This window comes from Mesorhizobium neociceri (assembly GCF_013520985.1).
Taxonomy (GTDB): Bacteria; Pseudomonadota; Alphaproteobacteria; order Rhizobiales; family Rhizobiaceae; genus Mesorhizobium; species Mesorhizobium neociceri.
This window is the reverse complement of sequence record NZ_JACDTY010000002.1, coordinates 747,587-804,040: the sequence shown is the minus strand read 5'-3', so window position 1 is coordinate 804,040 and position 56,454 is coordinate 747,587. Positions and strand designations below refer to the sequence as shown.

The window sequence follows — 56,454 nt, the reverse complement described above, 5'->3', positions numbered from 1 at the left end:
CAAAAAGCGCGCAATTCACCGGCGGCGACCGCATAGCCGACTGGTGACTAGTCTAGAAATCCCAAGGCGAGATCAGCTCAAGGTTGGCCGGGCCGAAGTCGTTGAGATTACGTGTTGCCAGCCGACCGCCATTCACGCGCACTATCGCTGCGATCATGCCATCGGGTGCCGACATGCCCCGGCCCTGGCGCGTAGCGGTTCCCATAATCTCGCCATAAGCCAGAGCCGCCTCCTCTGTCAGCCCAAAAATGCGGCCGGCAAAGCGATGGCGCCATTGGGAGAGACCTTGCTCCAGCCGATCGGCGCGCTCATCAGGCCGTATCTTTTGGATGCCGAAAGCAATTTCGGCAATCGCCACTGTGGGGAGAGCCAGTTCGGCATCGTTGCGGACCAGCCAAGCCATGACAGCCGCGTCAGGCACCTTTCTAAGGGTCTCCGAAATTACATTGGTGTCGACGAAAATCAAAGCTCCGGCCCTGTATGGACCGTGCGGCTTTCCCGGATGATTTCCTCCAGATCGATGTCGACGCCAACGCTTGCCGTCAGGCGGGAGTAGAAGGCGGATGCCGGTTCTCGCCCGGTCTCCCGAATCTCATAGGACTCAAGCGCGCGTTCAACGATATCGGCTATTGAGCGGTTTTCGCGACGAGCGAGACGATGCGCAAGATCTCGTGCTTTTGCGCTGCGGACTGAAAGCTGGGGTTCGGCCATTTCAAACTCCCTTTTGAGAAAGATATAGCCTCATCATTCCTTGCCATCAAGATGGCAGATGATGGCGTGCCATCACTTCAGCTCGATCTCGATGAAGGCGTATTCGCCCTCATTGGCGCTGATGACGTCGTGTTCGACGCCCTCCTTGCGGAAATAGGGCGCGCCCTTCTTCATCTCGGCGAAGGAGTCTCCATCCTTGGTCACCAGCTTCACCTTACCGTCCATCAGTGGCACCACGACATAGTCGTGGCCATGCCGGTGCCAGCCGGTGTTGTCACCGGGCTGGAAGCGGTATTCGGTGACGATGACGCGCTCATTGTCGATGAAGACGGTGGCCTTGGCGGATCCGGTCATGGGTCTCTCCTGTTCCTGCTTCAGCAGATGACATGGAGTGCGCCGATGCGAGGGCCAGAGGCGGTCGGGCGATGACGCCAAAGAAAAGCCCGGCGCGAGGGCCGGGCTTCGATATCGGGAGTTCTGTCAGATCAGGCGAGGCTGCCATTGATCCAGTGCGACAGCGCGGTCTTCGGCGCCGCACCGACCTTCATGTCGGCCACTTCGCCGCCCTTGAAGATCATCAGCGTTGGGATCGAGCGCACGCCGAACTGGGCGGCAAGCTCGGGGTTCTCGTCGATGTTCAGCTTGGCGATCTTGACCTTGCCGCCGAGTTCATTGGCGATCTCTTCCAGCGACGGACCGATCATCTTGCACGGGCCGCACCATTCCGCCCAGAAATCCACCACGACCGGCTCCTTGGCGTTGAGCACATCGGCCTGAAAATTGCTCCTGTCGACCTTGACGGTGGCCATGCGAAAATCCTTTCGAAATTTATCTCGCACCAAATGTGGTGGTTGAGCAGCCCTTCTTCAAGCAGAACTTGTGTCACGCTCCCGTGAGTCGGGCAAGGGCGTCGTCCATGGCCTCGGCCGGCAGTTCGATCAGCCTCGGCGCTTCGGTAAACAGCAGCGCTGCCGTCACCGCGCGGCCAGGATAAAGCGGCTTGAGCAGCGCGCGGTAGAGCGCCAGCTGCAGCACATAGGCCGGTGGCACCTGAGCCAGGCCCGCCGGCGCCGGCCGGTTGGTCTTGTAGTCGACGATCGAGACCTTTTGCGGCGTCACCGCCAACCGGTCGATCTTGCCGGAGATCGAGCGCAGTCTGCCCTTCACCACGAGACTGCCCATAACAGCGACTTCGGCGCGGGACGAGGGCGAGAACAGTTCGGCAAAACGCGAATCCCCAAGGATCGCCATCACCGAGGCCAGCGCCTTGCTGCGTTCGGCTTCAGTCCAGTCGGCGCCGGCACGGCTTAGATACTGCCCCGCCGCGCCTTGCCGTTTGTCCTCGGCGAAGCCGGGCAGCATCTGCAGCAGCTTGTGCAACGCCAGCCCGCGCATCACCGCAAAGCCGGGCTCCGCCTCGCTGTCGAGTACCGGCGAGCGCGTATCGACGACAGCCTCCTTGCCCTCGTCGACCAGGGCCGAGGCGCCGGAGGGCGACAGCGGGCGCGGCAGCTCCTCATAAGGCGGCAAGGCCCGAAACAGGTTCGCCGGCAGGGGCAAAACCTGTTGCGGCAGTCGGATCTCGTCGGCGGCGGCCAGCGCCACCGGCGGCAGCTTGGTCATGACGAAGCGGTGCACCGGCTCGCCGCTGGCGGGGTGGCTGCGCTCCGTGCTTTCCGGCGCGCCGGTCAGCGCACGGCTGACGATCGAATGCCATGTGCCGGTGCTGGGTGAGCGCTTGCCGTGATAGCCGCAGACGATCAGCCGGTCTTCGGCGCGCGTCATGCCGACATAGAGCAGCCGGCGGTATTCGTCGTCGGCAAGCTCCCGCGCCCGGGCGGAAGCCGCCTTGGAAAAGTCGTTGGCGACATCGGCGGCCGAGCGCCAGAGGTAGCCCTTGCCGTCTAAGTTGCGGCCCGACCCTTGGAACGGCATCAGCCGCGGCAAATGCTGGTCGCTGAACGGCGCCGAGCCGCCATCGACCAGGAAGACGACAGGCGCTTCCAGGCCCTTGGCGGCGTGTACGGTCATGACGCGAACCTCGTCGCGCGTCTGGTCCATCTCGCGCTTGATCTCCGGGCCGGTGTTCTCCAGCGTCGCCAGGAAGGCTTCCAGTCCCGGCAGTCCCGTCCGTTCCTCGGCGAGGCAGAAGCTCAGGAACTCGTCGAGAATATCGCCGGCCTCCGGGCCGAGCCGGGCGATCATCTTCTTGCGCAGGCCGTCGCGCGCCAGCACGCCGGCATAGAATTCGAACACCGGCCGGAACGCCGCCTCGTTGGCCCAGCCGTCGAGCCGGGTCACGATAGCGACCAGCGCGGCATTGTCGCCGGCATGCTGCCGCAGCGATGCGATCAGCGATGTCGCGGCCGGCCTTCCCGCGCCAAGCGCAAAAAGCGTCTCTTCCGACACGTCGAAGATCGGGCTGCGCAGCACGGCGGCGAGCGACAGATCGTCCTGCGGCTGGATGAGGAAATGGCCGAGCGCGATCAGGTCCTTGACCGCGATGTGGCCGGGCAGGCTCAGCCGGTCGGCGCCGGCGACCGGGATATCGCGGTCTTTCAGTGCCCGCGACAGTGCATGCACGAAGCGGTCGCGCTTGCGCACCAGCACCAGAATGTCGCCGGCCCTTAGTCTGCGGCCCTTGCCCTCGATGATCTCGCGGTCCTTGAGCCAGGCCTGGATGGTCGCCGCCACATGTTCGGCCACCCGCACCGCCGGCGCGCTGGCGTGGTTGACCGGCAACGTCCAGTCGTCGGGCTCCTCGACAGCATCGGCGCCGAGCGACGGCCAGACCTCGACATAGCCGGGCGCGTCGTTGCGGATCGCCTTGTGGTCGAGCGGATCGGGGTCGTGGCTGATGCCCCGCCGCACGCCCGGATCGGCAAAGACGCGGTCGACGGCGGCAAGCACGTCGTCGGTCGAGCGGAACGACCAGGTCAGCTTGAGGTCGGCAAACGAAGCCTCGGCATCACGCACGCGTCCGGCAAACAACAGCCGGCTGTCGGCAAAGGAATCTGGCGCCGCACCCTGGAACGAGTAGATCGACTGCTTCTCGTCGCCGACGGCAAACACCGTGCGATTGGCCGTGCCGCGCTGGCCGTGGCCGGCGAAAAACTCCTCCGCCAGCCGCTTCACCACTTCCCATTGGTCGGGGCTGGTGTCCTGCGCCTCGTCGAGCAGGATATGGTCGATACCCTGGTCGAGCTTGTACTGCACCCAGGGTCCGGCATCCGGCCGCGCCAGAAGATTGACGGTACGCGTGATCAGATCGTTGAAGTCGAGGAAGCTTCGACCGCGCTTCAGGCGCTCGTAGCGCACGATCAGCCAGTCGGCGATGGTCAGCGCCGCGACCGTGCCTTCCAGCATTCTGAACAACGCCAGCCGGTCCGAGACCTCTGTTATCGCCTTGACGGCCGTCAGATAGCGTTCGGGAAGATCGGGCAGCCGGTCGAGCAACGCCTTCTTGAACGCCTTGGCGGGATCATAGGGGGCGCCATCCGCCTTGAGGAAAGCCTTGCCCAGCATCTGCAGCCGGCGGATCGGGTCTGTCTCGGCAAAGGCCAAGCGGGCATAGGGCAAGAGATTGTTGAGCACGGTGCGCGCGTCGGCGGCTTCGGCGGCGCTGGCGAACACTGCGAAGAAGTCCGGCAGGAAACCCGGCAGCGGCCAGACCGATGCCGCTATGTCTTCGGCGCTCTGCCCCGCGCGGAAATGGAATTCGTCGAACAGGGCCTGAAAGCCTACGCCCTCGCGCCTCACCGCATCGATGAAGCCGCGTAAGCCGTCGCGCTTGCGCACGATTTCGGCGAGCAGCGCGTCGAGCCCGTGTTCGCCGCCGCGTTCCAGCACGGTGGCGAACGCTTCGGCCAGTCCGGCGTCTCCGGCGGACGTCCCCGAAATCATGTCGCGGCGCGCGGCGGCGAACAGCGAGGCCTCCATCTGCGGATGGAGCAATTCGAAATGCGCCGGGATGTTGGCCTCGAGTGGGAACTGGTGCAGCACCGATTCGCAGAAGGCATGGATGGTCTGGATCTTCAGCCCGCCCGGCGTCTCCAGCGCTTCGGCAAACAGCCGGCGCGCCCGGCGCATGGTGTCGCGGTCGGGTCGGCGATCGTCCAGCGCCTCAATCTTTGTGGCAAGCTCGGCATCGCCCAGCGCCGTCCATTCCGACAGGGTGGAGAACACACGGTTCGACATGTTGGCGGCGGCCGCCCGCGTATAGGTCAGGCACAGGATCTTCGACGGATCTGTGCCGTTGAGCAGCAGCCGGATGACGCGCTGCGCCAGCACATGGGTTTTCCCTGAGCCGGCATTGGCCGACACCCAGGCCGAGTTCTTCGGGTCGGAGGCGCGCGCCTGGCTGGCGGCGGTTTCGCTGGGGATGGGATAGGCCTTTTTCATGCCTCCCCCGCCTCGTCATCGCTGTCGCCGCCGGCCGACCATTCGAGCACGCGGGCCAGATGGTCGTAATCGCCGTCGCTCTCGCCCTCGCGAAACGGCAGTGCCCGCGACAAATAGCCGGTCGCCGGATCGGCATAGTGGACCAGCAGCTTTTCCAGCCGCGCCCAGGCCTCTTCGGCAAGGTCTTCGGCGGTCCTGGGCTGGCGGTTGTAGTCGAGGATGGATTCCTCGAACACTTCACCATTCGGCTTCAGCCGCACGAATGCAAGCTGCGAGGGTTCGCGGGCGCCAAGGGTTCTGAAGGCGCCGCGCCGAAGCAGCGCGCCTTCGAGCGCCAGCTGCGGCGCCAGCAGCGTGTGCGCCTGCGCCTTGGACGGCGAGGAGCCTGTCTTGTAGTCGAGAATGTCGGCCATCCCGCCGGCTAAAAGGTCGATGCGGTCGGCATAGCCGGACAGCGTCACGCCCGTGCGGCCGACAGTGCTCTTTTCGGCGCGCTCCTCGGCATGCCGCCGGGCGACGGCGGGAGCCCGGCCGCGCTCCCATTCGATGATGTTGGCGGCGAGTTTTTCGAAGCGCGGCCACCACACGGCCTCGACATCGGCGGGAAGGGCTACATCTGCAAAGCATCTGCGGCCGGCCGAGATAAGCCTCTCCAGAGCTTCCGGCACGCGCGGGTCGGCAACCTCGGTCGAGAACAGGTGCAATATATCGTGAAACAGCGTACCGCGCTCGGCGGCACCGGGGTCGCGGATCACCGGCTCGAGCGGCAGGAGGCCGAGGATGCGCCTGGCATAGACCGCATAGGGGTCGCGACGCAGCGTCTCGATCTCGGTGACCGAGAAATGTTGCGGCCGGACAGAAAGCGGCGGCTTCGGCTGTGGCCGCGGCGCGAAATGCTGCCGCTCGCCGGCATCCAGAGCGCGAGCCCAGGCGAGCAGCTCGTCGCCACGCCCGCGCAGCACGGTCGCAGGGTCTTTGCCGATGAAGGTGAGGATGCGCTGCAGCCAGCGTGACGGCACGGCCGGCGCGTCGCCGGCACGGGCGGAGCGCGTCAGCACCACTTTCTTCGCCCCCATCGCCATCTGGAAATCGTGGGCGGCAAGACCGATGCGTCGCTCCGGCGGCTCAAGGTCGATGCCGGTCTTCATCAGCCGCGACATGAAGCGGTCGCTTTCCGGCTTGCGCGGCCACACCCCTTCGTTGAGCCCGCCAATGACCAGCGTGTCGACATTCTGCAGCCGCGCTTCCAGCGCCCCCCAGATGGCGATGTTGCGGTCTGTGCCTTGCCCTGGCTTGACCGTCTCCGGTGCCACTAGCGCATCCATCACATCGGGCCATTCGTCGGCGGCGAAGTCGAAGGACGCCGAGGCGGCGACCACGCCACGCAGCAGTTCGGCGAGTTTTTCGCCCGCATCGCCAGCGTAGAGTTCGGCGAGACTGCCATCGGCCGTGCGGCCGAGATTTTCCACCGCGGCGACGCTCGCCTTGGTCAGCGCGACGAGATCGGCGTTCTCTTCGCCACGAAAGGCGGTCAGCGGCGCCAGCGCCGTCGCGAGCCGGCTCAGCAGCTCGCGGGCTTCCTCGATGCCGCGCACGCTCAGGCGTGAAAACCAGAAGGGCTGGCGCTTGTCGCCGCTCAGGCCAGCGAGACGGACCTCGAAAAGCGTCGCCAGCGAGGCGATGTCGGGGCGCCCGGTGCCGCCGCGCAGCGCCACCAGTTCGATGAGCTCGGCGGCATGGCGCACACCGGTTCGCTCGAGGCCGAGACCAAGCAGCGGATGCTTGAGCAGCGACAACAGGCCGACGGGATCGCCGGGCCGAAATACGGCTTGAAGTGTGAGCCGCAGCAGGCTGGCGGCCGGGGTGTTGGCGAGCGGCGTGCCACCGGAATCGTCGGCGGTGACGCCGAAGCGCAACAGCTCGGCCGAAACGCGTCGTGCCAAGGCCCGATCGCCGGTGACCAGGGCTGCCCGCTGCCCCGGCTGTTCGACAGCGGTCTTCAGCGCAATGGCGATCGCCACAGCTTCGTCGCGTTCGCTGGCGGCTTCCACGAGCGTCACATCGGCGAAGGCGTCGGCAACGTCGCCGGCCTCGAAGCGGATGCGGGTCTCGGCCCATAATTCGGTGGTTTCCGCCGGCCGCAGAGCCTCGCCGACAAGGGCAGCACGCAGCGCCAGCACGGGCGCTGCTGCCACCACCTCATCGATATCACCGCGCAGCACACCGATCTTGCCGATCAGCTTGGCCATGCCGTATTGCGGATGGCCGAGCAAAGCAGGCCGCGCGCCTGGCGCTGCAATCGCCGCAAAGGACAGCTCGTCCAGCATCCCATCGAGACCGGGCAGCACCACGGCGCCGTTGGGCAGGCCGGCGACCGCGGCAAGCAGTTCCGCCGTGGCCGGGATCGAACCGGTCGAGCCGGCGGCGATCACCGGGCCTTTGGGCGGGTTGCGTTCCAGCCGCTTCGCCTCGCGCCGGATCAATGCATTGCGGTGCGCGGCCGGGTTGGAGCGGTCGCGCTCCTCCAGCAATTTCGGCCAGGCGTCAGTGACGATGCGGAGGAAATCAAGCGTCACCAGCCACCAGCCGGCAAGATTGCCGGTCACCAGATCGGCAAGCCTGGTCCAATCGGTGCCTTCGGTTTCGATCTCATCCATCAGCCGGGCAAGGTCGCGCGCCAGCCAGATCGCATCGGCGGCGGAGGCCGGCACGACGATCTCTTCGTCGAACATAGCCAGCACATGCGCCGGCAAGGTACGCTTCCACGCCCGTACCAGCGGCGCCAGAAGCAGCAGGCATTCGGTGGCCGCGATCGGCGGTGCCATCTCGAGCTCCGTGGGCGCGCCGGCGTCGAAGGCGGCTTCGTCCTCGTCGAACTCGCCGAGCGGGCGGATGACCGGCAGGATCGCCGAACGGCGGCCGGCCCCGGAAAGCGCGTCGACAAAGGCGCCGCGCAGCGCGCGTGCCGCACGCCGTGTCGGCACATAAATGGTGACATCGGCCAGCGCCAGCGGGTCGCCGTCGAAGCGGAAGCCGGGCACCAGCCGTCCCGCCAGCAAGGCCTCGGCCAGAGTCGGCAGGAATGGCGCTCCGGGCGGGATCGAGAGGACGCGGCGCGAGCCGCTCATACGGCCCTTGCGAGGGCGACCGCCGCTTCCGCCTGCGGAATGGCGTCGGGCGTGCCGACAGTGATCCAGCGGCCGCGCATCTGCATGCCGAACAGGCAGCCCGCTGATATCGCTTGGTCGAAATAGGCGTTGAGCGAATGTGCCCCTGTCGGCGCACCTTCAAAGATGCCGGGATTGATGATCGCCGCTCCGGCATAGATCAGCCCGGTGGGGTCGCCTTTCGAGCGCCGCAGGCCGCCATCCGGCGCCATCAGGAAATCCGTGCCGACACTATGGCCGGTCGCCGAGTCGAGATCGGTAAGCATCAGCAGAATATCCATTTTCGCGCCGTCCCATGCAAGAGAAAGGCGCTCGAGGCTGGGCTGGCCGCTGTCGATCCAGAACGTGTCGGCGTTGATGATGTAGAAGGGTTCGGCACCCAGCAGCGGCAATGCCTTGACGATGCCTCCGGCGGAATTCAGCAGCGCGTCGCGCTCGTCGGAAATGACGATTTTCGGCGCCTGCCTGTGGGCGACATGAGCGACGATCTGGTCCGGCAGATAGTGCACGTTGACGACAGCTTTCTCGACGCCGGCCGCTTCGAGACTGTCCAGTCCCCAGTCGAGCAACGTCTTGCCGGCGATCTTCACCAGCGGCTTCGGCATGGTGTCGGTTATCGGCTGCATGCGCTTGCCGAGACCCGCCGCCAGCACCATCGCGGTGGTCAGGGTCACAGCGTGCGTTCCTCGAGCAGGCCGTGCGCCATATAGAACTCCTTCAGCTGGGACAGCGCCGGGTGCGCCAGCGCCCGCCTGAGATAGTCGCGGATGCGCGGCAGGTGTTTCAGATAATAGGGCTTGCCGTCGCGCTTTTCGAGCCGCACGAAAATGCCGAGGATCTTCGAATTGCGCTGTGCCGCCATGATTGCGTACGCCTCGCGGAAACCCGCCTCGTCGAAGCCGCCGGCGGCATGGCGCGCGGCAACATAGGCGTCCACGGTCCGTTGCTCGATCTCAGGCGAAACGGTAACGCGGGCATCCATGGCGAGCGATGCGACGTCATAGGCGGCAGGGCCGATCAGCGCGTCCTGGACATCGACGATACCGAGACGGTCATGACCGGTGCGGTCGCCGCGCCAGATGATGTTGGGCGAGTGGAAGTCGCGCAGCATCAGCGTGTAGTCGCGTTCGTCCAACCGGTCGAGAGCCGCGTTCCATTCCCTGTGATAGCCGGCGCGCAAAGCCTCGCTGGCCGGGGCGCCGGTGACCATCGGCACATACCAGTCGACCAGCAGATCAGCCTCGATCAGCATGGCGTCGCGATCGAAGGGCGGCACGTCGTGGAAGACGCCTGGCACGGCCTCCATGCGCTGTGGCCAGGTCTTGCCATGCATCATCGCCAACAATTCGGCCGCCGCCGCGTAACGCTCGGCCACCGGCTCGCCGCTGCCATCGAGAAAGCCTTCCGAGCCCAGATGCTCCAGCAGCAGGAACCCTTGCTCGAGATCCTCGGCGTGGATTTCCGGGACGCTGACGCCCTGCGCCAGCAGCGCCTTGTCGATGGCGACGAAGGCGGTCACCGACTGCGCGGTATGGGCGATCACCGCATAGGGTTTGCCGTCGCGCACCGGCGGTCCCAGCACCAGCCGTGGCGAGTTCATCAGCACACGCGGCGCAAAGCCGGAGAGCGAGACGATCTCATAAGAACGCGCCGAGGCATCGCCGACGAAATGCCGCCGCGTTGCTTCGCCCCAGCCGGCCGTTTCGAGGAAATCGCGCATCGCCAGCGATCGCGTCACGCGTTCGAAGGCGGCACCTTCGCCCGACAGCCGCGCCATGCGGCCTTCGCCCTGATGGACGAGTTCGATCCAGATCGACGTCCTGGGCAGCGCGGCCTCCGCCCGTTCCGGCCACTCGACCAAAGCAGCGCCCTGCAGCAGCGCTTCGTCGAAACCCAGTTCGTCGATCTCGCCGGCCGAGGACAGCCGGTAGAGATCGAAATGATGGACGGGAATGCGCGTGTCGTAGCTTTGCACCAAAGTGAAGGTCGGGCTCGGCACGTCGAGGCCGGCATCGTCGGCCAGCGCCCGGATCAGCGCCCGCGCCAGCGTCGATTTGCCGGCGCCGAGATCGCCCTTGAGCGCCAGCACGTCGCCCGGCCGCAGGGCCATGGCCAGGTCTTCGCCGAGCCTTGCCGTCGCAGCCTCGTCGGCGAGAAAACGCTCCAGCACAGCAACAGTCATCGAGCGCGCTACTCGGCCGCGGCGCGGATGCCCGACGGTGCATCGGGGAAGGTGCAGATAACGGTGGTGCCCTGGTCCTTGCCGGTCTCGATGCGGACATTGCCGCCATGCAACTCGACAAAGCTCTTGACGATCGACAAGCCTAAGCCGGCGCCACGCCGGCGTCCGCCATTGGTGCGCGGCTCGAAGCGGCGGAACACCGAATCGAGCAGGTCTGGTGGCATGCCGGGGCCGTCATCGTGGACGGAGAACTCCACGCCTTGCTCCAGATGGCGGCAGGCCAGCGTGATCGTGCTCGCCTCCGGCGCGTAATTGGCGGCGTTGCTCAACAGATTGTAGAGGATCTGGCGGACCCGGGTCTCGTCGCCATGGAAACTCTTCGGCGCTGCCGCGGCGTCTATCTTGAGCTTGATCGCATGCTCGTCCAGCCGGTCGGCGACCAGTTCTGCGGCCGCCTGGATGGTGCGCTCGACGCTCACCTCCGAAATGTCGAGCTGCATGATGCCGGCGTCGACGGTGGCGAGGTCGAGTATGTCGTTGACGATGGTCAGCAGCACCGAAGACGACGAGCCGACATGCTCGACATATTCGCGCTGCTTGGGGCTGAGCGGCCCGGTCGCCGGCAGCGACAGCAGCTCGGTGAAGCCGATAATGTTGGTTAGCGGCGAGCGCAGCTCATAGGAGACATGCTGCACGAACTCGTTCTTCAGCTGGTCGGATTTCTGCAGCGCCTCGTTCTTGTCCTTCAGCGCCCGCTCGACATTGACGCTGTCGGTGACGTCGACGAAGGTCATCATCACCTGCCCGTTGGGCAGTGGGATGACGGCGTAGCTGAGCACGGTGCCGTTGTTCAGCTCGGTCTGGCCGTGGCGATCGCGGCGCTCGTCATCGAAGCCGGTGATGGCGGCGACGAAGCCGCCCCACGGGCTGTCGATGGCGCGCTGGTCGCTGAGATCGCGGATCGCCGAGACATGCACGTTGGGCTTGACCACATCCGGGCTCAGCCCCCACAGCGCGACAAAGGCCGGGTTGGACAGGCGCAGCCGGCCGTCAGGGCCGAACACCGCAACGCCTTCAGCCAGATTGTCGAGCGTCTCGCCCTGGACCCTCACCGCGGTCTGGTAGCGGCTTTCCAGGTCCATCTTCTCGGTCAGGTTCTCGAACACCCAGGTCACGCCGCCCTTCGGCTGCGGGTTGGCGACCACGCGGATGGTCTTGCCGTCGGGCAGATGCCACCAGTGCTCCTGCGATTCAACCGCGCGGTAGGCGTTAAGCAGGCCCTCCTTCCAGCGTCGCCATTCCGGCTGCTCGGCGATCTTGCCTTCGCTGCGCAGCCGGTCGAGCAGCAGCGCATTGTCGGGTGCGCTGTGCAGGAAGCCAGAGTCCAGTCCCCACAGTTTCTGGAATGCCTGGTTGAAGAAACGCAGCTTCTCGTCGGTGTCGAAGATCGCCACCGCAGTGTTGAGCTGGTCGAGTGTGTCGGCATGGCTGCGCACCGTGCGCTCATATTCGCCGCGGATGGTTTCGGTGGCGCTGGTGTCGCAGGCGAGGCCCGCCGAGCCGTCGGCGCCGGCGAAATCGGTGACTGCGAAGACGCGGCGGTCGCCCTCGATCACCGTCGATAGCGTCTGCTCGAAAACCGGACGCGATTGGTGCTGCGCGGCGATCTGTTCGCGCGCCTGGCCGCCGAGGAATTCCTTGGCTTCGCGCACGGCGGTTTCGGCGCTCGAGGCCTCGACCGCTCCGGCATAGGCGCGGTTGACCCATTTCAGCCGTCCGTCGGCGGCGCGCAGCCATGCCGGCATCGGCAAGGCGTCGAACAGGCCGATCATGGTGTCGTAGTCGGCGGCAAGCCGCTGGTTCTCGATCTTCAGCCTGGCCTGGCTTCGCTGCGTTTCCGACAACGAGACAAAGCGCACCAGCACGTGCGCGGCGCTCTTGCGACCGTGCACTTCGAGCGGCGCCCCGGCCTGCGATTCGATGACGAGGTCGAAGGGTTTCGCTTTCTCACGCAGCCCCGCGACGGCATTTTCGAGAGCCGCCGCCGAGCGCGGCATCAGCCAGCGGCCGAAGGCGAGGAACGCCGCGCGGTCCTCCGGCGCACCGCTTTCGAGCGGTAGCGTTCCGATCAGCTCGGGCTTCTTGTTTTCCGAAGCCCAGACGATCACGCGCTGGTCGCGCAGATTGAGCAGCGCCTCGGAGCGCTGCAGCGCCACATTGACGTCGGCGATGCGGGCTCGGAGCTCGACATTCTGCGCCGAGGTGCGAGCCCTTTCGCGGATCAGGAAGATGGCCGAGACCAGAGCGGCGCCCATGACGCCGACGAACATGGCGAGCTGGATGACCTCGACTGCGCTGACCGACAGCCCGGCTTTCTGCGCAATGGCCGGCTCGGCATGCGCGGCAAATGAAGTGAGCGGACCGGCAAGCGCGGACGTGGCGAGAAAGCTCGCGACGCGGGAGCCGACGCGCCTCTGCAGGCCACCGCCTGCCGTGGCGGAGCCAGTGATCTCGGAATCGTCGTGGCCGCCGGAAACGGCCCATCCCGCGCGAGGCGGGTTTTCCCCCGGCATGTCTTGGTCCTCTTCGCCGCCTGAATGCAAGACCGCCCAGCTGCGTGCGCCGGCCCTCGTCCCCGGCCCGCGAATCACCACAATAGCGCGTGCTGGAATCGGCGTGAAGAATCATTCAGCGCAAAAAAGAAGCCGGGCGAAATGTCAATCGCCCGGCTTCAATATCTAGTGGTAATTTGCGCTATGCTTAATAGCGGTAGTGTTCCGGCTTGAACGGACCCTGCGGAGTCACGCCGATATAGGCGGCCTGTTCGCCGGACAGTTCGGTCAGGCGGGCGCCGAGCTTGTCGAGATGCAGCCGTGCCACCTTCTCGTCGAGATGCTTGGGCAGCACATAGACCTGGTTCTGGTACTGGCCGGGCTTGGTGTAGAGCTCGATCTGCGCCAGCACCTGGTTGGTGAACGAGGCCGACATGACGAAGCTCGGATGGCCGGTGGCGTTGCCGAGGTTGAGCAGGCGTCCCTCGGACAGCAGGATCATCCGCTTGCCGTCCGGGAAGGTGATCATATCGACCTGCGGCTTGACGTTGGTCCACTTCAAATTGCGCAGCGACGCGACCTGAATCTCATTGTCGAAGTGGCCGATATTGCCGACGATCACCATGTCCTTCATCGAGCGCATGTGGTCGAGAGTGACGACATCCTTGTTGCCGGTCGTGGTGATGACGATGTCGGCGGTCGGAGCCGCATCTTCCAGCGTGACGACTTCAAAGCCGTCCATCGCCGCCTGCAGCGCGCAGATCGGATCGACTTCGGTGACCTTGACGCGGGCGCCGGCGCCCTTGAGCGAAGCCGACGAACCCTTGCCGACGTCGCCATAACCGCAGACGACCGCGACCTTGCCGGCCATCATGGTGTCGGTGCCGCGGCGGATGCCGTCGACCAGCGATTCCTTGCAGCCATATTTGTTGTCGAACTTCGACTTGGTGACCGAGTCGTTGACGTTGATCGCCGGGAAGGGCAGCAGGCCCTTCTTCTGCAGCTGGTAGAGCCGGTTGACGCCCGTCGTCGTCTCTTCGGTAACGCCGCGGATGGCTTCCTTCTGCTTGGTGAAGAAGCCGGGCGACGCCTTCAGGCGCTTCTTGACCTGGGCGTAGAAGTATTCCTCTTCCTCGCTGTGCGGGTTGGACAGCACGTCCTCGCCGGCTTCGGCGCGGGCGCCGATCAGAATGTACATGGTGGCGTCGCCGCCATCGTCGAGGATCATGTTGGAGAGGCCGCCATCGGCCCACTGGAAGATCTTGTCGGTGTAGTCCCAGTACTCCTCGAGCGACTCGCCCTTGACGGCGAACACCGGGATGCCGGCTTCGGCGATCGCCGCCGCGGCATGGTCCTGGGTCGAGAAGATGTTGCACGAAGCCCAGCGGATATCAGCGCCGAGCGCCTTCAACGTCTCGATCAGCACGGCCGTCTGGATGGTCATGTGCAGCGAGCCGGTGATGCGCGCGCCCTTCAGCGGCTTCTTGTCGCCGAATTCCTCGCGGCAGGCCATCAGACCCGGCATTTCGGTTTCGGCGATATCGAGTTCCTTGCGGCCCCAGCCGGCAAGCGAAATGTCGGCGACCACATAGTCCTTGCTACCTGTCATGGCAGTGCTCCGGTGTGATTTGTCTTCAGGATGCGCCTGCGCCACACGGCGCGTCGAAGGGCGCGGGAATGCCGGCTTGACTAGCAGATCACCGGTCAGACGACAATGGGATATAAAGAAATCTTTATGCGCGTATGTGTTTTAGAGGGCACGGTTCAGCACTCTTCGCCGAAGCGTGAAGCGACCAGCTGCTCCAATGCGTCCATCGCCGCCACGGCCTCCGTGCCGCTGGCGGTGACGCGGATCGAATAGCCGGGACTCGCCGCCAGCATCATCAGGCCCATGATCGAGGTGCCGCCGACCTTGAGTCCGTCTTTTTCGACATGGACGGTGGCGTCGAAGCCGCTGGCGACCTGGACGAACTTGGCCGAGGCGCGCGCATGCAGGCCGCGCTGATTGACGATCGGGAACTCGCGCACGATCTCAACCGGCGACAGCGCGTTCATTTGCTGCTCAGGAGCTGGCTGGCGACGTTGATGTATTTGCGCCCGGCGGCCTGCGCCTCATCGAGCGCGGCCGCCATGTTGTCACCCTTGCGGATCGACGACAGCTTGATCAGCATCGGCAGGTTCATGCCGGCGATGACCTCCGTGCGGCCGGATTCCATCACCGAAATGGCGAGGTTGGAGGGCGTGCCGCCGAACATGTCGGTCAGAACGATGACGCCGGTCCCGGTGTCGACGCGGCCGACGGCGTCGACGATATCGCGCCTACGCTGCTCCATATCGTCATCGGCGCCGATCGCCACGGTTTCGAAATTGTCTTGTGGCCCCACGACATGTTCCACGGCATGGCGGAACTCGGCGGCCAGTTGACCGTGCGTTACAAGCACGAGTCCGATCATTCTATGGTGGCTCCCGTCATCGCCGCTTCACAGGCGCTTTTTATGCTCGCCGGCCATCCCAGGCGGCGGGAGCGCTATCTTGTCGACGCGCGGCGCGTTGACAAGCCCAAAATTGCGCCGACCTACGCCATTTTGACGCATTGCAGCAATAAATCGAAACCGGATCATGCGAAAGCCGCGATCGACAGCCGCGCCATTACGGCCGGCAAGGCCGTCGCAACGTTGCGCTCGATGAGATCGATCCGCGGTACCGGACAGCCCGCGATCGGCTCGCTGAAATCTTCCTGAAAGCGGTCCCTCTCATGCTTCGGCACCAACCGGATATGGAGGTCGATGACCCCGCTTGGCTCGAACGACAGCGGCCGTGGCATGAACCCTGGCACTTCCGCGAGGCCGGCAATGGTGGCGGGTACGCGGCAGACCAGCCGCCCGGCGTGAGCGGCCGCAAGCAGCCTGTCGTCCCCGATCAGCCGTGAAAACAGGCCGCGCGCCCGACAATGGTCGATGAGCACCAGCGCCAGTGTCGTCTTGCCGGCGCCGGACGGTCCGGTGATGAGCACACCGCGTTCGCCGATGAGCAGCGCCGTTCCGTGAATATTTTCCGCTTTCACGGATCAGCCTTCGGCCGGCAGCGTCACCACGAAGCGCGCACCCTTGATGTCGCCGGGCTTGGTGCCCGGGATGTTCTCGGCGGTCAGCGTGCCGCCATGGGCTTCGACGATCTGCCTGGATATCGACAGGCCAAGCCCCGAATTCTGGCCGAACGCCTCGCCGGCCGGGCGGTCTGTGTAGAAGCGCTCGAAGATGCGGTCGATGGTGTCGACCCGGATGCCAGGACCGTTGTCGTCGACGGTGACGATGTTGACCTTGCCCGCGCGCGCCAGGGAAATGGCGATATGACCGTGGTCCTCCGGCACGAAGGAGCGGGCATTCTCGATCAGATTGGTGATGACCTGGCCGATCCTGAGGTCGTGGCCGGTGACGAAGTAGCCTTTGACGCCTTGCGGCAGCTTGGCGGCCTTGAACTCGATCTCGACGGCCTTCTTGTTGCGCGTCGCCTCGCGCGACACGGCGACGAGGTCAGTGATGAATTTCTTCAGATCGACGGTCGCGGCATCTTCCCGCGCCAGTTCGGCGTCGAGGCGCGAAGCATCGGAAATGTCGGTGATCAGCCGGTCCAGGCGCCGGACATCGTGCTGTATGATCTCCATCAACCGGCCGCGTGAATTGTCGTTCTTGGCCAGCGGCAGCGTCTCCACCGCGCTGCGCAGCGAGGTCAGCGGGTTCTTCAACTCGTGCGAGACGTCGGCGGCAAAACTTTCGATCGCCTCGATGCGGGCATAGAGCGCATTGGTCATGTCGCGCACCGCGATCGACAGATTGCCGATTTCGTCCTGGCGGTCGGAAAAGTCGGGGATTTCCTCACGGTTCTTGACGCCGCGCCGCACCCGCACCGCCGCCGCCGACAGCCGCCGCAGCGGGTTGGCGATGGTGGAGGCCAGCAGCATCGACAGGATGGCGGTGACAAGTGCCGCAATGCCGAACACGCGCAAAATCGCCTTGCGTTCGGCGGCGACGATCTTGTCGATGTCGCCACCTTCCGTCGACAGCATCAGCACGCCGAGCACGGCACGAAAGCGCTGGATCGGCACCGCCACCGAGACGATCTGCTCGCCCTGTTCCGAGACGCGCACGATGGTCGACGGGCTGCCGGTCAGCGCCTTGACCACTTCGGGGAAGGCCGCACCGTTGCCGCCGGGCTGCTCATGGTAGACAGGCAGGTCCTTGTTGCGGAAGAAATCGAAGACGAATTTCTGCACCCGCTCCAGCATATCCGGCTGCTCGTCCTCGACCGGCGGCAGGTCGTAGCGCAGAATCTGGCCGCGCGAATAGAGATGGCGCGAATCGAGCAGCAGATTGGCGTCGCGGTCGTAGATGCGGGCGCGCGTGCGCGTCGGCGAAATCAGCCGCCGCAGCACCGGCGCGACGCGCTCGGGATTGATCGGGAAATCCAGATTGTCGAGCTGGTCGGAGCCCGGCCCCAGGCTTTCACCGGCCTGCAGTTCGAGCAGTTTTTCCGGATCGATGCTGATCGAATCGGTTTCCACCGTCGCCGACGCCGCGATCGCACCGGCGATGATCTCGCCTTGTGTCATCAGGCTTTCGACGCGGGCGTCGATAAGCCCGTCGCGGAAGGTGTTGAGATAGAGGATGCCGGTAACCAGCACGGCGAGGCCGGCCAGGTTGAGGAACAGGATGCGCCGGGTCAGGCTGGAAAAGATGTGATGGCCGAGGAAGCGGCGCATCGGCACCGTGATCCTCGACAGGAATGCGGGCATAATCCTGGACGGCCGCCTGCCGGCGCCCGCCCGTCTGCCTCGCTCTACGTCCACTGCCATCGAATAGCAGCTCCCGGCTAGTCTTTGGTTTGATGCATGCCGTTGTCCCAAAACCGGGACCACTTTTGGGCGACATGCACTAACTTAAGCTTCGCGGAACCGGTACCCGACTCCGTAAAGCGTTTCGATCATTTCGAAGTCATCGTCGACGGCCTTGAACTTCTTGCGCAGCCGCTTGATGTGGCTGTCGATGGTGCGGTCGTCGACATAGACCTGCTCATCATAGGCTGAATCCATCAGCGCATCACGGCTTTTTACCACGCCGGGGCGCTGCGCCAACGAGTGCAGGATGAGAAATTCGGTGACCGTCAGCGTCACCGGCTCGCCCTTCCAGGTGCAGGTGTGGCGTTCCTGGTCCATCACCAGCTGACCGCGCTCGAGCGAACGGGCCTGCTGGCTGGGCGCCTTTGCCGCAGCCTCGCGGGCACTGGCACGGCGCAGCACGGCGCGCACCCGCTCGACCAGCAGGCGCTGCGAGAACGGTTTGCGGATGAAATCGTCGGCGCCCATCTTGAGGCCGAAAAGCTCATCGATCTCGTCGTCCTTAGAGGTCAGGAAGATCACCGGCAGGTCGGACTTCTGGCGCATCCGGCGCAACAGCTCCATGCCGTCCATGCGCGGCATCTTGATGTCGAGGATGGCGAGATTCGGCGGACGCGCCGCCAGGCCCTCCAGCGCCGACGCCCCATCCGTGTAGGTCTCGACGCGATACCCCTCGGATTCGAGGGCAATCGAGACCGACGTCAGAATGTTGCGATCGTCATCGACAAGCGCGATTGTTGCCATTTCAAGCGGCTCCCTCATGAGCTGTCCCTTCTGTCTTAGAGAAGGGGCTTTTGCAGGACAAATTAGGTACAAAATGTGGCACAGGCTCCATCCGCTGTCGCGGACGGCTTGCCGGCGGCCCCAATCGCACCTCTACACGGATTGGACGAACACTGTGTGCCAATCCTTTGGGCAACCAATGTGATTTTTTGCACATATAAACGATTTAAACAACTTTCAAAATTTTTAAATCGATTAATGATTTGATATCATTCGGGTTTTCTGGTTCTGACCGTCTCAGCCCCCATCGCGGGCATGCCGGAAATGCGCCGGCAAAGTGCGGCGAATCCAGAAGAAGGGACCCTTGATGTCGGAAGTCGGCAAACGCAATTCTGCCTGCGCGATCGATCGTATCGGCCTGAAAACCACCGGCACGGTGCATTATAATTTTGGTGCGGCTGCCCTTTACGAGGACGCGATCCGCCGTGGCGAGGCCAGGTTGACCGCCGGTGGAGCGCTGCTTGCCGAGACCGGCCAGCACACCGGCCGCTCGCCGAAGGACAAGTTTGTCGTGCGCGATGGCGCCACCGAGGCACATGTCTGGTGGGACAACAACAAGGCGATTTCGCCGGCCCAGTTCGAAACGCTGTTCGCCGATTTCCTTGTCCACGCCGCGGACAAGGATCTGTATGTGCAGGACCTCGTCGGCGGCGCCTATGCCGATCTGAAGCTGCCGACGCGGGTCATCACCGAATTCGCCTGGCACTCGCTGTTCATCCGCAACCTTTTGATCCGCCCGCAGGCTGCCGAGCTGGAGCAGTTCGTGCCGGAGATGACGATCATCGACCTGCCGTCCTTCCGCGCCGATCCGGCCCGCCACGGCAGCCGCACCGAAACGGTGATCGCCGTCGATCTCACCCGCAAGATCGTTTTGATCGGCGGCACCTCCTATGCCGGCGAGATGAAGAAGTCGGTGTTCACCATGCTGAACTATCTGCTGCCGGAAAAGGGCGTCATGCCGATGCACTGCTCGGCCAACGAAGGCCCCGCCGGTGACGCTGCAATCTTCTTCGGCCTGTCGGGCACTGGCAAGACGACGCTGTCGGCCGACCCGTCGCGCACGCTCATCGGCGACGACGAGCACGGCTGGGGCCCGCACGGCATCTTCAATTTCGAAGGCGGCTGCTACGCCAAGACGATCCGGCTGTCGGCCGAGGCCGAGCCGGAAATCTTCGCCACCACGCAGCGTTTCGGCACGGTGCTGGAAAATGTCGTGCTCGATGCCGACCGCGTGCCGGACTTCAACGACGGCAGGCTCACCGAAAACACGCGCTGTGCCTATCCGCTCGACTTCATCCCCAATGCCTCGAAGAGCGGACGCGCCAGCCATCCCAAAAACATCATCATGCTGACCGCTGATGCCTTCGGCGTCATGCCGCCGATCGCCAGGCTGACTCCGGCGCAGGCGATGTATCACTTCCTCTCCGGCTACACCGCCAAGGTGGCCGGCACCGAAAAAGGCGTGACCGAGCCGGAAGCAACCTTCTCGACCTGCTTCGGCGCCCCGTTCATGCCACGCCACCCCAAGGAATACGGCAATCTGCTGCGCGAGTTGATCGCCCGCCATGGCGCCGATTGCTGGCTGGTCAACACCGGCTGGACCGGCGGCGCCTATGGCACCGGCAAGCGCATGCCGATCAAGGCGACGCGCGCCTTGCTGGCCGCCGCGCTCGACGGCTCGCTGAAGGCGGCCGGCTTCCGAACCGATGCCAATTTCGGCTTCGAGGTGCCGGTGGCCGTGCCTGGTGTCGACAGCGCCATTCTCGACCCGCGCTCGACCTGGGCCGACAAGGCGGCCTATGACCGTCAGGCCGCAAGGCTGGTCGGCATGTTCGCCGTCAACTTCGAGAAATTCGAAAGCCATGTCGATGCCGTCGTGCTCGGCGCCGCGCCTCGCCTGCAGGAAGCGGCGGAATAGACGAGGTCCCGACCCATCCTTGAAAGGCCCCGGTCTCGATCGGGCCTTTTCTTTTTTGATCCGCCGCGCCATGACTGCGGCATGCCGATCGACGACATCATCATTGCCGACGAAGCCGTGATCCATACGGGCGACCTGCACGAGGATTTCATCCGCTCGTCCGGTCCCGGCGGCCAGAACGTCAACAAGGTGGCGACCGCCGTGCAATTGCGCTTCGACGCCGCCAATGCGGCCGGCCTGTCGGAACGCGTGCGCGCGCGCACGATCAAGCTTGCCGGCCAGCGCGCCACCAAGGACGGCGTCATCGTCATCGAGGCAGGCCGCTTCCGCACCCAGGAGCAGAACCGGGCGGATGCGCGCGCAAGGCTGACCGCGCTGGTCGCCAAGGCCGCCGAACCGCCACCGCCGCCGCGCAAGAAGACGCGGCCGTCGAAGGGTGCGGTGGAGCGGCGGCTGAAAAGCAAGGCCGGGCGCGGCACGATCAAGAAGCTGCGCGGCCGGGTAGAGAACGATTAAACGCCGGCCGGATGTAGTCCGCCCCCGACGCCTGACCGAAACCGGTCCTGTCGACAAACGGCGGCTTTCGGGTCGCCGTTTTTGTTTGGCGGTGGCATTGTCGGCCTTTCAACTGGAGGAACCGCTGAGCCATGCTCGTTCTGCCCAAAGGCGTCCGCCATATGCCTGGTTACTTGTCCCGCGCGGCGCAGGAAGCGCTGGTCGAAGCGGTCAGGACCATCGTGCAGCAGGCGCCGCTGTTCGTGCCGGCCATGCCGCGCACCGGCAAGGAGATGAGCGTGCGCATGACCAATTGCGGCTCGCTCGGCTGGGTCACCGACAAGGAGCTGGGCTATCGCTACCAGCCGACGCATCCGCTGACCGGGGAGCCATGGCCGCCGATCCCGGACGCGCTGATGCAATTGTGGGAGCAAGTCTCCGCCTATCCGCATCCGCCGGAAGCCTGCCTGGTCAATTTCTATACGCAGGACGCCAAGATGGGCCTGCACCAGGATCGTGACGAGGCCGATTTCTCGGCGCCGGTGGTCTCGGTATCGCTTGGCGACGACTGCCTGTTCCGGGTCGGCCAGACGACGCGCGACGGCGGTACAAAATCGTTCAGGCTGAAAAGCGGCGATGTCGTCGTGCTCGGCGGCGAAGGTCGGCTCTGCTTCCACGGCGTCGACCGGATTTATCCGTCGACCTCGGCGCTGCTGAAGAATGGCGGCAGGATCAATCTGACGCTGCGGCGGGTCAATCGGCCGAGCTGAAAAAAGCCATCACTTGGCGGAGTACGGCACCGCAGAAGCGTTGCGCGACCGCCATTTCGCCTGAAAAATTTCCCGCCAAAACCTTGCTTCAGCGGCGCGTGTGGCGCCAGCATCGGCATCTTGAAAGGATAGACGCGAGAGAAAGATGCAGGCGAGCGCCACGAAAACACCGGCAACGACATCGATGGCGAAATGTCCCCCGTGGCTGATCGTCGATACCGCCATGGCCATATTTAGTAATGCCACCGGGGCCCAAAGATAGCGTGATCCCCATGCCGCCCAGGTACAAAGCACGGCGCCGGCGACATGAACTGATGGAAACGTCAGCAATCCCTGAATACGATCCAGGCCCATTTCGAACACAGGTTGGGTGCGCACTGCTCCGAATTCCGAAAGATATGCAACGCCAAAATGAATATTTATGTTCTTTAGGTCTGACTGGTGGAGACCATAAAAATGGAAAGCTCCCTCTGATGGGAACCAGATGCTGATGACGCTCGATACAATAACGATCGCCGCGTAGGCGGAAACCATGGCGCACGCTCTGTTGACACCGCCCGCAAGGGCAAAATAGGCCGGTATCAAGAATAGCTGAGGCCCAAAAGAGGTGTAGGCGCCAAACAATAAGCCTGCCAGCAGCGGTCGGTTGTCGATGGAGACGATGAAGGGCCGCCAGTGAAAACCTATCGCGTGATCCATTGCTGACAGCCAGCCGTCCGCAATCGGAAGATTGAATCGCATGCCCGCGTATGAGATCGGCAGCAGGCCGAAATTGAGGGCTATGAAAAGGAAGATCGTCTCAACGATCGGCTGCAATCCCTTGAGACGACGAAGTCGACAATAGACGACGAGTAGGAATTGCACGCTAAGCAGAAAACCCAGGGGCTTGATGCTGGCGAGGTTTATCTCGGTACGTGTCGCCAGCAGCACCACGAGCATCAGCGACACAGTAGCCAGTGTTACCGTCGCCAGAATGAGAATTGCTCGATTGTTCGCAGCAAACATCGCCCGCCACCTTTGAAAGGCATCCCTGCCCGCCAAACTATAGGCTTGTGACCGTAACCACTCCTGAACGTTACGGTAATAGCGCGTCTATTGCCTGCCCAAGCCCGCGGATCAGGTGCAACAATAGGCAAGTCTGGGTTAAGATGACTTTAAGTTATAGCCTTGGATTTCACAGTTTCCTGAGCGCCACTTCCTCGACCAGGTGATTGGCGCCCTTGCGCAGGATGAGGTCGGCGCGCGCCCGTGTCGGCACGATGTTCTCGCGCAAGTTCTTCAGGTTGATGTTGGCCCACAGCCCTTCGGCGATGGCGCGCGCGGCGTCTTCCGATAGCTGCGAATAGCGGTGGAAGAAGGAGTCCGGATTGCGGAAGGCCGTCTCGCGCAGCCGCATGAAGCGGGCGATGTACCAGTGGTGGATCAGTCTTTCGTCGGCATCGATGTAGATGGCGAAGTCGAAGAAATCCGACAGGAACGGCACGATCTTGCCGTCCTTCGGCAATTTGCCCGGCTGCAGCACGTTGATGCCTTCGAAGATTAGAATGTCGGGCCGGTCGATGGTGACGAACTCGCCGGGAATGACGTCATAGGTCAAATGCGAATAGACCGGCGCGCGGACATTGCGCTGCGCCGACTTGATGCCCGACAGGAACCTGAGCAGCGCGCCGACATCGTAACTGTCGGGAAAACCCTTGCGCTCCATCAGATTATCGCGCCGCAACACCTCATTGGGTAAGAGAAAACCGTCGGTGGTGATGAGGTCGACCTTGGGGCTCGACGGCCAGCGCGCCAGAAGCTCCTTGAGCACGCGTGCCGTGGTCGACTTGCCGACCGCCACCGAGCCGGCAATGCCGATGATGAATGGCGTCTTGACCACGTCCAGCGCGTTGAAGAAGGCCTGGCGCTGGCGAAACAGCAGCTGGCTGGCCTCGACATGCGCCGACAGCAGCCGCGACAGCGACAGATAGATGCGCTTGACCTCTTCGAGGTCGACCGGGTCGTTGAGCGAGCGCAGACGGTTGATCTCGTCTTCGCTCAGCGTCATCGGCGTGTCGGCGCGGAAGTTCGACCATTGCTCGGCCGAGAAGAAACGATAGGGGGAATATTTCTCGGTCGGAGCGAGCTGGTCCATCGAGTTTCCTGCCCTCTAGAGCATGATGCCGAAAAGTGTGAAGCGGTTTTCGGACGACATCATGCTCCTTCATCAAGTTTAGAGACGGATTCAGATTTCAGGCCTCGGCCTGAAATCATCCGGCTCTAGCGGTCAACCCTTCGACCGCGAAGCCTTTTCGGCGACGCCCGAACGGCCGGTACGGCCCTCGAGCTCGCGCAGTACGTCGTCCAGCGGCACCCCCGCAATCCCGAGCACGACAAGCCAATGATATATAAGATCGGCACTTTCGGAAACGAGGGCTTTTTTGTCGCCCGTGACGGCGGCAATCACCGTCTCGACCGCCTCCTCGCCGAGCTTCTGCGCCGCCTTGTCCATGCCCTTGGCGAACAGTTTTGCCGTCCACGAGTCCGGGTCGCCGGACTGGGCGCGTTCGTGGATGATTTTTTCCAGGTCGGACAGCGAAAATTCAGCCATTTGCGCCGTTTAAGGCCGATCGACAGATGAGTCCAGCCGCATCGGCAGCCCGGCCTTGGCCATATGCGCCTTGGCTTCGGCGATCGTGTACGTGCCGAAATGGAAGATCGAGGCCGCTAGCACAGCACCGGCATGGCCGTCGCGAATGCCCTCGACCAGATGATCGAGCGTGCCGACACCGCCCGATGCGATGACCGGCGCGCGCACGGCATCCGCAATCGCGCGGGTCAGCGCAATGTCGTAGCCGGCCTTGGTGCCGTCGCGGTCCATCGAGGTCAACAGAATCTCGCCGGCGCCGCGATCGACCATTTTTCGCGCGAATTCGATCGCATCGATGCCGGTCTTCTCTCGGCCGCCATGGGTGAATATCTCCCAGCGATCGGCTTCATTTGGCGCCGACACCCTCTTGGCGTCAATGGCGACGACGATGCACTGGTTGCCGAACTTGTCGGCGGCTTCCGCGACAAAGTCCGGGTTCTTCACCGCCGCCGTGTTGATCGACACCTTGTCGGCGCCGGCCAGCAGCAGCTTTCGGATGTCGGCGACCTGGCGCACGCCGCCACCGACGGTCAGCGGCATGAAACATTGTTCGGCGGTGCGGGCGACGACGTCGAAGATGGTTTCCCGGTTGTCGGACGATGCGGTGATGTCGAGAAAGCAGAGTTCGTCGGCGCCGGCCGCGTCATAGGCTTTTGCCGCCTCGACCGGGTCGCCGGCATCTATGAGATCGACAAAATTGACGCCCTTGACGACGCGGCCGTTCTTGACGTCGAGGCAGGGGATGACGCGCGCCTTCAGCATCAGTCCTTCTCCATCGTCGCCAGCAGCTCGGTGAGCAGTTCGCCGACCAGCGGCGGAACCTCAGCCTGCGCGTCGAAGGCCGGATCGTAAGCCGAGATGGTGATGCCGGAAATCGGCAGCAGGCCGGCCATGCCGCACACCGCCTGGCGCAGCTGTTTCGGCTCGGGGCCGCCCGGCGTGGTGTAGCGGTTGGCTTGCAGCGCCTCGGGGTCGTGCACGTCGAGGTCGAGATGCAGGTGCACCCGCTTTGCGTCCGGCGCCTTCAATCTGCCGCAGGCCATGGCCCAGTTGGGGCATTCGGTGCGGATGACCGGCAGCGTCTTCAACAGCTCCGTTTCGGCGGGGTCGAGGTCGCGCGCATTGACCAGCACGCAGCTTGCCGGATCGATCGCCTTGAAGCCTGGGATGGCCGATGCCATCGGCTTCCAGCACAGCCCTAGGACCGTCGCCAGCGCCATGCCGTCGAGAAAGCCGTAGACGGACGTTTCCGGCGTGTTGAGATCGCCATGCTGGTCGGCCCAGATGATCGCATCGGCACCCTCGCCGGCGACAGCGCCGGCTGATGTCAGGCAGTTGCCGGCCAGCACGATCGGAAACCGGCCGCGGTCGATGGCGATGCGGACTTCGCCGGAGACGGCACTGCAGACCGCAAAGCCGGTGGCGATCTCACGTTCCTGCTCCTCGCCCACCCTGCCGATATCGGTAACGACGACGTCATGCCCGGCCAATGTCAGCGCATCGACGAGCCCGCCAGAAATCAGCGCGTCCGGGCCTTGGCCCATGCCGCCGTGATAGTGGCCGCTGTCATAGGAGGCTAGGATGATGGAGATTTTCAAGATCGGGTCTCCATTGCCGCGCCTTGCAGCACCGCCAGCGCCTCGGCCGGATCGATGCGCCCGTCATAGAGCGCACGGCCGGAGATCGCGCCTTCGAGTTTTTTGGCGTCGGGCATGGTCATGCGCACGACGTCGGCGATCGAGGCGAGCCCGCCCGAAGCGATGACCGGGATCGACACTGCGTCGGCGAGGTCGATCGTGGCATCCCAGTTGATGCCGGTCAGAACGCCGTCGCGGTCGATGTCGGTGTAGATGATGGCGGCAACGCCGGCACCCTCGAATTTCTGTGCCAGTTCGATGACGCCGAGGCTGGAGGCCTCGGCCCAGCCCTCGACCGCCACCTTGCCGCCCTTGGCGTCGACGCCAACGGCGATCTTGCCGGGGAATTCCTTGCAGGCTTGCTTCACCAGGTCGGGATCGCGCACCGCCACCGTGCCGAGAATGACGCGCGCCAGGCCGCGGTCGAGCCAATCCTCGATCTGCGCCAGCGTGCGAATGCCGCCGCCGAGCTGCACCGGGTTTTTCGTCGCCTTGAGGATGGCGCCGACCGCCGCGCTGTTGACGCTCTGGCCCTTGAAGGCGCCGTTGAGGTCGACGACGTGCAACCATTCAAAACCCTGGTCCTCGAAGGCCTTGGCCTGGGCTGCCGGGTCGTCATTGTAGATCGTCGCGGTCGCCATATCGCCGTGCTTCAGCCGCACGCATTTGCCGTCCTTGAGGTCGATGGCCGGAAATAGGATCACAGTCAGGCACCCTCGACGATGACGAAATGGCCGGTCGAGGCGGCGAGCCTGTATTTCGACGCCTCCTGATACTCCGGCGAGTGATAGCAGGCGACGGCCACATCGTAGGACTCGAACTCCACCAGCACATGGCGATTGCCTGTCGGTTGCTCCGGGTTGGCATAGCGCCCGGACCGGACCACGAATTTCGCCCCGTATTTGGCAAAAGCCACGGCATTCGCCGCAATATATTGCTTGTAGACCTCGGGGTCGCGAACATCGACCATAGCCATCCAATAGCCCTTCTTGCTCATGGTTCTCAGGGCCTCCAGCGCAGGAAATTGGTGATCAGCGCCAGGCCGAGCGCCTGGCTCTTTTCGGGGTGGAACTGCGTGCCGGCGAGGTTGCCGCGCGCGACGGCCGCCGTCACCGCGCCGCCATAGTCGGCAACGGCCAACACTTCGTCGGCCTTTTGGGCATCGAGGTGGTAGGAATGGACGAAATAGGCGTGCAGGCCCTTGGCTCCCGTCGCAATACCGGAAAACAGCGGATGCTTACGGCTGAGATCGATGGTGTTCCAGCCGATTTGCGGGATTTTCAGCACTGGATCGGCCGGCGTGATCTCCTTGACGTCGCCGGCAATCCAGCCAAAGCCTTTGGTCACGGTCTTTTCCAGGCCGCGCTGCGACATCAGCTGCATGCCGACGCAGATGCCGAGGAACGGCCGCGCCTTGGCGATCGCCACCTCCTCCACCGCTTCCCACATGCCGGCGACGCCGCGCAGGCCGGCCGCGCAATCGGCATAGGCGCCGACGCCGGGGAGCACGATGCGGTCGGCGCTGCGCACCCGTTCGGCATCGGCGGTCAGCTCGATTGTCGCGGCAATGCCGGCCTCATGCGCGGCGCGCTCGAAGGCCTTGGTGGCCGAGCGCAGATTGCCCGACCCGTAGTCGATGATAGCAACCCGCATCTCAGGCTTTTCCCGACGTGTGGGTCAGCCCGAGCGTCAGCCCGGTCTGCGCCGGCCGGGCAAGGCTGGCGTCGGGCACGATGCGCGGCATCGGCGCCGGTTCATCGGCGAGTGCCTCGGCATCCAGCGTCTGGCGGATATCGGCATCGTCCTGATTGTCGGCTTGGATGACGCCCCATTCATGCCAGCCGCGGCGGCGAAGTGCTGCGATGCGCAACCCTTGGCCTTCCAGCCCGATATAGAGCGAGACCAGCAGCGACAGCGCCGAGCTCGCCCAATCCAGCCCCAGCCTTTGGCCGAGCAGCGAGATGACGCCCATGGCGACAAAGGCGAGCGCGGCCTCGACCCACAGCCGGTGCCAGGCGAGCCATAGCGGCGCCAGCAGGAAAGCCAGCCAGGAGAACCCGTCGCGGACAAAAATGGTTGCGTCGGCCGCCTCGGTGCGGCCTGGCGGTTCCATCACGACATAGATGGCCATCAGCCTACCCTTTCAGAGATCCCTTGGTGGAGGGAACCGCGTCTGGCTGGCGCGGGTCGCGCTCCAGTGCTGCACGCAGCGCACGCGCAACCGCCTTGAAGCAGGTCTCGGCGATATGGTGGTTGTTGGCGCCGTAGTGATTGGTGACATGCAGCGTGATGCCGGCATTCTGCGCCAGCGCCTGGAAGAATTCGCGCACCAGTTCGGTGTCGAACGTGCCGATCTTCGGCGACGAGAAGGCGACGTTCCAGACCAGGAACGGCCGGCCGGACACGTCGATCGCCGCGCGTGTCAGCGTTTCGTCCATGGCGAGATCAATCGAGGCATAGCGCATAATGCCGCGCCGCTCGCCCAGCGCCTTGGCCAGCGCCTGGCCAATCGCAATGCCGGTATCCTCGACCGTGTGGTGGTCGTCTATGTGCAGGTCGCCCTTGGCCTTGACCGTGATGTCGATCAGCGAGTGGCGCGACAGCTGGTCCAGCATATGGTCGAAGAAGCCGACGCCCGTCGACATGTCGGAGATACCGGTGCCGTCGACATGGACCGACACGGCGATGTCGGTTTCCTTGGTCTTGCGGCTGACTTCGGCGGAACGGGACGCCATGACCTTGTCCTTGTCTTTGGGCACACGACTGGGGCGAAACGTAAAGACAATGCCTCCAAGCGCTCATTTGCTTGAAAACGAAAGCCTTCTAGCAGCATGATCCGGCGATGGCCAGTTGCGATGCGGGCTTCCATCGGCCATGCCGAAGGCGGTTTGCAATCGTTAGCCCCATGCATACATATGGCCGATCGAAATCCCGCGCCAATCGCCTTATCGGGATCGCGCGAATCGGAGCTACAAATGTCGAATGAACTGACCATGCACGCCACGACCATCGTGACGGTGCGCAAGGGCAACAAGGTGGTGATCGCCGGCGACGGCCAGGTCAGCCTTGGCCAGACCATCATGAAAGGCAACGCCAAGAAGGTGCGCCGCATCGGCAAGGGCGGCAACGTCATTGCCGGTTTCGCCGGTGCCACGGCGGACGCCTTCACCCTGCTTGAGCGGCTGGAAGCCAAGCTCGAACAATATCCCGACCAATTAACACGCGCCTGCGTCGAGCTCGCCAAGGACTGGCGCACCGATCGCTATCTGCGTCGGCTGGAAGCGATGATGCTGGTTGCCGACAAGTCGGTGTCGCTGGCGCTGACCGGCACCGGCGACGTGCTCGAACCCGAATTCGGCGTCATGGCCATCGGCTCCGGCGGCAATTACGCTCTGGCCGCCGCCCGCGCGCTGATGGACTCCGACAAGGACGCCGAGGAGATCGCCCGCAAGGCGATGCAGATCGCCTCCGACATCTGCGTCTACACCAACAACAATTTCGTCATTGAAACGCTCGATGCCGCCTGAGTCGGCGGTGCTCTATGATTTTCGGCCGGTGACCGAAAGGGACCTGCCGATGATTGCCGGCTGGCTGGGCGAGCCGCATGTCGCGCAATGGTGGGACGATCCGGAGACCGAAATTGCAGGGATTCGGGAGAACATCGACTCGATTTCCGTCGAGCCGCTGATCGTCGAACTCGACGGCAGGCCGATCGCCTATCTGCAGAGCTACGATCCGCATCTGGAGGACGGCCATCCCTATGCCGACCAGCCTTTCGGCACGCTCGGCATCGATCTGTCGATCGGCGTGCCGGACCTCGTCGGCAAAGGCCATGGTTCGGCCATCGTCAGGCAGTTCGTCGAACAGCTGTTCGAGGAGGGCGCGCCGCGCGTCATCATCGATCCGCATCCCGACAATGGCCGCGCCATCCGCGCCTATGAAAAGGCGGGCTTCAGGGCTATCGATCGCAGGCACTCGGAATATGGGGACGTCGTGCTGATGGCCGTCGATGCCGAAGGCGACGCGCAAGAGGGGGAATAACCTGATGACGACACTGGGCGGGGACAAAAATTACTCGGCCGACGAAGACAGCTGGCGGATGGGGCTTCTGCTCGTGCTCGCTCTGCTCATCTTCCAGGCCGGCGCGCTATACGGCATGGGCCGCACGCCGATCTGCACCTGCGGCTACGTCAAACTCTGGCACGGCGTGGTGAACAGTTCGGAGAATTCACAGCACATTTCCGACTGGTACACCTTCTCCCACATCATCCACGGCTTCCTGTTCTACGCCTTGGCCTGGTTCCTGTTTCCGCGTTCGCCGATCGGCCTGCGCCTGGCGTTTGCGGTCGTCATCGAAGGCGGCTGGGAGCTCCTGGAAAACAGCCCGTTCATCATCGACCGCTACCGGGCCGGCACCATTTCGCTGGATTACTACGGCGACTCGATCATCAATTCGGTGTCCGACACACTGGCCATGGTGCTGGGATTTGTGATGGCCAGAAAGCTACCTATATCAGTCGTCGTCGGCCTCGCCATCATCTTCGAACTGGGTGTCGGCTACCTCATCCGGGACAATCTGACGCTCAACGTGATCATGCTGCTGCATCCGTTCGAGTCCATCAAGCAGTGGCAAAGTGGAATGTAGTGATATGACCACCTTCTCTCCCCGTGAAATCGTTTCGGAACTCGACCGCTTCATCATTGGCCAGAAGGACGCCAAGCGCGCCGTGGCCATCGCCTTGCGCAATCGCTGGCGCCGCCAGCAGCTGGAAGGCCAGATGCGCGAAGAGGTGATGCCGAAGAACATCCTGATGATCGGCCCGACCGGCGTCGGCAAGACCGAGATCTCGCGCCGCCTGGCGCGGCTCGCCGGCGCGCCCTTCGTCAAGGTCGAAGCGACCAAGTTCACCGAAGTCGGCTATGTCGGCCGTGATGTCGAGCAGATCATCCGCGACCTCGTCGAGATCGCCATCGGCCTGGTGCGCGACAAGATGCGCGAGGACGTCAAGGCGCGCGCCCACCTCAACGCCGAGGAGCGCGTGCTGGAGGCCCTGGTCGGCAAGACGGCGAGCCCGGCCACCCGCGACAGCTTCCGCAAGAAGCTGCGCGACGGCGAGCTAGACGACAAGGAAATCGAGATCGAGGTCGCCGACACCGGTACCGGCGGCATGCCCGGCTTCGAGATTCCCGGCATGCCGGGTGCCAATATCGGCGTGCTCAACATCAACGATATGCTGTCGAAGGCGATGGGCGGCAAGAAGACCAAGGCGCGCAAGACGACGGTGAAGGAATCTTACGCGCTGCTGGTCAACGACGAGTCCGACAAGCTGCTCGATCAGGACGAGGTCGTGCGCCTGGCGCTGGATGCGACCGAGAACGACGGCATCGTCTTCCTCGACGAGATCGACAAGATCGCCTCGCGCGAAGGCGGCATGGGCGCCGGCGTTTCACGCGAAGGCGTGCAGCGCGACCTGCTGCCGCTGATCGAAGGCACGACGGTGGCGACCAAATACGGGCCGTTGAAGACCGACCACATCCTGTTCATCGCCTCGGGCGCGTTCCACGTATCGAAGCCGTCGGACCTGTTGCCGGAGTTGCAAGGCCGCCTGCCGATCCGAGTCGAGTTGCGGGCGCTGGAGAAGGACGATTTCGTCCGCATCCTGACCGAGACCGAGGCCAGCCTGATCAAGCAGTATATCGCGCTGATGAAGACCGAGGGCGTCGACCTGACCTTCACCGACGACGCCATCGATTCGCTGGCCGGCATCGCCGTCGACCTCAACGCCAGCGTCGAAAACATCGGCGCCCGGCGCCTGCAGACGGTGATGGAGCGCGTGCTGGACGAGATCTCGTATGACGCGCCGGACCGCAATGGCACCAGCGTGACCATCGACGCCGCCTATGTGGAAAAGCATGTCGGCGACCTCTCCAGAAACACAGATTTGTCGCGATTCATCCTTTAAACGGGGGCGCCGGATCAGTCCGGCGCCGGTTCAGGCAACAATTTCCGGCAAACAGCATGATGTGTGGCCGGATGGTATCATCGGGCCACCTTTCGTCTTGCCGGGTGCAGGGGCACTCTCGACTCAACCGGGAGCACTCCCTAGTTTGCGCGGCAATTCTCTAGACGCAATTCCGGACGGAAAACCGTTTCCCACTTTTCCTGGAATTGCTTAGGCGGCGGCGCATGAAAAAACTGATCCTGATCATTCTCGGCTTGACGCTGGCGGCGACGCTGTTCGCCGCCGACGCGGCAACATTGGTGCCGGCGGGCAACCGCAATGCCGTGCAGCCCGACATCCCGGGCGCATCGAGCCGTCGCACCCAGGCCACCAACACCACCTTCCAGGCCAAATACCGCAAGGTCTATGCCCTGCTGCAGAGTGACGCCGAACTGCGCGCCAAGATCAAGAAGGCGGCCGCCGCTTACGGCATCAACCCCTTGCATATCGTCGGCGCCATCGTCGGCGAGCACACCTACAATGTCGACGCCTACGACCGGCTGCAGACCTATTACGTCAAGGCGATCTCCTACCTCTCCAGCAAGCTGTCCTTCGCCTATGATGGCGAGGACATAACGGATTTCGTGCAGCGGCCGGAATTCAAGAAATGCACAATGTCCGACAGCTACGATCTGTGGGAATGCCGCGAGCAGGTGTGGAACCACTCTTTCCGCGGCAAGACCGTCGGTGGCACAAGCTTTCCCAACGACCGCTTCGGCGCCACCTTCTTCCAGCCCTATTATGCCGGCCAGACCTTTGGCCTCGGCCAGCTCAACCCGCTGACCGCGCTGCAGATGAGTGATCTCGTCCACAAGGTTTCGGGACTGCCGGAGCTTGATGTCGGCGACCCGAACGGGGTCTACAAGACCATCATGGACCCGGACCTCACGCTGCCCTATGTGGCGGCGACGATCCGCAAGTCGATCGACGCCTACAAGAGCATTGCCGGCTTCGACATTTCGGGCAATCCGGGGCTGACCGCCACGCTCTACAATGTCGGCAATCCCGAGCAGCGCGCCTATGCGCTGAAGGCCGAAAACGACAAGCGCCGCGCCGCCGGCGAACCGGAAAAGCTGCCGGAAGAGAATTATTACGGCTGGCTGGTCAACGACAAGCTGGACGAGCTGAAGGCGCTGTTTTAGGGGCGCAGTCGCCCTTCTTCGCGGTGTCTGCGGCGCAGGTCTCAACGATTGGCCGAGCGACTCACGCCGCCAGCAACGACTTCAGCTTCACATCCTGCGAACCCAACGCCTCCGGCGCCGGCCTTGCCCGCCTGGCGATCAGCATCTCGGCCAGCCTGATGTCGCGCGCCACCGCATTGCCGGGGCCGATGCCGCTTGCCGACACCAGCCTGCCATCTTCGGCGAGATGGAATAGGATGAAGGCGCCGTCTCCAAGGTCGCGGCGCACCGTCGTCTTGCCTTCGTCGGAAAGCCCTGCGATCTGCAGCGACAGCCCATACTGATCCGACCAGAACCACGGCACGGCTGCATGCGCCTCGTCGGCGCCCAGCATGTTCCTGGCCGCCAGCGCGCCCTGTTCCTGGGCGTTGCGCCAGGCCTCCAGCCGCACCCGCCGGCCGCCATAGACAGCGAGCGGAAAGGAGCAGCAGTCGCCGGCGGCAAAGATGTCGGGATCGCTGGTTTGGAGTTCGCCGTCGACGGCAATGCCGTTGTCGACGGTCAGGCCCGCCTCGGCGGCAAGTCCGGTGACCGGCACGGCGCCGATGCCGATGACGGCGAGATCGGCGTCGATTGACCGTCCATCGGCGAACGAGATGCGGACCTTGGCGCCATCGTCGGCGAGATCGGCGATCCCCACGCCGGTAAGCACGGTCACGCCTTCGCTTTCATGCGCGGCATGGATGACTTCAGCGATCTCGGCCGGCACACCACGCATCAGGATACGCGGCTGCGCCTCGATGACGGTAACTGCGGCGCCGAGCTTGCGCGACGCGGCCGCGAGTTCTAGCCCGATGAAGCCGCCGCCAATGATCGCGATACGGTTGCCCGGGCTCAGATGGCTGCGAATGGCGAGCGCGTCGGCAAAGGTGCGGAGGTATACACAGCGCGCGCCCAACCCGGGCATTGGCAGCCTGCGCGGTGTCGAGCCGGTCGCCAGCAGCAGTTTGTCGTAGGGCAGGACAGAACGGTCCGAGAGCCGCACCGTATGCGCCGCACGATCGATCCCTACGGCTTGAACGGAATGGATATGCCGTATCGATTTCTCGGTCAGCATTTCGTCGCTGGCGATCGCCTTGATTTCAGGCGCATCGCTAATCATCGCATCCTTGGACAGAGGCGGACGTTCATAGGGCAGATGCGGCTCGTCGCCGACCAGCGTCACTGACCCGTCATAGCCGAGCTCGCGTAACGCAAGGGCTGCCCGCCCGCCACATTCGCCGGCGCCAATGATGACCATCCCCGCTTGCATCACCATCATCCAATCTGGATCAGCACTTTGCCGGCCTCGACCTTCACCGGATAGGTCGCGAGGTTGACGCAGACCGGCGCGCCGCGCGCCGCCCCGGTCTTGTAATTGAAGCGGCCATTGTGCTTGGGGCATTCGATGATGTCGTCCATCACCAGCCCATCGGCCAGATGCACCTTCTCATGCGTGCACAGGCCATCCGTGGCGAAATAATCATCGTCGGGGCTGCGATAGATGGCGAAAGTGCGGCCCCCATGATCGAAGCGCATCACATCCTCTTCATCGATATCGCCGGCCGCACAGGCCTCGACCCAGTCGCTCATGCATTCCTCCCTAAAAGCAATTCCAGGAAAAGTGCGTAGCGGTTTTCCGTTCGGAATTGCGTCAAAACAAAAAGTCTAATCGCCGCGATCATTCCGCCGCGGCGGCGACCGCGTCGTTGTGAAATTCCTCGCGGTATGGCCGCGCAGTCGGTGGCAGCTCGCGCTTGAGGAAATAGTCCTCGTTGCGCAGCTGGCGCAGGAAGGCCGGGATCATCTCGCGGTAACCGGCCAGGATCGACGGCGTCGGCGCCGGCAGATCGTGCTTGATCAGTTCATGCAGCCTGGGCAGCGCGTGATAGGGCACCATCGGGAACATGTGATGCTCGACGTGATAATTCATGTTCCAGTAGATGAAACGGCTGACCGGGTTCATGTAGACGGTGCGGCTGTTCAGCCGATGGTCGATGACATTGTCGGCGAGGCCGCCATGCTGCAGCAGGCCGGTCATGACATGGTGCCACGCGCCGTAAAGCCTCGGCAGTCCGACCAGCATCATGGGGAGGAACGAACCCGAATAAAGCGCCAGCACGATCGTCGCAGCATAGATCGCCGTCCAGATGCGGGCGATGCGGATCGCCTTCGGCTGCTCCTGCTCGGGAATGAAGGTCTTTTCCGCCGGGCTGATGATGCCGGCGGCGTTGCGAACCATGTCGAGCATCGCATGCCAGGCGTCGAGCACACCGACGAACGCCAGCATGACGCGCAGCAGGTCTGGCGGCCGCATGACCGAGATTTCGGGGTCGCGGCCGACGATGATGGTGTCTGTGTGATGGCGGGTATGGCTCCATCGCCAGGTCACCGGATTGCGCATGATCATGAAGCAGGCGATCTGATAGACCGCATCGTTCATCCATTGCGTGCGGAAGGCGGTGCCGTGGCCGCATTCGTGCCAGCGTGAATCGGTGGACGAGCCGTAGAGCACGCCATAGACGAAGAAGAACGGCACGCACCACCACGTGCCCCAGAACCAGGCGCCGCCGGCGGCGCTCAGGATCAGCGCGGTAAGCCAGATCGCGGTGTCGCGGATTGCCGGCCCGTCGGAGCGCTGCATCAGCTCCTTCATCTGCTTGCGCGGAATATCTGTGTGATACCACTCGGCCGCCGACAAGCCGGTCTCGACGGCGAGCTTGGCGTCGCGGCCGATCAGGCTGTAGTCGCGCTGGGACGGTGTAGCAGTCATGATTGCCTCCCACGGCAACGGCGCTCGCTTTAGCGAATGCCAGCCTGGCTTCGAGCGTGAAAATAACGCCGACGCATGATAGACTCAACATCACAAAGATAGTTTCTATCATTTCCTATCAGCATGATGTAGAAGCTTCGGACGAATCCAACGAGGCGAGCATGGCGAAACGGCCGACCATCACCGACCTGGCGCGCATTTCCGGGGTAAGCGTTGCCACGGTGGACCGCGTGCTCAACAGTCGCCTGCCGGTGCGCGAGGAAACGGCGCGCCGCGTCTACGAGGCAGCGACCGAGATCGGCTATCACGCCGCCGGCCTGATCAAGCAGCGCCTGCGCCATGAACTGCCGGAGTATCGGCTCGGCTTCCTGCTGCTCAGGGGCAATTACGTCTTCTACAGCGAATTCGCGCGCCAGCTTGAGCTGGCAGTGTCGCAATCGCCGCGCTTCCGTGGCGTCGCCATGATCGACTTTGCCGATTCGCTCGCCCCCGACGAGATCGTCGAGCGTGCCCGCAAGCTGGCTTCCAAATGCCGGGCCGTCGCTCTGGTCGGACCTGATCACCCGACAGTGACGGTCGCCGTCGAGGAGATGAAGGCCAAAGGCCTGCCGATCTTCTCTCTGCTGTCCGATTTCGCTGCCGGCATTCGCGAGGGCTATGTCGGCCTCGACAACCGCAAGGTCGGCCGCACCGCGGCCTGGATGATCTCGAAGGCCGCGAAGCGGCCGGGCAAAGTCGCGCTGTTCGTCGGCAGCCATCGCTTCCACGGCCATGAGATGCGCGAGATCGGCTTCCGCTCCTTCTTTCGCGAACAGGCGCCGGAGTTCACCTTGCTGGAAACGCTGGTCAATCTGGAAGCCAATGAGATCACCCAGGGCACGCTGGTCAATCTTCTCGGCAGCCACCCAGATCTCGTCGGCTGCTATGTCGCCGGCGGCGGCATGGAGGGCGCGGTCGCGGCGCTGAGGCAAGCCAAGCCGGCCGAGATGCCGGCCGTCATCTGCAACGAGATCACGGCGGTGTCGCGCGCGGCTTTGGCCGACGGCATCCTGACCATGGTGATCTCTACACCGCTGGCGGCACTCAGCCGCGAACTGGTCGACCTGATGGCGCATGCCATAGAGACGGGCGCCGCCAACGCGCCGGGCCAGACGTTTTTGCCGTTCGACATTTATCTGCCCGAGAATATCTAGGGCGGGCGACACCGACGACCCGGTCGAGGCGTCCAACGCCTCGGCCAGCTTCCGGCGTTGGGCAGCGGCGATAGCGCCCATTATCCGAAAATCCTCCATCCGCTTTTGGAATGTCTCTTGACGTCTCGCGGAGAAATGGAATAAATATTTCACCAACTAGGTATTTTGGTTCTTTCGTTCCGGAACATCTGTTTCAAACAGGGAGCCTGGCGTTCCAATCGTAGGGAAGCGCCATCCGGAAGAAAGGCATTCGGGAGAGATTCCTCGGGCGATCGGGGATTCCGGGTAGATCGGTGCAGCCGGACACCAATGTGGAGGAGAAACACAATGAAGAAACTGATTTTGGGCGTCGCCTTTGCGGCGCTGATGAGTTCGTCCGCTTTTGCCGCCAAGGTCGGCGTGTCGATGGCCAAGTTCGACGACAACTTCCTGACGGTGCTGCGCAACGGCATGATCGAGCAGGCCAAGGGCATGAGCGGCGTTGAGCTGCAGGTCGAAGACGCGCAGAACGACGTCGCCAAGCAGCTCGACCAGATCAAGAACTTCGCCGCTTCGGGCGTCGACGCCATCATCGTCAACCCGGTCGACACCTCGGCCACGCAGGCGATGTCGGATGCCGCTGCCGCCGCCAAGATACCGCTGGTCTACGTCAACCGCGAGCCGGTCAATGTCGACACGCTGCCCGACAACCAGGCCTTCGTCGCTTCGAACGAGGCCGATTCCGGCACGCTCGAGACCAAGGAAGTTTGCCGCCTGTTCACCGAAGCCGGCAAGAAGGAAGCCAATGTCTATGTCATCATGGGCGAGCTTTCCAACCAGGCCGCCGTGCAGCGCACCAAGGACATCGAAGAGGTGATCGCCACGCCGGACTGCAGCTTCATCAAGATCATCGACAAGCAGACTTCGAACTGGAACCGCGACGAAGCGCAGAACCTGATGACCAACTGGCTGTCGACCGGCAAGCCGTTCGACGGCGTCATCGCCAACAATGACGAAAGCGCCATCGGCGCCATCCAGGCGATGAAGGCGGCAAATGTCGACATGAAGACGGTCGTTGTCGGCGGCGTCGACGCCACCCAGGACGCGCTGGCCGCCATGCAGGCCGGCGACCTCGACGCAACCGTGTTCCAGGACGCGGCCGGTCAGGGCGCTGGCGCACTCGATGCGGCGCTGAAGCTCGCCAAGGGCGAGAAGGTCGAGCACAAGGTCTACGTGCCCTTCCAGCTCGTGACGCCTGCCAACATCGACAAGTTCCTGAAGAAGAACTGAGCCGACGACCCGTTCGACTAACGGAGCGGCGCTACCGCGCCGCTCCTGTTTCCCTCACCGCCCTTAACGGGCGGGAGGGCAGTTGCGGCCTCACGGAGGACAAGACATGTCACAGACATCTCATGGCGTCGGCGGCGTCAGCTATGACGCGAAGAGGCGCACATGGCCGGCCGAATTCAACGTCTTCCTGGCGCTGGTCATCCTGGTAATCGTCTTCGAACTGATCGGCCGCATCTTTCTCGGCGACTCCTTCCTGTTCAACACCCGCGACAACGTCGCCGGCATCTTCAATGAAGCCCGCCTGCAGATCATCATCCTGCAGGTGTCGATCGTCGGCATCATCGCCATCGGCGTCACGCAGGTGATCATTTGCGGCGGCATCGACCTGTCCTCCGGTTCGATCGTCGGCGCCACCGCCATGATCGCCATGAGCTTTGCCCAGGTGGCGACTGTCAACGGCAACCCCAACCCCAAGGCGATGTTCCTGGCGCAAGGCTGGACTGACCTGCCGGTCATCGTACCGGTGCTGGTGGCGATCGCTTGCGGCATGCTCGCCGGCCTGATCAACGGCTCGTTGATCGCCTACACGCGTATCCCGCCCTTCATCGCCACGCTCGGCATGATGATCACCGCGCGCGGCATCGCCAAATGGTGGTCCAAAGGCCAGCCGATCTCGTTTCCCACCGACAGTTTTGCCGCCATCAGCACCGGTTCGAGGCCGGTCATCATCTTCCTGGCGCTGGCGGTGCTGTTTCAGCTGATCCTGACCTATACGCGCTACGGCAAGCATTGTTATGCCATCGGATCCAATGAGGATGCGGCGCGCATGTCCGGCATCAAGATCCCCAATCACAAGATACTCGTCTACACGATCGCCGGCATTCTTGCCTCGCTCGCCGCGGTCGTGCTGTGCTCCAAGAACCTGACCGCCCAGTCCGGCATGGGTGTGATGTATGAACTCGACGCCATCGCCATGGCGGTTATCGGCGGCGTCTCTTTGTCGGGCGGTCGCGGCTCGATCATCGGCACGGTGATCGGCGCGCTGATCTTCGGCGTCATCATTTCCGGCTTCACCTTCCTGCGCCTCGACGCCTACTATCAGGAGATGGTGAAGGGCGTGATCATCGTCGGCGCGGTCGTTCTCGACCAGTGGCGTCAACGCATGCGGGCATTGAGGGCTTGACCATGTCAGACATCGTCCTGAAGACCGAAAACCTCACCAAGCGCTATGGCGGCGTACATGCGCTGGAAGGCGCCAATTTCGAGCTGCGCAAGGGCGAACATGTCGCCATCATGGGCGACAACGGTGCCGGCAAGTCGACCTTCGTGCGCCAGATCACCGCCGTCGAGCAGCGCACCAGCGGCCAGATATGGTTCGACGGCAAGGAAGTGAACTTTGCCGGGCCGATCGAGGCCCGTACGGCGGGCATCGAGACCGTGTTCCAGAACCTGGCGCTGGCCGACGATCTCGACGTGCCATCGAACCTGTTCCTCGGCCGCGAAAAGGTGCTGTTCAACCTCGGCCCGTTCTCGATCCTCGACCGCAAATACATGCGCAAGGCGACCGAAGCGGCGCTTGTCCGCACGGCGGTGAAAATCCCCAACCTGTCCAACACCATCCGCCACATGTCGGGCGGCCAGCGCCAGTGCGTGGCGATCGCCAGGACCGCGACCTTCGCCTCCAAGCTGATCATCATGGACGAGCCGACCGCCGCCCTTGGCGTGCAAGAGACGGCGCAGGTCGAAAACATCATCCGTACGCTGAAGGCAAACGGCGAGCCGCTGATCCTGATCAGCCACAACATGCGCCAGGTGTTCGACCTGTGCGATCGCATCGTCGTGTTCCGGCGCGGCCGCATCGTTGCCAATCTGCGCAAGGAAAGCACCGACGGCAACGACATCGTCTCCTACATCACCGGCGCGAAGACCGGAGAGGCGGAGCTCGCGGCCTAAACAGGATGGTCATCCGGTTTCCGGGACGATCTGGCGCGCTGAGCAATTCCAGGAAAAGTGTGAAACGGTTTTCCGTCCGGAATTGCGCCAAAACGAAAGAAAATAACATTGCCACCTTTCCTCAAAAGGAAGGTGCCGACACAACTCTCTCGAACCCATCCCCCTAGAGGAAATACCAATGACTGTTCGTTTCGCTCTCCTCGGTGCCGGCCGCATCGGCAAGGTCCACGCCCGCGCCGTCGGCTCCAACCCGCAGGCAAAACTGGTGGCCGTCGCCGATGCCTTCGAGAAGGCAGCGACCGAGCTGGCGACGGCCTATGGCGCCGAAGTGCGCACAATCGACGCCATCGAGAAATCCAAGGACATCGACGCAGTCGTCATCTGCACGCCGACCGACACCCATGCCGATCTGATCGAGCGCTTCGCCAAGGCCGGCAAGGCGATCTTCTGCGAGAAGCCGATCGACCTCAACGTCAAGCGCGTCGAGAAGTGCCTGGCTGTGGTCGACAAGGCCAAGGCGACGCTGATGGTCGGTTTTAACAGGCGCTTCGATCCGCATTTCGCCGCCGTGCGCAAGGCGATCGACGACGGCGCCATCGGCACCGTCGAGATGGTCACCATCACCTCGCGCGATCCAGGCGCCCCGCCGATCGACTACATCAAGCGCTCGGGCGGCATTTTTCGCGATATGACCATCCATGATTTCGACATGGCGCGCTTCCTGCTCGGCGAAGAGGTGGTCGCGGTCAGCGCCCATGCCTCGGTGCTTGTGGACAAGAAGATCGGTGAGGCCGGCGACTTCGATAGCGTCAGCGTCATCCTCGAGACCGCGTCCGGCAAGCAGGCCGTCATCTCCAACTCGCGCCGCGCCACCTATGGCTACGACCAGCGCATCGAGGTGCATGGTTCCAAGGGCATGGTCGCCGCCGAAAACCAGCGGCCGGTGTCGATCGAGGTCGCCAATGAGAAGGGCTATACCCGCCCGCCGCTGCACGACTTCTTCATGACACGCTATCTCGACGCCTACGCCATCGAGATCGCTGCCTTCATCGCCGCCGCAACCTCGGGCAAGAAGGCATCGCCGAGCGGCGCCGACGGCCTCGTCGCGCTGAAGCTGGCCGATGCGGCGCTGAAATCGGCGACATCAGGCAAGACCGCCCGTCTGGACAAGTAAGAACGTTTAGCAAGAACCCACAGGAGCAGAGCGATGAGCGCATCAGCCGATCGCAATTCGAACACACGCGCCATCGTCACCGGCGGCGCGCAAGGTATCGGCTTTGCCGTCGCCGAGGCGCTGGCCGACGAAGGCTGCCGGGCGCTGGCGCTCATCGGCCGCTCGCAGGAGAAGGGCGACAAGGCGGTCGCTCACTTCAAGAAAGCGGGTGTCGATGCGATCTTCATCAGCGCCGACGTTTCGAACGTGACCGATTGCAAGCGCGCGGTGGCAACCGCGATCTCGCATTTTGGCACCATCAACGTGTTGGTCAATGCCGCCGCGACTTCGGCGCGCGGCTCGCTGGTCGAAACCTCTGAAGAGGTCTTCGACCAGATTTTCCAGACCAATGTGCGCGGCCCTTTCTTCCTGATGCAGGGCGTGGTGGCGCATCTGCTGGAGAAGAAGGCTCCGGGTTCGATCGTCAATGTGCTGTCGATGTCGGCGCATTGCGGCCAGTCGTTCCTGGCGCCCTATTCCTCCAGCAAAGGCGCGCTGGCGACGCTGACCAAGAACGTCGCCAACGCCTATCGCTTCAACCGCATCCGCTGCAACGCCGTGCTGCCCGGCTGGATGGATACTGAAGGCGAGGACATCGTGCAGAAGAAATGGCACGGCGCATCCGACGACTGGCTGGCAAAGGCCGAGGCCGGCCAGCCGATGGGCCAGTTGGTAAAGCCGGACCAGCTCGCGCGGCTGATCAGCTACATGGCCAGCCCGCAATCCGGCGTCATGACGGGATCGCTGGTCGACTATGACCAGAGCATCGCCGGGGCTTCGCCGGAGTAAGGAGCCAGCGCCGCGGCCGGCCCCATTTCTCCCCGTCACTATACGGGGAGAAATGCCCGGCAGGGCAATGAGGGGCAGCACCGACTTTGACAGTTACAGGGTCTCGATTGAAGTCAGCGCTTTTCGCCGCTGTCCTATCCTCCGAAGCAAGCGCTGCCCCTCACCTGCCTGCCGGCATCCTCTCCCCGTATAGTGACGGGGAGAGGGGGCGCTCTCGCCAGCGATTTCGCCAACTTATTTACGGCACGTGACAAGCGCCTCGGCATCGACTATATGAGCCTCATGATCAACCTGACCGCCAAATATTGGTACTTTAGCAGCTCGCTGGCGGCGGGAGGATTGCGCTCGATCTGAAGATTGCAGCAACAACATCCGAACAGCCGCCAGACCTGGCGGCTTTTTTGTATCAGCCGGCAGGTCTCCCAACCAGGAGCAGAAAGCCGTGTTGACCACCACAGACGACCTTCGGGTCATGGAAATCCGAGAACTGAGCACGCCGGACCAGGTGATGCGGGAGATCCCGCGCACACTGACGGCGACGCGCACCGTGAGCGCCTCACGCAACGCCACCCACGCCATTTTGAACGGGACCGACGACCGGCTGCTGGTCATCGTCGGCCCCTGTTCGATCCACGATCCGGTCGCGGCCGTTGACTATGCCAGCCGTCTGGCGGCGCTGCGCGAGACCCTGTCCGACCGGCTCGAGATCGTGATGCGGGTCTATTTCGAAAAGCCGCGCACGACCGTCGGCTGGAAAGGCCTGATCAACGATCCCGACCTCGACGGCAGCTTCAACATCGACAAGGGGTTGCGGATGGCGCGCAACGTGCTGTCGGCCGTCAACAATCTCGGCCTGCCGGCGGCGACCGAATTCCTCGACATGACCACGCCGCAATACATTGCCGACCTCGTCGCCTGGGGCGCGATCGGCGCGCGCACCACCGAGAGCCAGATCCACCGTGAACTGGCGTCGGGCCTGTCGTGCCCGGTCGGCTTCAAGAACGGCACCGACGGCAATCTCAGGATCGCCGCCGAGGCGGTGAAATCCGCCGCCCAGCCGCATCATTTCATGGCTGTGACCAAGGGCGGGCGCAGCGGCATTGCCACCACCACCGGCAATGAGGACTGCCACGTCATCCTGCGCGGCGGCGTTCAGCCGAACTACGACGCGGCAAGCGTCGAGGCAGCCTCTGTGGAACTCGCCCGCATCGGCGTTGCGCCTAGGTTGATGATCGATGTCAGCCACGCCAACTCCAGCAAGAAGCCGGAGAACCAGCCCAAGGTGGCGGCCGATGTCGCCGGCCAGGTCGCCGCCGGCGACGAGCGCATCATCGGCGTCATGATCGAGAGCAATCTCGTTGCCGGCCGCCAGGATGTGGTGCCGGGCAAGCCGCTGGTCTATGGCCAGAGCATCACCGATGGCTGCATCGACTGGGCGACGACCGAGACGGTGCTGCACGGTCTCGCCGGCGCCGTCGAATGGCGCCGCTCGACCCGCCGCGCCATGCTGGAGAACCGGCAGGGAGCGGCTTGATTCGCATGCCATATACGGAGAGGGCGGTGCTTGCAGAGATCACGCCGCCCTCAGCCCCTCCCATGCGGTGAACACCGAGACCGCAAACAGCAGCAATCCAGCCGCTCGCCCTGCAATCGCCGTTGCTCGCGGATTGGCCACCAGCAGATTGCGGCTGCGGCCGGCAGTGATGGCGAGCCCGCCATAGATCGCGGCCTGCGTCAGCACCGTCAACAGGCCCATGATTGTCGCCTGCATCCAGATCGGACCGTAATCCGGCTTCAGGAACTGCGGATAGACGGCGAGGATGAACAAATAGGCCTTGGGGTTGATCAAGCAGGTCATGAGACCCTGGCGAAACGCCTTCCAGGCCGAGCGGCTGCCGGCAGGCCCGTCATGGCCGACGGTGATGGAGCTGCGCATCAGCGTGATGCCGATGAAGGCCATGTAGGCGGCGCCCGCAAGCAGCAGCGGCTTGAACAGGATCGGCACGAAATGCATCAGCAGGCCGACGCCGATGGCGCCATTCAGCGTGTGCACCATGCCGCCAACCATGATGCCGCCGGTGGCGGCCAGACCCCTGTCGCGGCCGCCGGTCAGCGCATTGGCGAGCACGAACAGCATGTCCATGCCGGGTACGACAATGATGCCGAACAGCAGGATAAAGAACAGCCAGAGATTTTCCGCGTAACTCATGTCAGTTGCCTGTCGCTTTCTGCTGGGGTGCCGTTGAGGAATTTGTTGATTTTCAAACCGATAGGCAGTCCAATAGATCATCCCAACTGACGGGGATGTGTCAGTAGCATTTCATCAGGGAGAGGAAATGCGCAAGGCGTCGCGCCTGTTCGAGATCATCCAGATCCTGCGTCTGGCGCGGCAGCCGGTGACGGCGGCCATGATCGCCGCGCAGCTTGAAGTGACGGTGCGCTCGATCTACCGCGACATCGCCGCCTTGCAGGCAATGCGCGTGCCGATCGAGGGCGGGCGCGGCATCGGCTACATCTTGCGCCCCGGCTTCGACCTGCCGCCGCTGATGTTTTCGATCGAGGAGACGGAAGCGATCGTGCTGTCGCTGGCGCTGCTGGAGCGCACTGGAGACAGCGAACTGAAGCAGGCGGCCAAGCGCGTCAGCGCCAAGATCGCCGGCGCCGTACCGCCGCCCCTGCGCCAGGCCTTCGACGCCAATGCGCTGCATGTCTGGGGCTTCGCCGCGCCCGCAATCGGTACGATCGACCTCGCGCTAGTGCGCCGCGCCATCCGCGACGAAGAGAAGCTCGACCTCTCCTATCGCGATGAAATGGGCCATGCCTCCGAGCGGCTGATCCGCCCGATCGCGCTGATCTACTACTCAGAGACCGCCAACATCGTCGCCTGGTGCGAGTTGCGCCAGGCGATCCGCAATTTCCGCAGCGACCGCATCGAGGATTGCCAGCCGACCGGACTACGCTTCAAGGGCGAAGGCGATCGCCTGCGGCAGGTGTGGGTCCACGGCTGGGAGACGAACGCCGCTGCCGGTGGTTGAGCGGATACTATCGCACGTCCACCCAGCGCTTTTCCTCGAACGACCTTGCCATGGCGTGCACGGTGCGCTCGATCTCCAGCCCTTCGGCAAACTCGATCACCCGCGAGGGCTTGCCCGCAAGCCGCGTCAACAGTTCGTGGCATTCGATGATCTTGAGGTCGTTGAAGCCGAGGCCGTGGCCGGGCGCCGGCAGGAAGGCATCGTAGGGCTTGTGGTGCGGCGCCACCAGTATGGTGCGGTAGCCCTGTTCCGTCGGGCGGTCGGCGGTGACGTAGAGCTGAATTTCGTTCATCCGCTCCTGGTCGAACAGGATCGACCCCTTGGAGCCGAAAATCTGAATGGCGATGCGGCCCTTGCGGCCCCAGGCCGAGCGGTTGACCAGCAGCGTGCCGGCAATGCCGTTTTCCAGGTGCATCAGCACGCTGGCAATGTCGTAGGTCTCGACCGCGCGGCGGCCGCCGGCGGCCAGCTTGCGGTCGGCATAGGGCTTGGCCATGTCGCAGATGACTTTTGCCACGCGGCCGAACAGCGCCGAGACCAGCGACAGCGGATGCACGGCGAAATCGTCGAGCGCGCCATAGCCTGAGGCAGCCTCATGCTTCCAGTAGAACAGCGCCTCGGGGTCGGCCATGAAGTCCTCGTCCATCTCGATGCGCAGATGGTTGACCTCGCCGATGATTTTTTCGTCGAGCAGCGCGCCGATGTGGCGGATCGCCGGGCTCTGAATGTAATTGTAGCCCAGCGCTGCCACCTTGCCTGATTTCTTCGCCGCCGCTGCCATCGCCTCGGCTTCGGCAAAGCTCGGCGCCATCGGCTTTTCGCACCACAGATGCTTGCCGGCTTCGAGGATGGCGATGGCCATCTCCGGGTGGAACTGGTTGGGCGTGGTCAAGGAGACGATATCGACTTCCGGATCGTTGACGACAGCGCGCCAGTCGCCCGACGCCTTGGCGAAACCGAACTCGCCAGCCTTGCGTTTGGCCAACTCCTCATTGACCTCGCCGAGATGGACGAGTCTTGGCTTGGCGACATCGGGAAAGACCGCTCCGACGGCACTCCACGCTATGGCGTGGCACTTGCCCATGAAACCCGTGCCGATAAGCCCGACGCCGACCATCTTCTTCTCCACTGGATAAAATCCTCGGTGGATGAATTAGTCCATTTTGCTCTGAAATGGAATGTCTGTCTCATTTTTTATGGCGTTCTTGCGCAGGCTCGCTATGATGGGGCAGAGAGAACGTTTCACCGATGAGCTTGGACGGGCCGACGATGGACGAACGGGTACCTCGCGACTTCGAGACGCTGCGCGCCACGATCCTCGATCGCCGCGAAACCTTGCCCAAGCGCATCGCCCAGATCGCCGCCTATGCGCTCGACAATCCCGACGACATCGCCTTCGGCACTGCAGCCAGCATCGCCGCTTCGGCCGGCGTGCAGCCCTCGACCTTGATCCGTTTTGCCCAGCAGCTCGGCTTCGACGGTTTCACCAGCCTGCAGCAGGTGTTTCGTGAGCGGCTGCGCGAGCGCAACTCCTCCTATGACGAACGCCTGCAGGCGCTGCGCGCCAAGGCCGATGCCGGGGCCGGCCACCGCGCCATCTTCGACGGTTTCGTCGCCGCCGCCAGCACCTCGCTCAACGACATTTCGCGCACGCTGGACGAGGCGCATCTGGAAGACGCGATCTCGCTGCTGGCCAAGGCCGAGACCATCTATGTCCTGGCCAAGCGCCGCTCCTATCCGGTGGCAAGCTACATCGCCTATGCGCTGGGCAAATTGAAGATCCGCAATCAGCTGATCGAATCCGCCGCCGGCCTCAACGCCGAAATGGTCGCCTTCGCCACGCCGGCGGATGCCGTCATCGCCATCAGCTTCTCGCCCTATGCGCCGGCAACCATCGAGGAAGCCCGCACCATTGCCGAACAGGGCGTGCCGATCGTCGCCATCACCGACAGCTCGTTTTCGCCGCTGGCGCAGTTCGCCAAGGTCTGGTTCGAGGTCGCCGAGGCCGATTTCGCCGGCTTCCGCTCGCTGTCGGCGACCATGGCGCTGGCCATGGCGCTGACCGTCGGCGTCGGCGAGAAGCGGCGCAGCACAAGCCGCAAGCGCAAGGCCTAGACTAGGGTCAAACCAATCACTCCGAGCGACCGAGTTCGACCCTATGCGGACGTTCGCGTCCGCAGGCCGAACTCACGCCCATGACCCGAAGCAGTCATTGACTGTTGAAGGCTCAATATCCCGAAAGGGGTAGGAGACCATCATTCCACCCAGGTAGCCGTTCTCGTTGCTGGCCACGATGGACTCCTCCGTGCGGCGCAAATACCATCGGTCCAACCAATGAGGCGATCACTTAATGGCTGATGAACGCGCCAAGCGCCGTCTTGCCGCCATCGCTGTGGCCGACGTGGTCGGCTACAGCCGAATGATGGAGGCGGATGAGGCGGGTACGTTGGCGGCACTGAAGGAGCGGCGCAAGGCGATCCTGGAGCCGATCGTTCGCGATCGCGGCGGGCGGATCGTCAAGCTTATGGGCGACGGCGTGCTGATGGAGTTCACCAGCGCGGTGAACGCGGTCGAGGCTGCAGTCGAACTACAGGCCAAAATGGCGGAGGCCAACCAATCCGTCACCGAGCACCGCCGCATATTGCTGCGTATCGGCATCAATCTGGGCGACGTCATCGGTGAGGGCTCGGACATCTATGGCGACGGTGTGAACGTTGCGGCTCGCCTCGAAGCCTTGGCGGAGCCAGGCGGGGTCTGCGTCTCGGCTAAGGTTCATGAGGAATTGCGAGGCAAAGGCAACGCTGCCTTCGAGGACATGGGCGAGGTGGCGCTCAAGAATATCGTCAGACCGGTGCGGGTTTACCGTGTGGAAACGAGTACTGGTCAAGTGGGCGGGCGGGCCGCAACGACGTCTGCTGCCAGGCCCTCCATTGCCGTTTTGCCATTCGACAATCTGAGCGGCGATCCCAGTCAACAATACCTTTCGGACGGCATCACGGAGGACATCACCACCGAGTTGTCGCGGTTCAGAAATCTTACCGTCGCGGCGCGTCACGCTTCGTTCCATCTTGCCAGGATGGGCATCAACCCAATGCAGGCCGCCCGCGATCTGGGCGCGAACTACGTCATCGAAGGTAGTGTGCAGAAGGCGGGCGAGCGGATTCGCATTACTGCACAGTTGATCGACGCAAGGACAGGCAACCACGTCTGGGCGGAGCGGTATGATCGCGAATGCCACGACATTTTTGCTGTGCAGGACGAAGTCGTGGCAGCAATCGTGACGACGCTCGAGGGGCGAATGGTGGCCGCTGCTGCTCTTCAGGTGCGCAGGCGGCCAACGTCGAGCTGGACGGCCTATGACTTTTTCCTGCAGGGCCGGGAGCTGGCCGACGCCAACATGGAGAAGGAGGCCGTTCCGCTTTTTTCCCGCGCGACGGCGATCGATCCCGATTTTGCGCACGCTCACGCCTGGCTGGCGATTGCTCTCCTCGGCCGCTACTGGTTCGACACCGATCCACGAACGCTGCACGAAGCGTCACTTGCCGCACAAAGAGCCATGGAGTTGGACAGCAACGATCCGACGGTCCACCACGCCAACGGCATGGTCATGGTGTGGCTCCGCGAATACGAACGGGCCGGCGTCCATTTCGACCGCGCCGTCGCTCTCAATCCGGCCGATGCGCAAATTCGCGCGGACCGAGCGAATTGGTTGCGATACGCCGGCCGGCCGGAGGAGGCTCTGGCTTCAATCGACGACGCGCTGAAGAGAACCCCGTTTCCACCACACTGGTTCTGGGTAATTCGCGCCAAAATTTTGTTGGAACTGAGGAGATATGGCGAAGTCGTAGCGGCCTTGGACAACATGCCAAAAAAGGATCACACCGCTTGGCTCACACTGGCGGCCGCCCATGACCATCTCGGCCATGCCGCTCTCGCTGCGCATGCGCTGGCGAAGGCTCGCGAACTTAGACCCAGCATCTCATCGCGGGAACTGATCGCTGTGAATCCTTATGCTCACCGAGATGCGCTCAAACCTCTGCTCGATGGCCTACGCAACGCCGGATTGCCGGAGTAAGTAGGCCGCCAATGGGACATTGAAAATTTACACCACGCGGCGAGTTCACCGGAACGCATGCGGATGGCGTCGCGGTCGCAAACGATGTTCGTCCCTTGAGGTTGCGGAACACCGCGCCCTCTTGCCCCGGCCGTAGGCTACGCGCGGAGTGGGTGACGAATGCGGCGTTTCGCGTTTGTATCGTGAATGCCCAATGATGGCGCTACTTGCTCATTCAAGTCGACGAGGTGAAGGGCAACATTCGACTCCGTTGCGGACGCTCGTTCGCAGAATGCGTAGGATTTGGTAGTTTGACGCGACCTTCGACCCAGAGCATCGGACCCAAAAGCGCGAACTGGTTTTGGGAAGATCCGATGCTCAAACAAAAAAGGATGAAGCTGCGGTACGCTCGGCTAGAGAGCCCGCCGCGCTAGCCGCCGTACCGACACTTTTCGAAGGGGGAATGCTCATTCCATATTGACTATGGATTGGAATTATTATTTCATATTCCCGGCGCCACGCTGCCGCTCGCGCGTGTCCCCCAACTACGTTGCTCAAGACAACAAGACCGACGGGAGGTTCCAATGAGCGAAGCCGTGGACGCGAAATACGCTCCGCTCGATGTCATCACCATCGGTCGCGCTTCCGTCGACCTTTACGGCCAGCAGATCGGCTCGCGGCTGGAGGACATCACCTCCTTCGCCAAGTCGGTCGGCGGCTGTCCGGCCAACATCTCGGTCGGCACCGCGAGGCTTGGTCTGCGCTCCGCGCTGCTTACCCGCGTCGGCGACGAGCAGATGGGCCGCTTCATTCGCGAACAGCTGCGGCGCGAAGGCGTCAATGTCGATGGTCTCAAGACCGACAAAGAACGGCTGACGGCGCTGGTGCTGCTCTCTGTCGAGAGCGAAGGCGTTTCGCCGATGATCTTTTATCGCAGCGACTGCGCCGACATGGCGCTGGCCGAAGAGGATATCGACGAGGCCTTCATCGCCTCGGCCCGTTCCATCGTCGTCACCGGCACGCATTTTTCCCGCCCCAACAGCGACGCCGCCCAGCGCAAGGCAATCCGCATCATCAAGGCCAAGGGCGGCAAGGTGGTGTTCGACATCGACTACCGCCCCAACCTCTGGGGCCTTGCCGGGCATGCCGAGGGCTTCGAGCGCTATGTCAAATCCGACCGCGTCTCGGCCCAGCTGAAGACGGTGCTGCCCGATTGCGATCTCATCGTCGGCACCGAGGAAGAGATCATGATCGCGTCCGGCGCCGACGATTGCCTGAGCGCGCTGAAGACGATCCGCGCGCTGTCGTCGGCTACCATCGTGTTGAAGCGCGGCGCCATGGGTTGTATCGTCTATGACGGGCCGATCAGCGACGATCTCGAAGACGGCATCGTCGGTAAGGGTTTTCCGATCGAGATCTACAATGTGCTCGGCGCCGGCGACGCCTTCATGTCCGGCTTCCTGCGCGGTTGGCTGGGTAGCGAAGACCATGCGACGGCGGCGACCTGGGCCAATGCCTGCGGCGCCTTCGCGGTCTCACGGCTGCTCTGCGCACCGGAATATCCGACCTTCGAAGAGCTGCAGTTCTTCCTCAAGAACGGCAGCAAGCATCTCGCTTTGCGCAAAGACGAGGCGATCAACCACATCCATTGGGCAACGACCCGCCGCCGCGACATCCCCTCGATGATGGCGCTCGCCTGCGACCACCGTGTGCAGCTTGAGGATGTGGCAGCCAAGACCGGCGCCGATCCGGCGCGCATCCGCGATTTCAAGGTGCTGGCGGTCAAGGCTGCGGCAAAAGTCGCGGCCGGCCGCGACGGCTATGGCATGCTGATCGACGAGAAGCATGGCCGCGAGGCGATGTTCGAATTCGCCCGCCACCCCTTTGCCTGGCTCGGCCGCCCCGTCGAACTGCCGGGCTCGCGGCCACTGCGCTTCGAATTCTCGCAGGACATCGGCTCGCAGCTGGTGGAATGGCCGGTCGACCACTGCATCAAATGCCTGTGCTTCTATCATCCCGACGATCCGGCGGAACTCAAGGAAGAGCAGCAGCAGAAACTGCGCTCGCTGTTCGAGGCGGCGCGGAAGGTAGGCAGAGAGCTTCTTGTAGAAATCATCGCCGGCAAACACGGCAAGCTCGACGACACGACGATCCCGCGCGCGTTGGAAGAACTCTATGCGCTCGGCATCAAACCGGATTGGTGGAAGCTCGAACCGCAGGCCTCCGCCGGCGCCTGGGCCAAGATCGAGGCCGTCATCCTGAAGCACGATCCGTGGTGCCGCGGCGTCGTGCTGCTGGGCCTGGAAGCGCCGCAGGACGAGCTGGAAGCGGCTTTCGCGGCCACCGCCAAGGCGCCTATCGTCAAAGGATTTGCCGTCGGCCGCACCATTTTTGTCCACGCGGCCGAACAATGGCTGGCCGGCAAGATGTCAGATGACGAGGCGGTCGCTGATATGGCCTCGCGCTTCGAACAGTTGACCGAAGCGTGGCTTGCCGCGCGCGGCCGTAAAGCAGCATAAAGGCGCGACGCCGCGGAGGAAAACACCATGAGCAAGACAATCCGCCTGACGATGGCGCAGGCGCTGACCCGCTTTCTGAGCAAGCAGATGACCGAGATCGACGGCACAAAAGTGCCGATCTTCGGCGGCGTCTGGGCGATCTTCGGCCACGGCAATGTCGCCGGCATCGGCGAGGCGCTCTACCAGGTGCGCGACGAACTGCCGACCTTCCGCGCCCACAACGAGCAGGCGATGGCGCATGCGGCGATCGCCTATGGCAAGGCCAATTTCCGCCGCCGCTTCATGGCCGCCACCTCGTCCATCGGCCCCGGCGCGCTCAACATGGTGACGGCGGCAGCCCTGGCGCATGTAAACAGGTTGCCCGTCCTGTTTTTGCCGGGCGACGTCTTCGCCAACCGCATTCCTGATCCGGTGCTGCAGCAGGCCGAGGACTTTTCCGACGGCACGGCGACGGTCAATGACTGCTTCCGCCCGGTGTCGCGCTATTTCGACCGTATCACCCGGCCGGAGCAGATCATTCCGGCACTGGCCCGCACCATGCAGGTGCTGACCGATCCGGCCGATTGCGGCCCGGTGACGCTGTCGCTCTGCCAGGACGTACAGGCCGAAGCCTATGACTATCCCGAAAGCTTTTTCGCCGAGCGCGTCTGGCGCCAGCGCCGGCCGCGCCCGGACCGCGGCGAACTGGCGGCCGCGGTCGCGGCGCTCAAGGGTGCGAAAAAGCCGCTGATCATCGCCGGCGGCGGCGTGCTCTATTCGCAGGCCTCCGGCGAACTGGCAAAATTCGCCGAAGGTGCCGGCATTCCGGTCTGCGAGACCCAAGGCGGCAAATCTTCGCTGCCGGATACACACCCGCTCAACATGGCGGCGGTCGGCGTCACCGGCACGTCCGCCGCCAACCGGCTGGCCGAGGAAGCCGATGTCGTGCTCGCCATCGGCACGCGCTTGCAGGATTTCACCACCGGCTCGTGGGCGCTGTTCAAGAATTCCGGCAAGACCATCATTGGGCTCAACGTCCAGCCTTTCGATGCCAGCAAGCACCGCGCGTTGCCGCTGGTCGCCGATGCGGCCGAAGGGCTCGCTGAACTCGGTTCTGCGCTTAAGGGTTGGAAGGCGCCGTCCGCCTGGACCGACAATTCGGCCACAGGCAAAAAGGCCTGGCAGGCCGATGCCGGCAAGGTGACGGCCTCGACCAACGCCGCCTTCCCTTCGGATGCGCAGGTGATCGGCGCCGTGCAGCGCGCGCTGGGTTCGGGCGTGACCTTGCTGCATGCCGCCGGCGGTTTGCCGGGCGAATTGCACAAGCTTTGGCAGGCCGGCGCGCCTGGCTCCTATCACGCTGAATATGGCTTCTCGACCATGGGCTACGAGATCGCCGGCGGCCTCGGTGCAAAGATGGCCAAGCCCGGCGAAGAGGTCGTCGTCATGATAGGCGACGGCTCCTATTTGATGCTGAATTCCGAGATCGCCACTTCGGTGATGCTCGGCCTCAAGCTCACCATCGTGTTGCTCGACAACAGGGGCTATGGCTGCATCAACCGGCTGCAGATGGCCACCGGCGGCGCCAACTTCAACAATTTGCTCAAGGACTCGCGCCACGAAATCCTGCCCGACATCGACTTCGCCGCGCATGCCGCAAGCATGGGCGCGATAGCAGAAAAAGTGCCGTCGATCGCCGGCCTTGAGAATGCGCTGCAGAAGGCGAAAAAGAACGATCGCACCACCGTGCTGGTCATCGACACCGACCCGCTGGTTTCCACCGACGCCGGCGGCACGTGGTGGGATGTGGCGGTGCCGGAAGTCTCGGCGCGCAGCCAGGTCAACGCGGCGCGCAAAGCCTACGACGAAAAGCGGCAGATGCAGACCATCGGCGATTGATGTAGGTGCTGGAGTTCCTCCCTTCTCCCCGTTTCACGGGGAGAAGGTGCCGGCAGGCGGATGAGGGGCAGCGCCAACCAACAGGTAGTGAACAGTTCTAATCCGGAGTGACGACTTGAAAGCCAAACTGGGCATGTCCCCCATTGCGTGGTGGAACGATGATCTTGCCGAACTCAGCGACGATGTCTCGCTGGAAGAATGTCTGCGCCAGTCGCGTTCGGCCGGCTTCACCGGCATGGAAATGGGCCGGCGCTTTCCCAACGACCCCGCTGTCATGCTGCCGATCTTGAAAAAGGCCGACGTGACGCTGTGCGGCGGCTGGTTCTCCGGCACGCTGGTCGACGAGGACATGGGCAAGAACAAGGATCGCATCCAGCCGATGATCGACCTGTTCAAGGCGGTCAACGCGCCTTGCATCGTCTATGGCGAGGTCGGCCGCTCGATCCAGGGCGACCGCTCCAAGCCGCTCGCCACCAAGCCGAAACTCACCAGCGACGAGATGAAGGCCTATGCAAGGCGCCTGACCGAATTCGGCGAATGGTGCGCCGAACAGGGTATGCCGCTGTCCTATCACCACCACATGGCGGCGGTGGTCGAGACCGAACCGGAGCTCGATGCCTTCATGCGCCATTCCGGCGACGGCATTCCGCTGCTGCTCGATGCCGGCCATCTCGCCTTTGCCGGCGGCGACGTGCTGCGCGCCATCGACAACCACCACAAGCGCATCAGCCATGTCCATGTGAAGGATGTGCGCATGGCCGTGATCGACGGCCTCGACCGCACGAAACAGTCTTTCCTCGATGCCGTGGCGCTCGGCGCCTTCACCGTGCCGGGCGACGGTTCGCTCGATTTCGGCGCCATCGTGCAGCGCTTTGCCGACCATGGCTATGAAGGCTGGTTCGTCGTCGAGGCCGAGCAGGATCCGAAGAAGAACCCGCCGCTGAAAATGGCGCAGGTCGGCCACAAGGAACTGATACGCGTAATGACGGCTGCCGGCTACACTGTGGAGACGCAGGGCTTTCCCAATGCCTGAGGCGATCCGATGAAGGATTACGAGCACCCTTTCTTCCGCCCGCTGTGGCGGCGCGTTGCCGTCGTCGCCGTCTGCGTGATCTGGGCCGGAATTGAATTTGCCTCCGGCACGCCGTTCTGGGGCGTCATCGCGCTTGGCTTCGCCGCCTACGCCGTCTGGCAGTTTTTTTATCTGTACAAGCCGGCCGAGGAAGCGAAGCCTCCGGTCGAGCCAAAGGAGTAAGCGGTCCATGGCGCGGAAGGGCTTGCGGATCGGACACTGCGCGCGTGATGGATCGCATACGTTGGTGATTGGCGGGAACGCTCCTCGCTTCGTCATCCTAGGGTCTCCGCGACGGAGCTTCGCTCCTGCTACGCCCTAGGATGACGAAGTCGGGAGGCCTCGGCCGGCCTCGAAGATTTTGCGATAGGAGAGACAAAAATGTCGAAACTGCTCGTCAAAGCCGACAAGGGCCATGGCCGTGTCGCCCATGTCACGCCGCAAAGCGCCGGCTGGACCTATGTCGGCTTCGACCTGCACCGGCTGAAGCCGGGCGAAAACGCCTCGGGAAAGACCGGCGATTGCGAAGTCTGCCTGGTCTTCGTCACCGGCAAGGGCAAAGCGGAAGCCGGCGGCCAGGAACTCGGCCTGCTCGGTGAGCGCATGTCGCCCTTCGAGGGCAAGCCGTGGTCGGTTTATATCCCTGAGGGGTCGGACTGGTCGGTCACCGCCGACACTGACCTCGAACTGGCTGTCTGCTCGGCCCCAGGCCATGGCGGCGGGCTGCCGGTGCGCGTCATCGCGCCCAACGATCTCGGGCAAGAGGTGCGCGGCAAGGGCACCAACACGCGCTATGTCACCAACATCCTGCCGGAGGGCAAGCCGGCGGACTCGCTGCTGGTGGTCGAGGTCATCACGCCCGGTGGCCACACATCGAGCTATCCGCCGCACAAGCACGACCAGGACAATCTGCCGGCCGAATCCTATCTTGAGGAAACCTACTATCACCGCCTCAACCCGCCGCAGGGCTTTGCCTTCCAGCGCGTCTACACCGACGCCGACAAGAACGGGCATCGCGATCTCGACGAAGCGATGGCGATCGAGGATGGCGACGTCGTGCTGGTGCCCAAGGGCTATCACCCCTGCGCCGCCTGCCATGGCTACGATCTCTATTATCTCAACGTCATGGCCGGACCGAAGCGGACGTGGAAATTCTACAATGCGCCCGAGCACGAATGGCTGATGAAGGTCTGAACAGCGCAAGCTATTGGTCCAGTTGGAAAAAATCGTCGGCTAAGGACTTGTCTGGTCGATTTGCTATCGAAAACCCTTCAAAGCTTCGTCAATCCGTCATGGAAATCACCTATGGCAGCGGGCTGACGAGGATTTTCGATGCGCTACGCCATCTATTTCACCCCGAGGCAGGACGAGCCCTTGGCGCGGCTCGCCGCCAACTGGCTGGGAC

The 56,454-nt window shown here is 63.5% G+C and carries 55 protein-coding genes (2 of these 55 only partly in view); 25 read left to right on the top strand and 30 right to left on the bottom strand.

Going from position 1 to position 56,454, the window contains the following annotated elements; genetic code table 11:
• Window positions 1-47 carry the 3' end of a VOC family protein gene (locus tag H0241_RS07825; protein ID WP_181056816.1) on the top strand. Its footprint begins 373 nt before the window's first position, so 47 of the gene's 420 nt are visible here — the last part of the coding sequence; its start codon lies beyond the left edge, outside the window; it ends in the stop codon at window positions 45-47.
• Between the two features lie 5 nt (window positions 48-52).
• Here H0241_RS07825 and H0241_RS07820 read toward each other — a convergent pair whose 3' ends face one another.
• The 15 genes from H0241_RS07820 to H0241_RS07750 form a co-directional block, all read right to left on the bottom strand.
• A complete protein-coding gene (locus H0241_RS07820; protein WP_181056815.1) occupies window positions 53-466 on the bottom strand; it encodes a type II toxin-antitoxin system VapC family toxin in 414 nt (137 codons plus the stop codon).
• Window positions 463-711 carry a plasmid stabilization protein gene (locus tag H0241_RS07815; protein WP_181056814.1) on the bottom strand — a complete coding sequence of 83 codons (249 nt, stop codon included), beginning with the start codon at window positions 709-711 and terminating at the stop codon, window positions 463-465. The genes H0241_RS07820 and H0241_RS07815 overlap by 4 nt, the downstream gene beginning before the upstream one ends.
• Window positions 712-783: 72 nt before the next feature.
• Window positions 784-1,065: a cupin domain-containing protein gene (locus H0241_RS07810; RefSeq protein ID WP_181056813.1), complete on the bottom strand. Its 282-nt coding sequence runs from the start codon at window positions 1,063-1,065 to the stop codon at window positions 784-786.
• 131 nt (window positions 1,066-1,196) lie between these two features.
• Complete coding sequence (gene trxA, locus H0241_RS07805; protein WP_181056812.1) at window positions 1,197-1,520, bottom strand: thioredoxin; 324 nt, start codon at window positions 1,518-1,520, stop codon at window positions 1,197-1,199.
• Between the two features lie 73 nt (window positions 1,521-1,593).
• Window positions 1,594-5,112, bottom strand: a complete 3,519-nt coding sequence (gene addA / locus H0241_RS07800; RefSeq protein WP_181056811.1) for a double-strand break repair helicase AddA — start codon at window positions 5,110-5,112, stop codon at window positions 1,594-1,596.
• Window positions 5,109-8,240, bottom strand: coding sequence for a double-strand break repair protein AddB (addB, locus tag H0241_RS07795; RefSeq protein WP_181056810.1), 3,132 nt, complete (start codon window positions 8,238-8,240; stop codon window positions 5,109-5,111). Before addB ends, addA begins: the two co-directional genes overlap by 4 nt.
• Entirely contained in the window at window positions 8,237-8,935 is a 699-nt protein-coding gene (locus tag H0241_RS07790) for a nucleotidyltransferase family protein (RefSeq protein WP_181056875.1), read from the bottom strand. Before H0241_RS07790 ends, addB begins: the two co-directional genes overlap by 4 nt.
• Window positions 8,936-8,949: 14 nt before the next feature.
• On the bottom strand, window positions 8,950-10,461 hold the full coding sequence (gene tsaE / locus H0241_RS07785) for a tRNA (adenosine(37)-N6)-threonylcarbamoyltransferase complex ATPase subunit type 1 TsaE (protein WP_181056809.1): 1,512 nt from the start codon (window positions 10,459-10,461) through the stop codon (window positions 8,950-8,952).
• 8 nt (window positions 10,462-10,469) lie between these two features.
• Window positions 10,470-13,034 (bottom strand): sensor histidine kinase, encoded by a 2,565-nt coding sequence (locus H0241_RS07780; RefSeq protein WP_181056808.1) that lies wholly within the window; start codon window positions 13,032-13,034, stop codon window positions 10,470-10,472.
• A 187-nt stretch (window positions 13,035-13,221) separates the two neighbouring features.
• A complete protein-coding gene (gene ahcY, locus H0241_RS07775; protein ID WP_181056807.1) occupies window positions 13,222-14,622 on the bottom strand; it encodes an adenosylhomocysteinase in 1,401 nt (466 codons plus the stop codon).
• Between the two features lie 155 nt (window positions 14,623-14,777).
• The gene (locus tag H0241_RS07770; protein ID WP_181056806.1) at window positions 14,778-15,068 is read right to left on the bottom strand and encodes an HPr family phosphocarrier protein; all 291 of its coding nucleotides are present in this window, start codon (window positions 15,066-15,068) and stop codon (window positions 14,778-14,780) included.
• Window positions 15,065-15,466 (bottom strand): PTS sugar transporter subunit IIA, encoded by a 402-nt coding sequence (locus tag H0241_RS07765; RefSeq protein ID WP_142868692.1) that lies wholly within the window; start codon window positions 15,464-15,466, stop codon window positions 15,065-15,067. Before H0241_RS07765 ends, H0241_RS07770 begins: the two co-directional genes overlap by 4 nt.
• A 164-nt stretch (window positions 15,467-15,630) precedes the next feature.
• A complete protein-coding gene (locus H0241_RS07760; RefSeq protein WP_181056805.1) occupies window positions 15,631-16,077 on the bottom strand; it encodes an HPr kinase/phosphorylase in 447 nt (148 codons plus the stop codon).
• 3 nt (window positions 16,078-16,080) lie between these two features.
• The gene (locus H0241_RS07755; RefSeq protein ID WP_181056804.1) at window positions 16,081-17,865 is read right to left on the bottom strand and encodes a stimulus-sensing domain-containing protein; all 1,785 of its coding nucleotides are present in this window, start codon (window positions 17,863-17,865) and stop codon (window positions 16,081-16,083) included.
• A gap of 84 nt (window positions 17,866-17,949) precedes the next feature.
• Window positions 17,950-18,651 carry a response regulator transcription factor gene (locus H0241_RS07750; protein WP_010912942.1) on the bottom strand — a complete coding sequence of 234 codons (702 nt, stop codon included), beginning with the start codon at window positions 18,649-18,651 and terminating at the stop codon, window positions 17,950-17,952.
• A gap of 346 nt (window positions 18,652-18,997) precedes the next feature.
• On the opposite strand from H0241_RS07750, the gene H0241_RS07745 reads away from it, so the two are divergent.
• The 3 genes from H0241_RS07745 to H0241_RS07735 all read left to right on the top strand — a co-directional run bounded on the left by H0241_RS07745 (window position 18,998) and on the right by H0241_RS07735 (window position 21,873).
• On the top strand, window positions 18,998-20,608 hold the full coding sequence (locus H0241_RS07745; protein ID WP_181056803.1) for a phosphoenolpyruvate carboxykinase: 1,611 nt from the start codon (window positions 18,998-19,000) through the stop codon (window positions 20,606-20,608).
• Window positions 20,609-20,689: 81 nt separating this feature from the next.
• Complete coding sequence (gene arfB / locus H0241_RS07740; protein ID WP_181056802.1) at window positions 20,690-21,124, top strand: alternative ribosome rescue aminoacyl-tRNA hydrolase ArfB; 435 nt, start codon at window positions 20,690-20,692, stop codon at window positions 21,122-21,124.
• Window positions 21,125-21,255: 131 nt separating this feature from the next.
• Window positions 21,256-21,873: an alpha-ketoglutarate-dependent dioxygenase AlkB family protein gene (locus H0241_RS07735; RefSeq protein ID WP_181056801.1), complete on the top strand. Its 618-nt coding sequence runs from the start codon at window positions 21,256-21,258 to the stop codon at window positions 21,871-21,873.
• Window positions 21,874-21,882: 9 nt separating this feature from the next.
• Here the strand turns inward: H0241_RS07735 and H0241_RS07730 are convergent, their stop codons facing one another.
• The 10 genes from H0241_RS07730 to hisB form a co-directional block, all read right to left on the bottom strand.
• Window positions 21,883-22,878 (bottom strand): phosphatase PAP2 family protein, encoded by a 996-nt coding sequence (locus H0241_RS07730; RefSeq protein ID WP_181056800.1) that lies wholly within the window; start codon window positions 22,876-22,878, stop codon window positions 21,883-21,885.
• 169 nt (window positions 22,879-23,047) lie between these two features.
• Complete coding sequence (gene coaA / locus H0241_RS07725; protein ID WP_181056799.1) at window positions 23,048-24,007, bottom strand: type I pantothenate kinase; 960 nt, start codon at window positions 24,005-24,007, stop codon at window positions 23,048-23,050.
• Between the two features lie 132 nt (window positions 24,008-24,139).
• Window positions 24,140-24,463: a phosphoribosyl-ATP diphosphatase gene (locus H0241_RS07720; RefSeq protein WP_181056798.1), complete on the bottom strand. Its 324-nt coding sequence runs from the start codon at window positions 24,461-24,463 to the stop codon at window positions 24,140-24,142.
• 9 nt (window positions 24,464-24,472) lie between these two features.
• Window positions 24,473-25,267, bottom strand: coding sequence for an imidazole glycerol phosphate synthase subunit HisF (gene hisF, locus H0241_RS07715; protein ID WP_181056874.1), 795 nt, complete (start codon window positions 25,265-25,267; stop codon window positions 24,473-24,475).
• A complete protein-coding gene (locus H0241_RS07710; RefSeq protein WP_181056797.1) occupies window positions 25,264-26,100 on the bottom strand; it encodes an arginase family protein in 837 nt (278 codons plus the stop codon). Before H0241_RS07710 ends, hisF begins: the two co-directional genes overlap by 4 nt.
• Entirely contained in the window at window positions 26,097-26,843 is a 747-nt protein-coding gene (gene hisA / locus H0241_RS07705) for a 1-(5-phosphoribosyl)-5-[(5-phosphoribosylamino)methylideneamino]imidazole-4-carboxamide isomerase (protein ID WP_181056795.1), read from the bottom strand. Before hisA ends, H0241_RS07710 begins: the two co-directional genes overlap by 4 nt.
• A gap of 2 nt (window positions 26,844-26,845) precedes the next feature.
• Window positions 26,846-27,136 (bottom strand): DUF1330 domain-containing protein, encoded by a 291-nt coding sequence (locus H0241_RS07700; protein WP_181056794.1) that lies wholly within the window; start codon window positions 27,134-27,136, stop codon window positions 26,846-26,848.
• 5 nt (window positions 27,137-27,141) lie between these two features.
• Window positions 27,142-27,792 carry an imidazole glycerol phosphate synthase subunit HisH gene (gene hisH / locus H0241_RS07695; RefSeq protein ID WP_181056792.1) on the bottom strand — a complete coding sequence of 217 codons (651 nt, stop codon included), beginning with the start codon at window positions 27,790-27,792 and terminating at the stop codon, window positions 27,142-27,144.
• Window position 27,793: 1 nt separating this feature from the next.
• Window positions 27,794-28,270 (bottom strand): DUF2628 domain-containing protein, encoded by a 477-nt coding sequence (locus tag H0241_RS07690; protein ID WP_181056790.1) that lies wholly within the window; start codon window positions 28,268-28,270, stop codon window positions 27,794-27,796.
• A 4-nt stretch (window positions 28,271-28,274) separates the two neighbouring features.
• Complete coding sequence (gene hisB, locus H0241_RS07685; RefSeq protein WP_181056789.1) at window positions 28,275-28,874, bottom strand: imidazoleglycerol-phosphate dehydratase HisB; 600 nt, start codon at window positions 28,872-28,874, stop codon at window positions 28,275-28,277.
• A 240-nt stretch (window positions 28,875-29,114) separates the two neighbouring features.
• Between hisB and hslV the strand changes: the two genes are divergently transcribed.
• The 5 genes from hslV (at window position 29,115) to H0241_RS07660 (ending at window position 33,283) form a co-directional block, all read left to right on the top strand.
• Complete coding sequence (gene hslV / locus H0241_RS07680; protein ID WP_128302721.1) at window positions 29,115-29,666, top strand: ATP-dependent protease subunit HslV; 552 nt, start codon at window positions 29,115-29,117, stop codon at window positions 29,664-29,666.
• Window positions 29,656-30,180: a GNAT family N-acetyltransferase gene (locus H0241_RS07675; RefSeq protein ID WP_181056787.1), complete on the top strand. Its 525-nt coding sequence runs from the start codon at window positions 29,656-29,658 to the stop codon at window positions 30,178-30,180. The genes hslV and H0241_RS07675 overlap by 11 nt, the downstream gene beginning before the upstream one ends.
• 4 nt (window positions 30,181-30,184) lie before the next feature.
• Window positions 30,185-30,784, top strand: a complete 600-nt coding sequence (locus tag H0241_RS07670; protein ID WP_181056785.1) for a DUF2585 domain-containing protein — start codon at window positions 30,185-30,187, stop codon at window positions 30,782-30,784.
• A 4-nt stretch (window positions 30,785-30,788) separates the two neighbouring features.
• Window positions 30,789-32,102: an ATP-dependent protease ATPase subunit HslU gene (gene hslU, locus H0241_RS07665; RefSeq protein ID WP_181056784.1), complete on the top strand. Its 1,314-nt coding sequence runs from the start codon at window positions 30,789-30,791 to the stop codon at window positions 32,100-32,102.
• Window positions 32,103-32,326: 224 nt separating this feature from the next.
• Window positions 32,327-33,283, top strand: coding sequence for a DUF1402 family protein (locus H0241_RS07660; RefSeq protein WP_181056783.1), 957 nt, complete (start codon window positions 32,327-32,329; stop codon window positions 33,281-33,283).
• A 61-nt stretch (window positions 33,284-33,344) separates the two neighbouring features.
• Here H0241_RS07660 and H0241_RS07655 read toward each other — a convergent pair whose 3' ends face one another.
• From H0241_RS07655 to H0241_RS07645, 3 genes are all read right to left on the bottom strand, one after another.
• Window positions 33,345-34,583, bottom strand: coding sequence for an NAD(P)/FAD-dependent oxidoreductase (locus H0241_RS07655; RefSeq protein WP_407941727.1), 1,239 nt, complete (start codon window positions 34,581-34,583; stop codon window positions 33,345-33,347).
• Complete coding sequence (locus H0241_RS07650; protein WP_023744927.1) at window positions 34,580-34,894, bottom strand: MocE family 2Fe-2S type ferredoxin; 315 nt, start codon at window positions 34,892-34,894, stop codon at window positions 34,580-34,582. The genes H0241_RS07655 and H0241_RS07650 overlap by 4 nt, the downstream gene beginning before the upstream one ends.
• A gap of 88 nt (window positions 34,895-34,982) precedes the next feature.
• Window positions 34,983-36,074 carry a fatty acid desaturase family protein gene (locus H0241_RS07645; protein WP_181056782.1) on the bottom strand — a complete coding sequence of 364 codons (1,092 nt, stop codon included), beginning with the start codon at window positions 36,072-36,074 and terminating at the stop codon, window positions 34,983-34,985.
• A gap of 161 nt (window positions 36,075-36,235) precedes the next feature.
• Here H0241_RS07645 and H0241_RS07640 point away from each other — a divergent pair, with 161 nt between their 5' ends.
• From H0241_RS07640 to H0241_RS07610, 7 genes are all read left to right on the top strand, one after another.
• Window positions 36,236-37,267, top strand: a complete 1,032-nt coding sequence (locus tag H0241_RS07640; RefSeq protein WP_181056781.1) for a LacI family DNA-binding transcriptional regulator — start codon at window positions 36,236-36,238, stop codon at window positions 37,265-37,267.
• Window positions 37,268-37,594: 327 nt separating this feature from the next.
• Window positions 37,595-38,536 carry a sugar ABC transporter substrate-binding protein gene (locus H0241_RS07635; protein WP_181056779.1) on the top strand — a complete coding sequence of 314 codons (942 nt, stop codon included), beginning with the start codon at window positions 37,595-37,597 and terminating at the stop codon, window positions 38,534-38,536.
• A 106-nt stretch (window positions 38,537-38,642) separates the two neighbouring features.
• Complete coding sequence (locus H0241_RS07630) at window positions 38,643-39,719, top strand: ABC transporter permease (RefSeq protein ID WP_181056778.1); 1,077 nt, start codon at window positions 38,643-38,645, stop codon at window positions 39,717-39,719.
• Window positions 39,720-39,721: 2 nt separating this feature from the next.
• The gene (locus H0241_RS07625; RefSeq protein ID WP_181056777.1) at window positions 39,722-40,489 is read left to right on the top strand and encodes an ATP-binding cassette domain-containing protein; all 768 of its coding nucleotides are present in this window, start codon (window positions 39,722-39,724) and stop codon (window positions 40,487-40,489) included.
• A gap of 178 nt (window positions 40,490-40,667) precedes the next feature.
• Entirely contained in the window at window positions 40,668-41,663 is a 996-nt protein-coding gene (iolG, locus tag H0241_RS07620) for an inositol 2-dehydrogenase (RefSeq protein ID WP_181056776.1), read from the top strand.
• A gap of 33 nt (window positions 41,664-41,696) precedes the next feature.
• The gene (locus H0241_RS07615) at window positions 41,697-42,491 is read left to right on the top strand and encodes an SDR family oxidoreductase (protein WP_181056775.1); all 795 of its coding nucleotides are present in this window, start codon (window positions 41,697-41,699) and stop codon (window positions 42,489-42,491) included.
• A 442-nt stretch (window positions 42,492-42,933) separates the two neighbouring features.
• Window positions 42,934-44,025 (top strand): 3-deoxy-7-phosphoheptulonate synthase, encoded by a 1,092-nt coding sequence (locus tag H0241_RS07610; protein WP_181056774.1) that lies wholly within the window; start codon window positions 42,934-42,936, stop codon window positions 44,023-44,025.
• A 39-nt stretch (window positions 44,026-44,064) separates the two neighbouring features.
• Here H0241_RS07610 and H0241_RS07605 read toward each other — a convergent pair whose 3' ends face one another.
• Window positions 44,065-44,700, bottom strand: coding sequence for a LysE family translocator (locus H0241_RS07605; protein ID WP_181056773.1), 636 nt, complete (start codon window positions 44,698-44,700; stop codon window positions 44,065-44,067).
• A 127-nt stretch (window positions 44,701-44,827) separates the two neighbouring features.
• Here H0241_RS07605 and H0241_RS07600 point away from each other — a divergent pair, with 127 nt between their 5' ends.
• Window positions 44,828-45,526, top strand: a complete 699-nt coding sequence (locus H0241_RS07600; RefSeq protein WP_181056772.1) for a helix-turn-helix transcriptional regulator — start codon at window positions 44,828-44,830, stop codon at window positions 45,524-45,526.
• 7 nt (window positions 45,527-45,533) lie between these two features.
• On the opposite strand, the gene H0241_RS07595 is transcribed toward H0241_RS07600, so the two are convergent.
• A complete protein-coding gene (locus H0241_RS07595) occupies window positions 45,534-46,643 on the bottom strand; it encodes a Gfo/Idh/MocA family protein (protein ID WP_181056872.1) in 1,110 nt (369 codons plus the stop codon).
• 152 nt (window positions 46,644-46,795) lie between these two features.
• Here H0241_RS07595 and H0241_RS07590 point away from each other — a divergent pair, with 152 nt between their 5' ends.
• The 8 genes from H0241_RS07590 to H0241_RS07555 all read left to right on the top strand — a co-directional run.
• The gene (locus H0241_RS07590; RefSeq protein ID WP_181056771.1) at window positions 46,796-47,641 is read left to right on the top strand and encodes a MurR/RpiR family transcriptional regulator; all 846 of its coding nucleotides are present in this window, start codon (window positions 46,796-46,798) and stop codon (window positions 47,639-47,641) included.
• A gap of 235 nt (window positions 47,642-47,876) precedes the next feature.
• Window positions 47,877-49,601, top strand: a complete 1,725-nt coding sequence (locus tag H0241_RS07585; protein ID WP_181056770.1) for an adenylate/guanylate cyclase domain-containing protein — start codon at window positions 47,877-47,879, stop codon at window positions 49,599-49,601.
• Between the two features lie 563 nt (window positions 49,602-50,164).
• Window positions 50,165-52,099: a bifunctional 5-dehydro-2-deoxygluconokinase/5-dehydro-2-deoxyphosphogluconate aldolase gene (locus tag H0241_RS07580; protein ID WP_181056769.1), complete on the top strand. Its 1,935-nt coding sequence runs from the start codon at window positions 50,165-50,167 to the stop codon at window positions 52,097-52,099.
• Between the two features lie 27 nt (window positions 52,100-52,126).
• Window positions 52,127-53,977, top strand: coding sequence for a 3D-(3,5/4)-trihydroxycyclohexane-1,2-dione acylhydrolase (decyclizing) (iolD, locus tag H0241_RS07575; protein ID WP_181056768.1), 1,851 nt, complete (start codon window positions 52,127-52,129; stop codon window positions 53,975-53,977).
• Window positions 53,978-54,092: 115 nt separating this feature from the next.
• A complete protein-coding gene (gene iolE, locus H0241_RS07570; protein WP_181056767.1) occupies window positions 54,093-55,010 on the top strand; it encodes a myo-inosose-2 dehydratase in 918 nt (305 codons plus the stop codon).
• A gap of 9 nt (window positions 55,011-55,019) precedes the next feature.
• Window positions 55,020-55,232 carry a DUF3329 domain-containing protein gene (locus tag H0241_RS07565; RefSeq protein WP_181056766.1) on the top strand — a complete coding sequence of 71 codons (213 nt, stop codon included), beginning with the start codon at window positions 55,020-55,022 and terminating at the stop codon, window positions 55,230-55,232.
• A 198-nt stretch (window positions 55,233-55,430) separates the two neighbouring features.
• Entirely contained in the window at window positions 55,431-56,243 is an 813-nt protein-coding gene (iolB, locus tag H0241_RS07560; RefSeq protein WP_181056765.1) for a 5-deoxy-glucuronate isomerase, read from the top strand.
• Between the two features lie 138 nt (window positions 56,244-56,381).
• A protein-coding gene (locus H0241_RS07555) for a DUF1045 domain-containing protein (RefSeq protein WP_181056764.1) crosses the window boundary here: on the top strand, window positions 56,382-56,454 show its 5' end (the start). The gene runs 635 nt beyond the window's last position; 73 of the gene's 708 nt are visible here — the first part of the coding sequence; it begins with the start codon at window positions 56,382-56,384; its stop codon lies beyond the right edge, outside the window.

What these genes read in the sequence shown, in the direction of transcription:
- H0241_RS07815 (WP_181056814.1), bottom strand. Translation starts at nt 711, where the DNA reads ATGGCCGAACCCCAGCTTTCAGTCCGCAGCGCAAAAGCACGAGATCTT.
- H0241_RS07810 (WP_181056813.1), bottom strand. Translation starts at nt 1,065, where the DNA reads ATGACCGGATCCGCCAAGGCCACCGTCTTCATCGACAATGAGCGCGTC.
- trxA (WP_181056812.1), bottom strand. Translation starts at nt 1,520, where the DNA reads ATGGCCACCGTCAAGGTCGACAGGAGCAATTTTCAGGCCGATGTGCTC.
- addA (WP_181056811.1), bottom strand. Translation starts at nt 5,112, where the DNA reads ATGAAAAAGGCCTATCCCATCCCCAGCGAAACCGCCGCCAGCCAGGCG.
- addB (WP_181056810.1), bottom strand. Translation starts at nt 8,240, where the DNA reads ATGAGCGGCTCGCGCCGCGTCCTCTCGATCCCGCCCGGAGCGCCATTC.
- H0241_RS07790 (WP_181056875.1), bottom strand. Translation starts at nt 8,935, where the DNA reads ATGGTGCTGGCGGCGGGTCTCGGCAAGCGCATGCAGCCGATAACCGAC.
- tsaE (WP_181056809.1), bottom strand. Translation starts at nt 10,461, where the DNA reads ATGACTGTTGCTGTGCTGGAGCGTTTTCTCGCCGACGAGGCTGCGACG.
- H0241_RS07780 (WP_181056808.1), bottom strand. Translation starts at nt 13,034, where the DNA reads ATGCCGGGGGAAAACCCGCCTCGCGCGGGATGGGCCGTTTCCGGCGGC.
- ahcY (WP_181056807.1), bottom strand. Translation starts at nt 14,622, where the DNA reads ATGACAGGTAGCAAGGACTATGTGGTCGCCGACATTTCGCTTGCCGGC.
- H0241_RS07770 (WP_181056806.1), bottom strand. Translation starts at nt 15,068, where the DNA reads ATGAACGCGCTGTCGCCGGTTGAGATCGTGCGCGAGTTCCCGATCGTC.
- H0241_RS07765 (WP_142868692.1), bottom strand. Translation starts at nt 15,466, where the DNA reads ATGATCGGACTCGTGCTTGTAACGCACGGTCAACTGGCCGCCGAGTTC.
- H0241_RS07755 (WP_181056804.1), bottom strand. Translation starts at nt 17,865, where the DNA reads ATGGCAGTGGACGTAGAGCGAGGCAGACGGGCGGGCGCCGGCAGGCGG.
- H0241_RS07750 (WP_010912942.1), bottom strand. Translation starts at nt 18,651, where the DNA reads ATGGCAACAATCGCGCTTGTCGATGACGATCGCAACATTCTGACGTCG.
- H0241_RS07745 (WP_181056803.1), top strand. Translation starts at nt 18,998, where the DNA reads ATGTCGGAAGTCGGCAAACGCAATTCTGCCTGCGCGATCGATCGTATC.
- arfB (WP_181056802.1), top strand. Translation starts at nt 20,690, where the DNA reads ATGCCGATCGACGACATCATCATTGCCGACGAAGCCGTGATCCATACG.
- H0241_RS07735 (WP_181056801.1), top strand. Translation starts at nt 21,256, where the DNA reads ATGCTCGTTCTGCCCAAAGGCGTCCGCCATATGCCTGGTTACTTGTCC.
- H0241_RS07730 (WP_181056800.1), bottom strand. Translation starts at nt 22,878, where the DNA reads ATGTTTGCTGCGAACAATCGAGCAATTCTCATTCTGGCGACGGTAACA.
- coaA (WP_181056799.1), bottom strand. Translation starts at nt 24,007, where the DNA reads ATGGACCAGCTCGCTCCGACCGAGAAATATTCCCCCTATCGTTTCTTC.
- H0241_RS07720 (WP_181056798.1), bottom strand. Translation starts at nt 24,463, where the DNA reads ATGGCTGAATTTTCGCTGTCCGACCTGGAAAAAATCATCCACGAACGC.
- H0241_RS07700 (WP_181056794.1), bottom strand. Translation starts at nt 27,136, where the DNA reads ATGAGCAAGAAGGGCTATTGGATGGCTATGGTCGATGTTCGCGACCCC.
- hisH (WP_181056792.1), bottom strand. Translation starts at nt 27,792, where the DNA reads ATGCGGGTTGCTATCATCGACTACGGGTCGGGCAATCTGCGCTCGGCC.
- H0241_RS07690 (WP_181056790.1), bottom strand. Translation starts at nt 28,270, where the DNA reads ATGGCCATCTATGTCGTGATGGAACCGCCAGGCCGCACCGAGGCGGCC.
- hisB (WP_181056789.1), bottom strand. Translation starts at nt 28,874, where the DNA reads ATGGCGTCCCGTTCCGCCGAAGTCAGCCGCAAGACCAAGGAAACCGAC.
- hslV (WP_128302721.1), top strand. Translation starts at nt 29,115, where the DNA reads ATGTCGAATGAACTGACCATGCACGCCACGACCATCGTGACGGTGCGC.
- H0241_RS07675 (WP_181056787.1), top strand. Translation starts at nt 29,656, where the DNA reads ATGCCGCCTGAGTCGGCGGTGCTCTATGATTTTCGGCCGGTGACCGAA.
- H0241_RS07670 (WP_181056785.1), top strand. Translation starts at nt 30,185, where the DNA reads ATGACGACACTGGGCGGGGACAAAAATTACTCGGCCGACGAAGACAGC.
- hslU (WP_181056784.1), top strand. Translation starts at nt 30,789, where the DNA reads ATGACCACCTTCTCTCCCCGTGAAATCGTTTCGGAACTCGACCGCTTC.
- H0241_RS07660 (WP_181056783.1), top strand. Translation starts at nt 32,327, where the DNA reads ATGAAAAAACTGATCCTGATCATTCTCGGCTTGACGCTGGCGGCGACG.
- H0241_RS07655 (WP_407941727.1), bottom strand. Translation starts at nt 34,583, where the DNA reads ATGATGGTGATGCAAGCGGGGATGGTCATCATTGGCGCCGGCGAATGT.
- H0241_RS07650 (WP_023744927.1), bottom strand. Translation starts at nt 34,894, where the DNA reads ATGAGCGACTGGGTCGAGGCCTGTGCGGCCGGCGATATCGATGAAGAG.
- H0241_RS07645 (WP_181056782.1), bottom strand. Translation starts at nt 36,074, where the DNA reads ATGACTGCTACACCGTCCCAGCGCGACTACAGCCTGATCGGCCGCGAC.
- H0241_RS07640 (WP_181056781.1), top strand. Translation starts at nt 36,236, where the DNA reads ATGGCGAAACGGCCGACCATCACCGACCTGGCGCGCATTTCCGGGGTA.
- H0241_RS07635 (WP_181056779.1), top strand. Translation starts at nt 37,595, where the DNA reads ATGAAGAAACTGATTTTGGGCGTCGCCTTTGCGGCGCTGATGAGTTCG.
- H0241_RS07630 (WP_181056778.1), top strand. Translation starts at nt 38,643, where the DNA reads ATGTCACAGACATCTCATGGCGTCGGCGGCGTCAGCTATGACGCGAAG.
- H0241_RS07625 (WP_181056777.1), top strand. Translation starts at nt 39,722, where the DNA reads ATGTCAGACATCGTCCTGAAGACCGAAAACCTCACCAAGCGCTATGGC.
- iolG (WP_181056776.1), top strand. Translation starts at nt 40,668, where the DNA reads ATGACTGTTCGTTTCGCTCTCCTCGGTGCCGGCCGCATCGGCAAGGTC.
- H0241_RS07615 (WP_181056775.1), top strand. Translation starts at nt 41,697, where the DNA reads ATGAGCGCATCAGCCGATCGCAATTCGAACACACGCGCCATCGTCACC.
- H0241_RS07605 (WP_181056773.1), bottom strand. Translation starts at nt 44,700, where the DNA reads ATGAGTTACGCGGAAAATCTCTGGCTGTTCTTTATCCTGCTGTTCGGC.
- H0241_RS07600 (WP_181056772.1), top strand. Translation starts at nt 44,828, where the DNA reads ATGCGCAAGGCGTCGCGCCTGTTCGAGATCATCCAGATCCTGCGTCTG.
- H0241_RS07595 (WP_181056872.1), bottom strand. Translation starts at nt 46,643, where the DNA reads ATGGTCGGCGTCGGGCTTATCGGCACGGGTTTCATGGGCAAGTGCCAC.
- H0241_RS07590 (WP_181056771.1), top strand. Translation starts at nt 46,796, where the DNA reads ATGGACGAACGGGTACCTCGCGACTTCGAGACGCTGCGCGCCACGATC.
- H0241_RS07585 (WP_181056770.1), top strand. Translation starts at nt 47,877, where the DNA reads ATGGCTGATGAACGCGCCAAGCGCCGTCTTGCCGCCATCGCTGTGGCC.
- H0241_RS07580 (WP_181056769.1), top strand. Translation starts at nt 50,165, where the DNA reads ATGAGCGAAGCCGTGGACGCGAAATACGCTCCGCTCGATGTCATCACC.
- iolD (WP_181056768.1), top strand. Translation starts at nt 52,127, where the DNA reads ATGAGCAAGACAATCCGCCTGACGATGGCGCAGGCGCTGACCCGCTTT.
- H0241_RS07565 (WP_181056766.1), top strand. Translation starts at nt 55,020, where the DNA reads ATGAAGGATTACGAGCACCCTTTCTTCCGCCCGCTGTGGCGGCGCGTT.
- iolB (WP_181056765.1), top strand. Translation starts at nt 55,431, where the DNA reads ATGTCGAAACTGCTCGTCAAAGCCGACAAGGGCCATGGCCGTGTCGCC.